This is a genomic window from Streptomyces sp. CLV115, assembly GCF_038448545.1.
Taxonomy (GTDB): domain Bacteria; phylum Actinomycetota; class Actinomycetes; order Streptomycetales; family Streptomycetaceae; genus Streptomyces; species Streptomyces sanglieri.
This window is the reverse complement of sequence record NZ_JBCEWQ010000034.1, coordinates 1-57671: the sequence shown is the minus strand read 5'-3', so window position 1 is coordinate 57671 and position 57671 is coordinate 1. Positions and strand designations below refer to the sequence as shown.

The 57671-nt window shown below is 70.6% G+C and carries 47 protein-coding genes and 1 pseudogene (1 of these 48 running past the window's edge); 29 read left to right on the top strand and 19 right to left on the bottom strand.

Going from position 1 to position 57671, the window contains the following annotated elements:
* Positions 1–433: the 5' end (the start) of a SpoIIE family protein phosphatase gene (locus AADR41_RS14990; protein WP_342281881.1), read on the bottom strand. It extends 2213 nt beyond the left edge of the window; 433 of the gene's 2646 nt are visible here — the first part of the coding sequence; its start codon is at positions 431–433; its stop codon lies off the left edge, out of view.
* Positions 434–834: 401 nt separating this feature from the next.
* Here AADR41_RS14990 and AADR41_RS14985 point away from each other — a divergent pair, with 401 nt between their 5' ends.
* From AADR41_RS14985 to AADR41_RS42890, 10 genes are all read left to right on the top strand, one after another.
* The gene (locus tag AADR41_RS14985) at positions 835–6264 is read left to right on the top strand and encodes a HAMP domain-containing protein (protein WP_342281880.1); all 5430 of its coding nucleotides are present in this window, start codon (positions 835–837) and stop codon (positions 6262–6264) included.
* A gap of 244 nt (positions 6265–6508) precedes the next feature.
* Positions 6509–7183, top strand: a complete 675-nt coding sequence (locus tag AADR41_RS14980; RefSeq protein ID WP_342281879.1) for a response regulator — start codon at positions 6509–6511, stop codon at positions 7181–7183.
* Between the two features lie 267 nt (positions 7184–7450).
* Positions 7451–10228 (top strand): DNA translocase FtsK, encoded by a 2778-nt coding sequence (locus tag AADR41_RS14975; RefSeq protein WP_342281878.1) that lies wholly within the window; start codon positions 7451–7453, stop codon positions 10226–10228.
* Between the two features lie 203 nt (positions 10229–10431).
* On the top strand, positions 10432–11232 hold the full coding sequence (locus AADR41_RS14970) for a helix-turn-helix domain-containing protein (protein WP_342281877.1): 801 nt from the start codon (positions 10432–10434) through the stop codon (positions 11230–11232).
* Between the two features lie 144 nt (positions 11233–11376).
* On the top strand, positions 11377–12852 hold the full coding sequence (rimO, locus tag AADR41_RS14965; protein WP_342281876.1) for a 30S ribosomal protein S12 methylthiotransferase RimO: 1476 nt from the start codon (positions 11377–11379) through the stop codon (positions 12850–12852).
* On the top strand, positions 12849–13562 hold the full coding sequence (gene pgsA, locus AADR41_RS14960; protein ID WP_342281875.1) for a CDP-diacylglycerol--glycerol-3-phosphate 3-phosphatidyltransferase: 714 nt from the start codon (positions 12849–12851) through the stop codon (positions 13560–13562). The genes rimO and pgsA overlap by 4 nt, the downstream gene beginning before the upstream one ends.
* A complete protein-coding gene (locus AADR41_RS14955; RefSeq protein WP_342281874.1) occupies positions 13559–14068 on the top strand; it encodes a CinA family protein in 510 nt (169 codons plus the stop codon). The genes pgsA and AADR41_RS14955 overlap by 4 nt, the downstream gene beginning before the upstream one ends.
* 109 nt (positions 14069–14177) lie before the next feature.
* Complete coding sequence (locus AADR41_RS14950; RefSeq protein WP_335933337.1) at positions 14178–14561, top strand: helix-turn-helix domain-containing protein; 384 nt, start codon at positions 14178–14180, stop codon at positions 14559–14561.
* A 213-nt stretch (positions 14562–14774) separates the two neighbouring features.
* Positions 14775–14966, top strand: coding sequence for a CsbD family protein (locus AADR41_RS14945; RefSeq protein WP_342281873.1), 192 nt, complete (start codon positions 14775–14777; stop codon positions 14964–14966).
* Between the two features lie 465 nt (positions 14967–15431).
* On the top strand, positions 15432–15785 hold the full coding sequence (locus AADR41_RS42890) for a hypothetical protein (RefSeq protein ID WP_446751043.1): 354 nt from the start codon (positions 15432–15434) through the stop codon (positions 15783–15785).
* Here the strand turns inward: AADR41_RS42890 and AADR41_RS14940 are convergent.
* From AADR41_RS14940 to AADR41_RS14930, 3 genes are read right to left on the bottom strand one after another with little or no spacing between them, the layout of a single operon-like run.
* Positions 15733–16497: an SDR family NAD(P)-dependent oxidoreductase gene (locus AADR41_RS14940; RefSeq protein WP_342281872.1), complete on the bottom strand. Its 765-nt coding sequence runs from the start codon at positions 16495–16497 to the stop codon at positions 15733–15735. The genes AADR41_RS42890 and AADR41_RS14940 overlap by 53 nt on opposite strands.
* 50 nt (positions 16498–16547) lie before the next feature.
* Entirely contained in the window at positions 16548–17348 is an 801-nt protein-coding gene (locus tag AADR41_RS14935) for a DNA-formamidopyrimidine glycosylase family protein (RefSeq protein WP_342281871.1), read from the bottom strand.
* Positions 17349–17386: 38 nt separating this feature from the next.
* The gene (locus AADR41_RS14930; RefSeq protein ID WP_342281870.1) at positions 17387–22051 is read right to left on the bottom strand and encodes an Lhr family ATP-dependent helicase; all 4665 of its coding nucleotides are present in this window, start codon (positions 22049–22051) and stop codon (positions 17387–17389) included.
* 206 nt (positions 22052–22257) lie between these two features.
* On the opposite strand from AADR41_RS14930, the gene AADR41_RS14925 reads away from it, so the two are divergent.
* From AADR41_RS14925 to AADR41_RS14915, 3 genes are read left to right on the top strand one after another with little or no spacing between them, the layout of a single operon-like run.
* Positions 22258–23109 (top strand): AraC family transcriptional regulator, encoded by an 852-nt coding sequence (locus tag AADR41_RS14925; protein WP_342281869.1) that lies wholly within the window; start codon positions 22258–22260, stop codon positions 23107–23109.
* A gap of 10 nt (positions 23110–23119) precedes the next feature.
* Positions 23120–24001, top strand: a complete 882-nt coding sequence (locus AADR41_RS14920; RefSeq protein WP_342281868.1) for an AzlC family ABC transporter permease — start codon at positions 23120–23122, stop codon at positions 23999–24001.
* Positions 23998–24303 (top strand): AzlD domain-containing protein, encoded by a 306-nt coding sequence (locus AADR41_RS14915; protein ID WP_342281867.1) that lies wholly within the window; start codon positions 23998–24000, stop codon positions 24301–24303. Before AADR41_RS14920 ends, AADR41_RS14915 begins: the two co-directional genes overlap by 4 nt.
* Positions 24304–24419: 116 nt before the next feature.
* Here AADR41_RS14915 and AADR41_RS14910 read toward each other — a convergent pair whose 3' ends face one another.
* Positions 24420–25334 (bottom strand): hypothetical protein, encoded by a 915-nt coding sequence (locus AADR41_RS14910; protein WP_342281866.1) that lies wholly within the window; start codon positions 25332–25334, stop codon positions 24420–24422.
* A gap of 79 nt (positions 25335–25413) precedes the next feature.
* On the opposite strand from AADR41_RS14910, the gene AADR41_RS14905 reads away from it, so the two are divergent.
* The gene (locus AADR41_RS14905; protein ID WP_114247022.1) at positions 25414–25608 is read left to right on the top strand and encodes a DUF3046 domain-containing protein; all 195 of its coding nucleotides are present in this window, start codon (positions 25414–25416) and stop codon (positions 25606–25608) included.
* A gap of 294 nt (positions 25609–25902) precedes the next feature.
* The gene (locus tag AADR41_RS14900; protein WP_342281887.1) at positions 25903–27075 is read left to right on the top strand and encodes an AI-2E family transporter; all 1173 of its coding nucleotides are present in this window, start codon (positions 25903–25905) and stop codon (positions 27073–27075) included.
* Between the two features lie 353 nt (positions 27076–27428).
* Here AADR41_RS14900 and AADR41_RS14895 read toward each other — a convergent pair whose 3' ends face one another.
* Positions 27429–27905 carry a DUF4265 domain-containing protein gene (locus AADR41_RS14895; RefSeq protein ID WP_446751042.1) on the bottom strand — a complete coding sequence of 159 codons (477 nt, stop codon included), beginning with the start codon at positions 27903–27905 and terminating at the stop codon, positions 27429–27431.
* Positions 27906–28257: 352 nt separating this feature from the next.
* Here AADR41_RS14895 and recA point away from each other — a divergent pair, with 352 nt between their 5' ends.
* Both recA and recX read left to right on the top strand, forming a co-directional pair.
* On the top strand, positions 28258–29385 hold the full coding sequence (recA, locus tag AADR41_RS14890) for a recombinase RecA (protein WP_342281864.1): 1128 nt from the start codon (positions 28258–28260) through the stop codon (positions 29383–29385).
* 3 nt (positions 29386–29388) lie between these two features.
* The gene (gene recX / locus AADR41_RS14885) at positions 29389–30120 is read left to right on the top strand and encodes a recombination regulator RecX (RefSeq protein ID WP_342281863.1); all 732 of its coding nucleotides are present in this window, start codon (positions 29389–29391) and stop codon (positions 30118–30120) included.
* Between the two features lie 117 nt (positions 30121–30237).
* Here recX and AADR41_RS14880 read toward each other — a convergent pair whose 3' ends face one another.
* The 9 genes from AADR41_RS14880 to AADR41_RS14840 all read right to left on the bottom strand — a co-directional run bounded on the left by AADR41_RS14880 (position 30238) and on the right by AADR41_RS14840 (position 38239).
* Positions 30238–30906: a DUF6197 family protein gene (locus AADR41_RS14880; RefSeq protein WP_342281862.1), complete on the bottom strand. Its 669-nt coding sequence runs from the start codon at positions 30904–30906 to the stop codon at positions 30238–30240.
* A gap of 901 nt (positions 30907–31807) precedes the next feature.
* The gene (locus AADR41_RS14875; protein ID WP_342281886.1) at positions 31808–32194 is read right to left on the bottom strand and encodes a rhodanese-like domain-containing protein; all 387 of its coding nucleotides are present in this window, start codon (positions 32192–32194) and stop codon (positions 31808–31810) included.
* A gap of 107 nt (positions 32195–32301) precedes the next feature.
* Entirely contained in the window at positions 32302–32820 is a 519-nt protein-coding gene (locus AADR41_RS14870) for a cysteine dioxygenase (protein WP_342281861.1), read from the bottom strand.
* Positions 32821–32923: 103 nt separating this feature from the next.
* A complete protein-coding gene (locus AADR41_RS14865) occupies positions 32924–32995 on the bottom strand; it encodes a putative leader peptide (protein ID WP_309544753.1) in 72 nt (23 codons plus the stop codon).
* Positions 32996–33042: 47 nt separating this feature from the next.
* Complete coding sequence (locus AADR41_RS14860; RefSeq protein ID WP_342281860.1) at positions 33043–34656, bottom strand: FAD-dependent monooxygenase; 1614 nt, start codon at positions 34654–34656, stop codon at positions 33043–33045.
* Between the two features lie 221 nt (positions 34657–34877).
* Positions 34878–35744, bottom strand: a complete 867-nt coding sequence (locus AADR41_RS14855; RefSeq protein ID WP_342281859.1) for an amino acid ABC transporter permease — start codon at positions 35742–35744, stop codon at positions 34878–34880.
* Entirely contained in the window at positions 35741–36388 is a 648-nt protein-coding gene (locus tag AADR41_RS14850) for an amino acid ABC transporter permease (protein ID WP_342281858.1), read from the bottom strand. Before AADR41_RS14850 ends, AADR41_RS14855 begins: the two co-directional genes overlap by 4 nt.
* A 109-nt stretch (positions 36389–36497) precedes the next feature.
* Positions 36498–37421: a glutamate ABC transporter substrate-binding protein gene (locus tag AADR41_RS14845; protein WP_342281857.1), complete on the bottom strand. Its 924-nt coding sequence runs from the start codon at positions 37419–37421 to the stop codon at positions 36498–36500.
* A gap of 32 nt (positions 37422–37453) precedes the next feature.
* Positions 37454–38239: an amino acid ABC transporter ATP-binding protein gene (locus AADR41_RS14840; RefSeq protein WP_342281856.1), complete on the bottom strand. Its 786-nt coding sequence runs from the start codon at positions 38237–38239 to the stop codon at positions 37454–37456.
* Positions 38240–38595: 356 nt separating this feature from the next.
* On the opposite strand from AADR41_RS14840, the pseudogene AADR41_RS14835 reads away from it, so the two are divergent.
* From AADR41_RS14835 to AADR41_RS14825, 3 genes and pseudogenes are all read left to right on the top strand, one after another.
* Positions 38596–38700: pseudogene (locus tag AADR41_RS14835) on the top strand (DNA-binding response regulator); the annotation flags it as partial.
* Positions 38701–38783: 83 nt separating this feature from the next.
* Positions 38784–39476: a response regulator transcription factor gene (locus AADR41_RS14830; RefSeq protein ID WP_124720932.1), complete on the top strand. Its 693-nt coding sequence runs from the start codon at positions 38784–38786 to the stop codon at positions 39474–39476.
* Positions 39477–39491: 15 nt separating this feature from the next.
* Positions 39492–40886 carry a sensor histidine kinase gene (locus tag AADR41_RS14825; RefSeq protein WP_342281855.1) on the top strand — a complete coding sequence of 465 codons (1395 nt, stop codon included), beginning with the start codon at positions 39492–39494 and terminating at the stop codon, positions 40884–40886.
* Positions 40887–41022: 136 nt separating this feature from the next.
* Here the strand turns inward: AADR41_RS14825 and AADR41_RS14820 are convergent, their stop codons facing one another.
* Entirely contained in the window at positions 41023–42021 is a 999-nt protein-coding gene (locus tag AADR41_RS14820; protein ID WP_342281854.1) for a TAXI family TRAP transporter solute-binding subunit, read from the bottom strand.
* A 145-nt stretch (positions 42022–42166) separates the two neighbouring features.
* Between AADR41_RS14820 and miaB the strand changes: the two genes are divergently transcribed.
* Complete coding sequence (miaB, locus tag AADR41_RS14815; protein ID WP_342281885.1) at positions 42167–43660, top strand: tRNA (N6-isopentenyl adenosine(37)-C2)-methylthiotransferase MiaB; 1494 nt, start codon at positions 42167–42169, stop codon at positions 43658–43660.
* A gap of 266 nt (positions 43661–43926) precedes the next feature.
* The gene (locus AADR41_RS14810) at positions 43927–44640 is read left to right on the top strand and encodes a class III extradiol dioxygenase subunit B-like domain-containing protein (RefSeq protein WP_342281853.1); all 714 of its coding nucleotides are present in this window, start codon (positions 43927–43929) and stop codon (positions 44638–44640) included.
* A gap of 79 nt (positions 44641–44719) precedes the next feature.
* Here the strand turns inward: AADR41_RS14810 and AADR41_RS14805 are convergent, their stop codons facing one another.
* Positions 44720–44986, bottom strand: a complete 267-nt coding sequence (locus AADR41_RS14805; RefSeq protein WP_342281852.1) for an antitoxin — start codon at positions 44984–44986, stop codon at positions 44720–44722.
* A gap of 225 nt (positions 44987–45211) precedes the next feature.
* On the opposite strand from AADR41_RS14805, the gene miaA reads away from it, so the two are divergent.
* From miaA to hflX, 6 genes are all read left to right on the top strand, one after another.
* Positions 45212–46150: a tRNA (adenosine(37)-N6)-dimethylallyltransferase MiaA gene (gene miaA / locus AADR41_RS14800; protein WP_342281851.1), complete on the top strand. Its 939-nt coding sequence runs from the start codon at positions 45212–45214 to the stop codon at positions 46148–46150.
* Between the two features lie 107 nt (positions 46151–46257).
* Positions 46258–46695, top strand: coding sequence for a hypothetical protein (locus AADR41_RS14795; RefSeq protein ID WP_124721527.1), 438 nt, complete (start codon positions 46258–46260; stop codon positions 46693–46695).
* Positions 46696–46795: 100 nt separating this feature from the next.
* Entirely contained in the window at positions 46796–47668 is an 873-nt protein-coding gene (gene dapF, locus AADR41_RS14790; protein ID WP_342281850.1) for a diaminopimelate epimerase, read from the top strand.
* Between the two features lie 140 nt (positions 47669–47808).
* Positions 47809–49974, top strand: coding sequence for a RelA/SpoT family protein (locus AADR41_RS14785; RefSeq protein WP_342281849.1), 2166 nt, complete (start codon positions 47809–47811; stop codon positions 49972–49974).
* Between the two features lie 96 nt (positions 49975–50070).
* Positions 50071–51525 (top strand): M1 family metallopeptidase, encoded by a 1455-nt coding sequence (locus tag AADR41_RS14780; protein WP_342281848.1) that lies wholly within the window; start codon positions 50071–50073, stop codon positions 51523–51525.
* Between the two features lie 142 nt (positions 51526–51667).
* Complete coding sequence (gene hflX, locus AADR41_RS14775) at positions 51668–53188, top strand: GTPase HflX (protein ID WP_342281847.1); 1521 nt, start codon at positions 51668–51670, stop codon at positions 53186–53188.
* A gap of 84 nt (positions 53189–53272) precedes the next feature.
* Here the strand turns inward: hflX and AADR41_RS14770 are convergent, their stop codons facing one another.
* Positions 53273–54442, bottom strand: a complete 1170-nt coding sequence (locus AADR41_RS14770; RefSeq protein ID WP_342281846.1) for a trypsin-like serine peptidase — start codon at positions 54440–54442, stop codon at positions 53273–53275.
* Positions 54443–54705: 263 nt separating this feature from the next.
* Positions 54706–55920, bottom strand: a complete 1215-nt coding sequence (locus AADR41_RS14765; RefSeq protein ID WP_342281845.1) for a trypsin-like serine peptidase — start codon at positions 55918–55920, stop codon at positions 54706–54708.
* A gap of 328 nt (positions 55921–56248) precedes the next feature.
* Here AADR41_RS14765 and AADR41_RS14760 point away from each other — a divergent pair, with 328 nt between their 5' ends.
* The gene (locus AADR41_RS14760) at positions 56249–57628 is read left to right on the top strand and encodes a diaminobutyrate--2-oxoglutarate transaminase family protein (protein WP_342281844.1); all 1380 of its coding nucleotides are present in this window, start codon (positions 56249–56251) and stop codon (positions 57626–57628) included.
* Positions 57629–57671 lie beyond the last annotated feature (43 nt).

Genomic DNA, 57671 nt, shown 5'->3' with positions numbered 1-57671 from the left:
CGGCCGAGCGGATGCCCACCGGGCGTTCGGGAAGGTCGAGCTGGAACCAGACATGCTTGCGGGCGGGCGAGTACTCGACGCCCCACCGGGTGGCGAGTGCCGCGCAGAGCAGCAGTCCGCGGCCGTTCTCGCGGTCGGGGCTGCCGAAGTCCGGGCCGGTGCTCTGGAGCGGGATCTCGCGTTCCGGATAGTGGTCGGAGACCTCGATCCGGACGCCGTCCTCCGTGCGCAGACAGAGCACGTCGGCGGCGGTGCCCGCGTGGACCACGGCGTTGGTCACCAGCTCGCTGGTGAGGACGACCGCGTCGTCGACGACGTCCGTGTAGCCCCACCCCTGGAGGGTGTCCCGGACGAAGGCGCGGGCGGTCGCGACGGAGCGCCCGACCGGGTCGAAGGTGGCGGCCGCGCGCGCGGTGATCACAGAACTCCCCATGTGGTGTCTCGTCGCTTCCCCGAGTCCTGTGCCCGTTTCTCGCCGCTTCGATTCGCCTGCCAGGCTAGACGCTCGGTCTGTGTGCCGGGTACACGAGGGGCGACTTCGGACAGGAGCGGCCAGGAACCGACCTGTGACCGGACAAGTGTGGCCTTCCCGACGGAGGGATGCGGGACAACCACTGGAGGTTGCACCCCGGCTGCGTCCGGCCTGGTACGTTTCAACGATTTGACGTCCCCATGGTCACCCGTCGACGGTGGGCTGTGGCGGTGAGCCAAAGAAGAACTGGGCAAGCTCCCAGATAAGGCCCGAGCGATACGGTCAACCCCTGCGGGAGGGACACGGTGGAGTCTGGCGTGGCGGCGCGGGGCACAGGCACGCGCACAAAAGGCGGACAGTCCGTGAAGAAACAGCGCAATGGCACCATCGACGTCGACGCGGCGGCGCTCAACAGACTGCTGGCAGGTCTTGTGGCGATGCGCGACGGGAATTTCCGCAGGCGTCTGACCGTCTCGGGCGACGGTGTGATGGCGGAGATCGCGGCGGTCTTCAACGAGGTCGCCGACCGCAATCTGCATCTGACCGGCGAGCTGGCCAGGGTGCGGCGGATGGTCGGACGCGAGGGGAAGCTCACCGAACGGCTGGAGACGGGCGCCTGCGAGGGCTCCTGGGCCGCCGCGATCGACGCCTCCAACGAACTGGTCGACGATCTGGCCCGCCCGGTCTCGGAGGTCGGGCGGGTGCTGTCGGCGGTGGCCGACGGTGATCTCGAACAGCGGATGGAACTGCGGTCGCACACGTCGGACGAAACGGTACGGCCGCTGCGCGGCGAGTTCCTGAAGGTCGCCCGTACGGTCAACAGCCTCGTCGACCAGCTGTCGGCGTTCACCGAACAGGTGACGCGGGTCGCGGTCGAGGTCGGTACCGAGGGCAAGCTGGGCGGGCAGGCCCAGGTGCGCGGGATGTCCGGGTCGTGGAAGGACCTCACGGACTCCGTGAACACCATGGCGTACCGGCTGACCGCGCAGGTGCGCGACATCGCCCTGGTGACGACGGCGGTCGCCAAGGGGGATCTCTCGCGGAAGGTCACCGTCCATGTGGCCGGCGAGATGCTCCAGTTGAAGAACACCGTCAACACGATGGTCGACCAGCTCTCGTCGTTCTCCTCCGAGGTGACCCGGGTCGCCCGCGAGGTGGGTACGGAGGGCGAGCTCGGCGGTCAGGCGACCGTTCCGGGCGTGGCCGGTGTGTGGAAGGACCTGACCGACTCCGTCAACACGATGGCCGGGAACCTGACCTCCCAGGTGCGCGGGATCGCCGAGGTGACCACGGCGGTCGCCAACGGCGACCTGTCCCAGAAGGTCACGGTGAGCGCCCGCGGCGAGGTCGCGCAACTGGCCGAGACCATCAACCAGATGACCGACACGCTGCGGCTCTTCGCGGACGAAGTGACCCGGGTGGCCAGCGAGGTCGGTGGCGAGGGCCTGCTCGGCGGGCAGGCGAAGGTGCCGGGGGCAGCGGGGACCTGGAAGGACCTCACCGACTCGGTGAACACGGTCTTCCGGAACCTGACGACCCAGGTGCGGGACATCGCGCAGGTGACCACGGCGGTGGCCAACGGTGACATGACGCAGAAGGTCACCGTGGACGTGGCCGGCGAGATGCTGGAGCTGAAGAACACCGTCAACACGATGGTGGACCAGCTGCAGTCCTTCGGTTCGGAAGTGACCCGGGTGGCCCGGGAGGTCGGTCTTGAGGGCCGGCTGGGCGGCCAGGCCGAGGTGCCCGGTGCGGCGGGAACGTGGAAGGACCTCACCGACTCGGTGAACGCGGCGTTCCGCAACCTCACGGGGCAGGTGCGCGACATCGCGCAGGTGACGACCGCGGTGGCCAACGGTGATCTCTCGCAGAAGGTCACCGTGGACGTCGCGGGCGAGATGCTGGAGCTGAAGAACACCGTCAACACGATGGTGGCGCAGCTCTCGAACTTCGCCGACCAGGTGACGCGGATGGCGCGTGACGTGGGTACGGAGGGCCGGCTCGGCGGCCAGGCCCGGGTGGACGGCGTCTCCGGCACCTGGAAGGAGCTCACCGACTCCGTCAACTTCATGGCCGGGAACCTGACTTCGCAGGTACGCCAGATCGCCCAGGTGACCACGGCGGTGGCGCGCGGTGACCTGTCGCAGAAGATCGATGTGGATGCCCGGGGCGAGATCCTGGAGCTGAAGAACACGATCAACACGATGGTGGACCAGCTCTCCGCCTTCGCCGAGCAGGTGACCCGGGTGGCCCGTGAGGTCGGCACCGACGGGCGGCTCGGCGGGCAGGCGCAGGTGCCCGGCGTGGCCGGTGTGTGGCGTGATCTGACCGACTCGGTGAACGGAATGGCGGGCAACCTGACCGCTCAGGTCCGTAACATCGCGCAGGTCGCCACGGCGGTGGCGCGCGGCGATCTGTCGCAGAAGATCGATGTGGATGCCCGGGGCGAGATCCTGGAGCTGAAGAACACGATCAACACGATGGTGGACCAGCTGTCGAACTTCGCCGAGCAGGTGACCAGGGTCGCCCGTGAGGTGGGCACGGAGGGCATGCTCGGGGGCCAGGCAGAGGTGCAGGGGGTGTCCGGTACCTGGAAGGACCTCACCCAGTCCGTCAACGGCATGGCGAACAACCTGACCATGCAGGTCCGCAACATCGCCGAGGTCACCACCGCGGTCGCCAACGGTGATCTCTCCAAGAAGATCACCGTCGACGCCAAGGGCGAGATCCTCGAACTGGTCACGACCGTCAACACCATGGTCGACCAGCTGCTCAACTTCGCGGACGAGGTGACGCGGGTCGCCCGCGAGGTGGGTACCGAGGGCATCCTCGGCGGTCAGGCCCGGGTGCCGGGTGCGACCGGCATCTGGAAGGACCTCAGCGACAACGTCAACCTGATGGCCAACAACCTGACCAGTCAGGTGCGGAACATCTCCCGGGTCTCCTCGGCGGTCGCCAACGGCGACCTGAGGAAGAAGGTCACCGTCGAGGCGCGCGGCGAGGTCGCCGAGCTCGCGGACACCGTCAACACGATGGTGACGACGCTGTCCTCGTTCGCGGACGAGGTGACGCGAGTGGCCCGTGAGGTGGGCACGGAGGGCGAACTGGGCGGCCAGGCACGGGTGCCGGGCGTCTCGGGGACCTGGAAGGACCTCACCGAGTCGGTGAACTCGATGGCGTCCAACCTGACCGGCCAGGTGCGCCAGATCGCCGCGGTCACCACGGCGATCGCCAAGGGCGACCTCACCAAGAAGATCGACATCGACGCGCGTGGTGAGATCCAGCAGCTGAAGAACACCATCAACACGATGGTCGACCAGCTGTCCTCGTTCGCCGAGCAGGTGACCCGGGTGGCCCGCGAGGTGGGCACGGAGGGGCAGCTGGGCGGTCAGGCCCGGGTCCGGGACGTCGACGGCACCTGGCGCGACCTCACCGAGTCGGTGAACGAGATGGCCGGGAACCTCACCCGTCAGGTGCGGGCCATCGCGGCCGTCGCCACGGCGGTGACCCGCGGCGACCTCAATCTGAAGATCGATGTGGACGCGGCCGGCGAGATCCAGGCCCTTCAGGACAACATCAACACGATGATCGCCAACCTCCGCGACACCACGGCGACCAACAAGGAACAGGACTGGCTCAAGGGCAACCTCGCCCGGATCTCCGGGCTGATGCAGGGACGCCGCGATCTGGACGACGTGGCCTCGCTGATCATGAGCGAGCTGACCCCGGTTGTCTCCGCGCAGCACGGCGCGTTCTTCCTGGCCATGCCGATCGGCGACACCGGCACGGTCGGCCAGGACAGCGACAAGGACAACTCGTACGAGCTCTGCATGCGGGGCAGCTACGGATACTCGGCGGGTTCGATGCCGACCTCCTTCCGGCCGGGTGAGACGCTCATCGGGACCGCAGCGGAGGAGAAGCGGACCATTCAGGTGGACAACGTTCCGCCGGGCTATCTGAAGATCTCCTCCGGCCTCGGTGAGGCGCCTCCCGCACATGTGATCGTGCTGCCGGTGCTTTTCGAGGGGAAGGTGCTCGGTGTGATCGAGCTGGCGTCGTTCCAGCCGTTCACCCACATTCAGCGGGACTTCCTCAACCAGCTCGCCGAAATGATCGCGACGAGCGTCAACACCATCAGCGTCAACACGAAGACCGAGAAGCTCCTCGAACAGTCGCAGGAGCTGGCCGCGCAATTGCGGGACCGCTCACAGGAGTTGGAGAACCGGCAGAAGGCGCTCCAGGAATCCAACGCGGAACTGGAGGAGAAGGCCGAACTGCTGGCCCAGCAGAACCGCGACATCGAGGTCAAGAACACCGAGATCGAGGAGGCCCGGCAGGTCCTGGAGGAGCGTGCCGAGCAGCTCGCCGTCTCGATGCGCTACAAGTCGGAATTCCTGGCGAACATGTCGCACGAGTTGCGTACGCCGCTCAACTCGCTGCTCATTCTGGCCAAGCTGCTCGCGGACAACGCCGAGGGCAATCTCTCGCCGAAGCAGGTGGAATTCGCCGAGACGATCCACGGGGCCGGTTCCGACCTGCTCCAGCTGATCAACGACATTCTCGATCTGACGAAGGTCGAGGCGGGCAAGATGGATGTCAGCCCGACCCGGATCGCGCTGGTTCAGCTCGTGGACTACGTGGAGGCGACATTCCGTCCGCTCACCGCGGAGAAGGGGCTCGATTTCTCCGTGAGGGTCTCGCCGGAACTCCCCGCGACGCTCCACACGGACGAGCAGCGGCTCCTGCAGGTGCTGCGCAACCTCCTCTCCAACGCGGTGAAGTTCACCGACAGCGGGGCGGTCGAGCTGGTCATCCGGCACGCCAACGAGGACGTGCCGAACGCCATCCGCGAGCAGTTGCTGGAGGCCGGTTCGCTGCGAGACGCGGACGCCGACCTGATCGCGTTCTCGGTCACCGACACCGGTATCGGGATCGCCTCCAGCAAGATGCTGGTGATCTTCGAGGCGTTCAAGCAGGCGGACGGTACGACCAGCCGCAAGTACGGCGGCACGGGGCTCGGACTGTCCATCAGCCGGGAGATCGCCCGGCTGCTGGGCGGTGAGATCCACGCGGCCAGTGAGCCGGGCCGCGGCTCGACCTTCACGCTGTATCTGCCGCTGCACCCGAGCGAGTTGCCGCCGCAGGGGTACCCGCAGATCGGCCCCGGTCCCATCGAGGGGCACGGCGTCGCGGCCGGGGAGGGCATGCTGCCGGAGGCCGGCCAGGGCGCCGACCAGGCGGCCGCGGCACCGGACGCGGGCGGTGCCGCCGGGCTGATGCGGCGTCGCCGCAAGAGCCTGGGGAGCGCGGAGCGGCGGCCCGCGCTGCCGCCCCGGAGCGCTGCCCCGACGGCTTCGCCGGAGCCGTGGACGCTCGCCGGGCAGGAGGAGCCCGAGGTCCGCAGGACGTTCCGGTTCCGCGGCGAGAAGGTGCTCATCGTCGACGACGACATCCGCAACGTCTTCGCCCTCACCAGCGTCCTGGAGCAGCACGGTCTTTCAGTGCTGTACGCGGAGAACGGACGCGTGGGCATCGAAGTCCTGGAACAGCACGACGATGTGACGGTCGTACTGATGGACATCATGATGCCGGAGATGGACGGCTATGCCACGACGGCGGCGATCCGAAGGATGCCGCAGTTCGCCGGGCTGCCGATCGTCGCGTTGACCGCGAAGGCGATGAAGGGCGACCGGGAGAAGGCGATCGAATCCGGCGCTTCCGACTATGTCACCAAGCCTGTCGACCCTGATCATCTTCTTTCCGTAATGGAGCAGTGGATGCGCGGAGAGTGATCATTGATCGAGAGAATTCGGACGAGTTGCTGATCGACTGTGCTCGCAGGGGTGTGAGAAGGCTCTGTACGGGGAACCTTCTCGTCCCCCACCGCGTTTCGGCTGTGTGCACAGTGACATCGCGGTGACAGGGTGTGGCGACGGGCGGGGTGCGGCTACCATGACCGGCACAAGGACGGACGGCGTAAGGGAGTCGTCCCCTGGGGCGGCGCCCGGTGCAATTCCGGGGCGAGGAGGACGGGCCATGGTGCAGAAGGCCAAGATCCTCCTGGTCGATGACCGGCCGGAGAATCTGCTGGCGCTGGAGGCCATCCTCTCTGCGCTCGATCAGACACTGGTCCGGGCATCGTCAGGGGAGGAAGCGCTCAAAGCGCTGCTCACGGACGACTTCGCGGTCATTCTGCTGGACGTCCAGATGCCGGGCATGGACGGTTTCGAAACCGCCGCGCACATCAAGCGACGGGAACGGACCCGGGACATCCCGATCATCTTTCTCACCGCGATCAACCACGGCCCGCATCACACCTTCCGGGGTTACGCGGCAGGCGCGGTGGACTACATCTCGAAGCCGTTCGACCCATGGGTGCTCCGCGCCAAGGTCTCGGTCTTCGTCGAGCTGTACATGAAGAACTGCAAGCTGCGCGAGCAAGCGGCGCTGCTGCGGCTCCAGATCGAGGGCGATCCGGGCGGCCCGGGCCATGAGGGCGAGCCCGCCGGGCTGCTCGCCGAGCTCTCCGCTCGGCTGGCGGCCGTCGAGGAGCAGGCGGAGGCGCTCTCCAAGCAGCTCGACGACGAGTCGGCGGACGCGGCGGCGGTGGCGACCGCCGCCCATCTGGAGCGGAAGCTCACCGGGTTGCGCCGGGCGCTCGACGCCCTGGAGCCCGGCACCGGAAGCAGCAGCATCGGCCTTCCCTCGTAACGCCGCACGCGCACGCCGTATCCACCGCGCCCGGATGCCAGGGAAGACCGGGGCCGCGGGCCCGGTCCGGGGTGCCACTTCGGGCCGGGGAACGGGCGGTTGCGCGGGGCCCGGATCCAACTGACCCTTCCGGTCGGCCGGTCCACGGCCGGAAACGGGGCACTCGCGGTGAGGTCGCGTCAGTTTGCGGCCCCTGTGGGGCGACACGGTCGGGTGAAGCAGCAGTCGCACGTGTTCACAGCCGCCGACAACGGTAACCTCGGCACCATGGCCTCACGTACGTCCGGCAAGGGTTCCCAGGGCACGGCGGGCACCGCGAAGCGCGTCGGCCGTACCGCGGGACCGGCCAAGAAAGCCGCGCCCGCGAAGAAGACCGCCGCGAAGAAGACCGCGCCCGCCAAGAAGGCGCCCGCGAAGAAGACCGCGGCGAAGAAGGCGCCCCCGCCCAAGCCCGCCCCGTCGCCCACCGGCGGTGTGTACCGCCTGGCGCGCGCCGTCTGGCTCGGTACCGCCCACGCCGTCGGAGCGACGTTCCGCGGCATAGGGCGGGGAGCCAAGGGGCTCGACCCCGCACACCGCAAGGACGGCGTCGCACTGCTGCTGCTCGGCCTCGCGCTGGTCGTCGCCGCGGGCACCTGGTCGAATCTGCGCGGGCCCGTGGGCGACCTCGTGGAGATGCTCGTCACCGGGGCCTTCGGCCGGCTCGATCTGCTCGTACCGATACTGCTCGGCGCCATCGCCGTACGGCTGATCCGCTACCCGGAGAAGCCCGAGGCCAACGGACGCATCGTCATCGGGCTGTCCGCCCTCGTCATCGGGGTGCTCGGGCAGGTCCACATCGCCTGCGGATCGCCCGGCCGCGAGGACGGCACCACGGCGATGCAGAACGCGGGCGGGCTCATCGGCTGGGCCGCCTCCAAACCGCTGATCTACACCATGGGCGAGGTCCTCGCCGTACCGCTGCTGTTGCTGCTCACCGTCTTCGGGCTGCTGGTCGTCACCGCCACCCCGGTGAACGCCATTCCGCAACGGCTCCGGCTGCTCGGCACCAAGCTGGGCCTCCTCCACCCGGAGTACGACCCCGAGGCGGACGAGGAGAACGACGACGAGCGCTACGAGGAGCAGTGGCGCGAGCAGCTTCCCGCGCGCTCCCGCCGTTCCCCGGCCCGCCGCTCCGACGCGCCCGCCGAGTACGACCCGGAGCAGGCCGAGTCCGAGGCCCTCTCCAGGCGCCGCCGGCCGCGCAGGCCCTCCGCGCAGCCCGCGATGAACCGCACCATGGACGCGGTGGACGTGGCGGCCGCCGCGGCCGCGGCACTCGACGGGGCGGTGCTCAACGGCATGCCGCCCTCGCCGATCGTCGCCGACCTCACCCAGGGCGTCTCCGTCGAGCGCGAACGCCAGGGCACACCGGTGCCGGGCGCCAGGGAGGGCGAACCCGGCACCGGGGGAGAGAAGCCGGAGAAGGGGGCGGCGTCCACGGGCGGCGTGCCCGATCTGACGAAGCCGGTGCCCGACTCGCAGTCCCAGCCGCTGCCGGCCCGCGCCGAGCAGCTCCAGCTCTCCGGCGACATCACCTACTCGCTGCCCTCGCTCGATCTGCTGGAGCGCGGCGGTCCCGGCAAGACCCGCAGCGCCGCCAACGACGCGATCGTCGCGGCCCTGACCAATGTCTTCACCGAATTCAAGGTCGACGCCGCCGTCACCGGCTTCACCCGGGGACCGACGGTCACGCGGTACGAGGTGGAGCTCGGCCCGGCGGTCAAGGTCGAGCGGATCACCGCGCTCGCCAAGAACATCGCCTACGCCGTCGCCAGCCCCGACGTCCGGATCATCTCCCCGATCCCGGGCAAGTCCGCGGTCGGCATCGAGATCCCCAACACCGACCGGGAGATGGTCAACCTCGGCGACGTACTGCGCCTCGCGGACGCGGCCGAGGACGACCACCCGATGCTGGTCGCGCTCGGCAAGGACGTCGAGGGCGGCTATGTCATGGCCAACCTGGCGAAGATGCCGCACGTGCTGGTGGCCGGAGCGACCGGTTCCGGCAAGTCGTCGTGCATCAACTGCCTGATCACCTCGGTCATGGTGCGGGCGACCCCGGACGACGTCCGCATGGTGCTCGTCGACCCCAAGCGCGTCGAGCTGACCGCCTACGAGGGCATCCCGCACCTGATCACTCCGATCATCACCAACCCGAAGCGTGCCGCCGAGGCACTCCAGTGGGTCGTGCGGGAGATGGACCTGCGGTACGACGACCTCGCCGCGTTCGGGTACCGGCACATCGACGACTTCAACCAGGCCGTCCGCAACGGCAAGGTCAAGCCGCCGGAGGGCAGCGAACGCGAGCTCTCGCCCTACCCGTATCTGCTGGTGATCGTCGACGAGCTCGCCGACCTGATGATGGTGGCTCCGCGCGACGTGGAGGACGCCATCGTCCGCATCACCCAGCTGGCCCGCGCCGCCGGCATCCACCTGGTGCTCGCGACCCAGCGGCCCTCGGTCGATGTCGTGACCGGACTGATCAAGGCGAACGTGCCCTCCCGGCTGGCCTTCGCGACCTCGTCCCTGGCCGACAGCCGGGTCATCCTCGACCAGCCCGGCGCCGAGAAGCTCATCGGAAAGGGTGACGGTCTGTTCCTGCCGATGGGTGCGAACAAGCCCACCCGAATGCAGGGCGCCTTCGTCACCGAGGACGAGGTCGCCGCCGTCGTCCAGCACTGCAAGGACCAGATGGCGCCGGTCTTCCGCGAGGACGTGGTGGTCGGCACCGCGAAGAAGAAGGAGATCGACGAGGACATCGGCGACGACCTGGATCTGCTCTGCCAGGCCGCCGAACTGGTCGTCTCCACCCAGTTCGGGTCCACCTCGATGCTTCAGCGCAAGCTGCGGGTCGGCTTCGCGAAGGCCGGCCGGCTGATGGACCTGATGGAGTCGCGCAACATCGTCGGCCCCAGCGAGGGATCGAAGGCGCGCGACGTCATGGTGAAGCCCGACGAGCTGGACGGGGTGTTGGCTCTGATTCGCGGGGAAACCGGTTCGTAAGGGTGTTACGGGCAACCGTTTCGTCGGGTCGTACGTCAACTTGGTGGAAGGGGCGGCAGAATGTCCCTCCCGGGGCGGTCCGGAGAATCGGACAGCGTTCGAGTCCGATGGAGGACAAAGTCCTTCCTCCCGGTTGCCCCACCCTTTCGTACCACCCCTAGACTGAACACCCAGCAGGTGGCTCACGCTCGAAAGGCGCCCCCGTGTCCATCGGCAACTCCCCCGAAGACGACCGGCCTTCGATCGGTCGAGTGCTCCAGCAGGCTCGTATCGCCGCAGGTCTCACGGTCGAAGAGATCAGCTCGTCCACCCGGGTGCGCATCCCCATCGTGCACGCGATCGAAGAGGACGACTTCTCCCGCTGCGGCGGCGACGTGTACGCACGCGGCCATATCCGTACGCTCGCGCGTGCCGTCGAGCTCGATCCGGAACCGCTGGTTTCGCAGTACGACGCGGAACATGGCGGCCGTCCCGCACCCACGCCCGCGGCGCCGCTGTTCGAGGCCGAGAGAATCCGTTCCGAACCCCGCCGGCCCAACTGGACGGCGGCCATGGTCGCGGCGATCGTCGCCGTCGTCGGTTTCGTCGGCTTCACGTTCCTCAAGGGCGGCGACGACAGCCCCGCGGCCACCCAGGTCGCGGAGGGTCCCGCGCCGCACAAGAAGAGCCCCGCACCGAAGTCCGACAAGCCCGTCGACCCCAAGCCGGCGCCCTCCGACAGCGCCATCGCCGCGGCCCCCAGGGACAAGGTGACGGTCCGGCTCGACGCCAGCCAGGGCAAGAGCTGGATCTCCGCCAAGGACCACAACGGGCGGCTGCTCTTCGACGGTCTGCTGCTGCAGGGCCAGACCAAGACCTTCCAGGACCAGGAGCGGATCGACCTCGTTCTCGGCGACGCGGGCTCGATCGAGCTCTTCGTCAACGGCAAGAAGGTCGAGGACAAGTTCCGGCCCGGACAGGTCGAGCGGCTCTCGTACACCAAGGGCGACCCGGCGGTCGGCTGACCCCGTACGCACCGCTTCCTCGGACGGTTCCGACACACGGCGAGCGCCCGGCAAACCCGCCGGGCGCTCGCCGCATTGTTACTCGGTGTAACGGTGGAACCCTGCGCGGCGGGGCGAGTGCCGGGACAAAGTAGTCTTGAGCCCATGCCCGAACGCCGTACCGTCGCCCTTGTCACTCTTGGCTGCGCCCGTAACGAGGTGGACTCGGAGGAGCTTGCAGGCCGCTTGGCAGCGGACGGCTGGGAGCTCGTCCAGGATGCCTCCGACGCGGATGTCGCCGTCGTCAACACCTGTGGATTCGTCGAGGCCGCCAAGAAGGACTCCGTCGACGCCCTGCTCGAAGCCAATGATCTGAAGGACCACGGCCGGACCCAGGCCGTGGTCGCCGTCGGCTGCATGGCCGAGCGCTACGGCAAGGACCTCGCCGAGGCCCTGCCCGAAGCGGACGGTGTCCTCGGCTTCGACGACTACGCCGACATCTCCGACCGCCTCCAGACCATCCTCAACGGCGGCATCCACGCCTCGCACACCCCGCGCGACCGGCGCAAGCTGCTGCCGATCAGCCCCGCCGAACGGCAGGACGCAGCCGTGGCGCTTCCCGGCCACGCGCAGGAGGCCGCACCTGCCCCCGCCCCCGAGGACCTCCCCGACGGCGTCGCGCCGGTCTCCGGGCCGCGGGCGCCCCTGCGCCGCCGGCTGGGCACCAGCCCCGTCGCCTCGGTGAAGCTCGCCTCCGGCTGCGACCGCCGCTGCTCCTTCTGCGCCATTCCGTCCTTCCGCGGCTCGTTCATCTCGCGGCGTCCCTCGGACGTGCTGCAGGAGACCCGCTGGCTGGCCGAGCAGGGCGTCAAGGAGGTCATGCTGGTCTCCGAGAACAACACCTCGTACGGCAAGGACCTCGGCGACATCCGGCTGCTGGAGACGCTGCTGCCGGAGCTCGCCGACGTCGAGGGGATCGAGCGGATCCGGGTCAGCTACCTCCAGCCGGCCGAGATGCGGCCCGGCCTCATCGACGTGCTGACCTCCACGCCGAAGGTCGCGCCCTACTTCGACCTGTCCTTCCAGCACTCCGCCCCCGGTGTGCTGCGGGCGATGCGCCGCTTCGGTGACACCGACCGGTTCCTGGAACTGCTGGACACCATCCGGAGCAAGGCTCCGCAGGCCGGTGCCCGCTCCAACTTCATCGTGGGCTTCCCCGGCGAGACGGAGGCCGACCTGGCGGAGCTGGAACGCTTCCTCACCGGTGCCCGGCTCGATGCCATCGGCGTCTTCGGCTACTCCGACGAGGAAGGCACCGAGGCCGTCGGCTACGAGAACAAGCTGGACGCCGACGTCATCGCCGAGCGGCTCGCACACATCTCGCAGCTGGCCGAGGAGCTCGCCTCGCAGCGTGCCGAGGAGCGCCTGGGCGAGTCGCTCCAGGTGCTGGTCGAGTCCGTGGACGACGAGGACGGGGCGGTGGGCCGCGCGGCACACCAGGCACCCGAGACGGACGGCCAGGTGCTCTTCACCACACGCGACGGCCTCGTACCCGGCCTTATGGTCGAGGCAAAGGTCGTGGGCACCGAAGGAGTGGATCTGGTGGCCGAGTGTTCCGAACTCGTGGAGGCAGCCAGATGACGGGAGTCCCGGCATCCGCGGCAGGCGGCTCCGGCGCGAAGCCGGTCCGCGGCGGCAAGCTGGGCACTGCGGCCGTCAATCAGGCCAGCCTGTGGAACATCGCCAACCTGCTCACCATGCTGCGGCTGGTGCTGGTGCCCGGCTTCGTGCTGCTGCTGCTGCACAACGGCGGGTACGACCCGGCCTGGCGGTCGTTCGCCTGGGCGGCCTTCGCCGTAGCCATGATCACCGACCTGTTCGACGGGCATCTGGCGCGCACGTACAACCTGGTCACGGACTTCGGGAAGATCGCCGACCCGATCGCGGACAAGGCGATCATGGGCGCGGCACTGATCTGTCTCTCGTATCTCGGTGATCTGCCCTGGTGGGTCACGGGCGTGATTCTCTTCCGCGAGATCGGCATCACGCTGATGCGCTTCTGGGTGATACGGCATGCGGTGATTCCGGCCAGTCGCGGCGGGAAGATGAAGACCCTGGCGCAGGGGACGGCCGTCGGGATGTACGTCCTGGCGCTCACCGGACCACTGGCCACCCTGCGCTTCTGGGTGATGGCGGTGGCCGTCGTGCTGACGGTCGTCACCGGGCTCGACTATGTGCGCCAGGCCGTCTTGCTGCGCCGCAAGGGGCTCGCGGCCGAGCGGGCCGCCGCAGCGGCCGGATCGGTCCAGGGGGCCGCGGGAAGCCGCGATTCGGCGGAGGCCGAGCGGTGACTGCCGCGGCCCGGGTGCTGGAGCTGCTCGTGGAGCGTGGTGAGACCCTTGCCGTCGCGGAGTCGCTGACCGGCGGTCTGGTCGCGGCGGAGCTGACCTCGGTACCGGGTGCCTCGCACTCCTTCCGGGGCTCCGTGACGGCGTACGCGACGCCACTGAAGCGGGATGTCCTGGGGGTGGACGGCGTGCTGCTGGCGGAGCGCGGGGCGGTCGACCCCGAGGTGGCGCGGCAGATGGCGGTCGGTGTGCGCCGCGTTCTCGGGGCGGACTGGGGCGTGGCCACCACCGGGGTCGCGGGCCCCGAACCGCAGGACGGCAAGGCCGTGGGGACGGTGTATGTCGCGGTGTCCGGGCCGGACGGCGTGGAGAATATGGCTGAGCTGAGGTTGAACGGCGGACGGGCGGACATCCGTAAAGAGAGCGTACGGAGCGTGCTCGAACTGCTCTCCGCCGAACTCGGCAAGAATGCAAGCGCACAGGATACGGAACAGAACGGGGGGAATTGATGTTTGCAGCCCTGAGTGAACACGACATCGCTCCCCGCACGGCCGCGGCGCAAGGCGGTACGGTGGGGCGTGAAGGATGCGGCTACGCGGTCCGAGGAGGGAGCCACCGATGATTCTGCTCCGTCGCCTGCTTGGTGACGTGCTGCGTCGGCAGCGCCAGCGCCAAGGCCGTACTCTGCGCGAAGTCTCCTCGTCCGCCCGAGTCTCGCTCGGCTATCTCTCCGAGGTGGAGCGGGGGCAGAAGGAGGCATCCTCCGAACTGCTCTCCGCCATTTGCGACGCGCTTGACGTACGGATGTCCGAGCTCATGCGTGAAGTGAGCGATGAGCTGTCGCTGGCCGAACTGGCCGAGTCGGCAGCAGCCAGCGATCCGGTGCCTGTGCCGGTGCGCCCCATGCTCAATTCCGTCTCCGTGACGTCGGTGGCGGGTGTGCCGACGGGACGGGTGACCATCAAGGCGCCCACGGAAGCGGTGGATGTCGTCGCCGCCTGACCCGTGTGGTCCGGTGTGAAGTGGTGTGTGTGGCGGAGCCCCGGTCGTCCCCTTGAGGGGGCGGCCGGGGCTTCTGCGTGCTCGGGGGACACGGGGGGCGAGGGGCCGGGGAAGGTGGGGTAGGACAACTCTCAAATGACCGATTTGGTTCATTTGTGCCATCGTGGGTGGTGTCGAACGGGCAGAGAAGTTTCCCCATCCGAAGGAGTCGTAATGGTTGACGAAGGCGCCAAGGACAAGCTCAAGGGCAAGGCGAAGGAAGCCATGGGCAAGATGACCGGCGACCGTCGCAAGCAGGCCGAGGGCAAGATGGACCAGGCCAAGGGCCAGGCCAAGGACGCCATGGGTGACGCCGAGAAGCGCGCGGAGGGCATGAAGGACTCCTTGCGCCGCGACGAGCACTGACCGCGTCCACTGGACCCCCACTCGTCGAGAACGGTGGGGGTCCGGTGGTGCCGGTCCGGTTCTCGTTCCGTTCTGGATGCGGTCCGGGCGCCGCCGGGCGAGACTGCGAGGAGCGGAACGCCGGCCGGCGGGATCGCGGAGCGATGTGACTGCCGCGCGGTGTTCTCGCGGTTGCGATGTGATCGCCGCGCGGTGGCGGTACGGCGCCGGGTCGTTGCGGCGCGGTGTGAACGAAGCGCTGTCGTGTCGCTGCGCGGTATGGGCCGCGGTGCGGTGGGGCGCGTGTTCCGGTTCCGTGCCGGAGGGCGTCCGGCCGTGGCGGCCTCCGATCCGGCGCGGCACGCCCCGGAGTTCCGGACAAGAGCGTGCAACGGTCTGCGGCTGCGCGAAGCGCGCCGGTGGTGCGCCGATGCGCTCTCCCGCCGGGTGAGCGCGCCGCACTAGATTCGGCCGGAGGAGGCAGCCATGGTACGGCGATGGGTACCGGCGCTCGTTCTCGGCGGAGTGTGGTGGTGGGCCGTACTGCGGCTCGCGCTGGAACCGGCCCATGCGGGGCTCGTCGAGAGTGCGGTGGCGGCCGGTGGATGGGGCCTGAGTCTGCTGCCCGTACATGTGGCCGCGACCGCCGGTGCGGGCCGGAAGAAGGCGAGCGCGGACGGCTCGGCGACGGACGCTGCTTGGTGGTCGATCCTCGGTGCTTGGTGGGCGGGGCGTTGGTTCGCTGCCGGGGAGCCGGGTGCGGAGCGGGTCCGGCAGGTCGCGCGGGTCACCAGGGCATGGCTACGCCGCCGTTGGGGCGGAGGATCTGGCCGGTCATGAAGGCCGACGCGTCGGAAGCGAGATGGAGCACGGTGTGGGCGACGTCCTCGGGTTCGCCCACCCGCCCCAGCGGCGAGATCCGGGCCATCGTCGCCTCGACCCGGTGCTGCCGGTCCGAGTCGTGCCGGGCGGTCATGGGCGTACGGATCCAGCCCGGGGCGACGGTGTTGACGCGGATCGCGTGCGGCCCCAACTCCGTGGCCAGTGTCTTCGTCAGCTGGACGACCGCCGCCTTGGCCGCGCTGTAGCAGAGCAGTCCCGGGCCGGCGGAGTCGACCGCCCCCGAGGCCATGGTGATCAGTGAACCGGGGGCACCGCGCGCGATCATGCCGCGGGCCACTTCCTGGCAGGCGTACAGCACACCCTTGAAATTGACCGCGAGGACGCGGTCGAGATCTTCGTCCGAGGTCTCCAGGACGTTGCTCGTATGCATGATTCCGGCGACGGCCGCCAGGATGTCGAGGTCGCCCGCGGCGGCCACCGCGGCCCCGACCCGACTGCGGTCGGTGACATCGAGGACCTGGACGCGGGATGCGCCACCCGCTTCGGTGATCAGGTCCTGGGTCTCCAGCAGGCCCTTCTCGTCGAGGTCCGCGCAGTGCACCGTGGCGCCCGCGGTGGCGAGCAGGACGGCGCAGGCCCGGCCGATGCCGCCCGCGGCGCCGGTGACGAACGCGGAGCGGCCCGTGAGGTCGTACGCGGTGAGGGGCATGACCGGACGGTACGACCGGATCTGACGGATCGTCAACCATTCGGTGGGCCTCAGCCGGTGGGGCCCGACTGGCAGTGCGGGCACCAGTAGGCGGGGCGGGAGTCCTGGTCCCCGGTGCGGATCGGGGTGCCGCAGCGCAGACAGGGGCGGTTGGCCCTGCCGTAGACCCAGAGCCGTTCCTTCGGGCCGGGTCCGCGCGCGGACGTTCCGGTGGTCGTGCGCAGGGGGCGGTCGCGGTTGGCTTCGAGCAGCTGCTTGGCCGTCGTGACCAGGCGTACGACGGTGGGGGCGGGCAGTTCGCCGACGGCGAGCCAGGGGGTGGCGCGGGCCAGGAAACAGAGCTCGGCCTTGTAGACGTTGCCGATTCCGGCCAGATTGCGCTGGTCCAGCAGGGCTTCGCCGAGCGGGCGGCCGGGATCGGCGAGCAGATTGCGCAGAGCGGTGTCGGGATCCCAGTCGGGGCCCAGCAGATCGGGGCCGAGATGACCGACCGCCTTGCCCTCGTCCCGGGTGCGGAGCAGCTCCAGGACGGGCAGCCGGTAGCCGACGGCGGTGTGCTCGGCGTTGGCGAGGATCGCGCGGATCTGGTGCGCGGGGCCACCGCGCCAGCGTTCCCCCGGGGCGTAGACGCGCCAGGCACCGTCCATCCGGAGATGGCTGTGCAGGGTGAGGCCGCCCTCGACCCGGGTGAGGAGGTGCTTGCCGCGCGAGACCACGTCCAGGACCGTCCGGCCGGTGAGGTCGGCGGTGGCGAACCGGGGGACGCGCAGGTCGGAGCGGGTGAGGACCCGACCGGCGAGTGCGGTGTGCAGGCGTCCGGCGGTCTGCAGGACGGTGTCTCCTTCGGGCATGCCTCCATGATGCGGGTGGGGAGCGGCACGCCGGTGGTTCAGGCGCGCAGGCGGAGCCCTCTCGGGGTCGCGAGGAAGCCGGCCGCCTCCAGGGTGCGGCCGAGCGGGGAGGTCAGGGACGGTGCGCCATTGGTGCGCTCCACCGTGACCGTGCCGAGCGCACCTGCGCGGGCGGCCGCCGCCAGTGCCCCGGCCGCCGCGAGGAGCGCCGGGTCGTCCGGGTCGGTGGGCCAGGCCAGCAGCGTTTTGCCGCCGCGCTCCATGTACATCGCCAGCTCGCCGTCGACCAGCACCACCAGGGCGCCCGCCTTGCGGCCGGGCTTGTGCCCGGCGCCGTCGGGCGGCTCGGGCCAGGGCAGTGCCGCGCCGTACGCGTTGGCAGGGTCCGCCGCGGCGAGGACCAGGGCGTGGCGCGCGGTGCCCGGCTCCGTACGGTCGCGGGCGGTGGACGTGGCGCGCAGCCGGTCCACCGCCCCGTCCATCGCGAACTGCGCCGCCCCCAGGCCCTCGACGACATACCCGCGCCGGGCCTGCCCGTTGTCCTCGAAGGCGGACAGGACGCGGTACGTCGCGGAGAAGCCGCCTTCGACGCCCTCGGCCTGGACGGCCCCGCGGGTCACCACCCCGTGGCGGTCGAGGAGGGTACGGGCCAGCGCGTGAGCACGGTGCGTGGGGTCGGGTTCGACGGCGGGCAGCAGGGACCAGCGGCCCGAGACGGTGGGCGGGCCGGTGCGGGACGCGGGCCGGGCGGCGGAGGTGAGCGAGCCGTAGCGCCCGCGCGGGACACTGCGTCTGGCCCGGTGGGCCGTCGACCCCGCCGTGCGGCCGGAGCCCAGCAGTGAGCGCAGCGGGGCGAGTGTGTCATTGGTGAGCCGGCCCGACCAGGCCAGCTCCCAGATGGCGTCGGCGAGTTGCGGATCGGTGCAGTCCGGATGAGTGGTGGCGCGGACCTGATCGGCGATCTGCCGGAAGAACAGTCCGTATCCGCCGCTCAGGGCGGTCAGGACGGACTCGTGCAGCGAGCTGAGCTCCAGCGGGTGCGGCGGCGGGAGAAGCAGGGGCGCGCTGTCGGCGAGGTAGAGGGACAGCCAGCCGTCCTTGCCGGGGAGGGCGCCGGCGCCGGCCCAGACGACCTCGCCGGTGGTGGTCAGCTCGTCGAGCATCGCGGGGGTGTAGTCCGTGACCCGGCCCGGCAGGATCAGCTTCTCCAGCGCCGACGCCGGGACGGGGGCGCCCTGCAACTGCTCGACGGCGCGGGCCAGTCCGTCGATGCCGCGCAGGCTGTTGCCGCCCAGGTGCTGCCACTTCGGTAGGAAGCCGGCGAGGGCGGCGGGCGGGACCGGTTCCAGCTCGTGGCGGAGCGCGGCGAGCGAACGGCGACGCAGTCTGCGCAATACGGTGGCGTCGCACCACTCCTGGCCGATGCCGGCGGGATGGAACTCACCCTGGACGATCCGGCCGGACGCGGCGAGCCGCTGCAACGCCCCGTCCGTGACGGCGGTGCCGAGGCCGAAGCGGGTGGCGGCACCGGTGGAGGTGAACGGGCCGTGCGTACGGGCGTACCGGCCGAGGAGATCGCCGAGGGGGTCCTTCACCGGCTCGGTGAACGCCTCGGGGACGCCGACCGGGAGGGCGGTGCCCAGTGCGTCCCGCAGGCGGCCCGCGTCCTCGATCGCGGCCCAGTGAGCGGCGCCACCGATCCGGACCCGGATGGCCCGGCGGGCCGCGGACAGCTCCGGAGCCCATGACGGGTCGGCGCCGCGCTCGGCCAACTCCTCGTCGGTGAGCGGACCGAGGACCCGGAGGAGGTCGGCGACGCCCTCCACGTCCTTGATCCGGCGGTCCTCGGTCAGCCACTGGAGCTCCTGCTCCAGCTCGGTCAGGACATCGGCGTCGAGCAGCTCGCGCAGCTCCGCCTGGCCGAGGAGCTCCGCCAGGAGGTGCGAGTCGAGCGAGAGGGCGGCGGCCCGCCGTTCGGCCAGGGGGGAGTCGCCCTCGTACAGGAACTGGGCGACGTAGCCGAACAGGAGCGAGCGCGCGAAGGGTGAGGGCTCCGGGGTGGTCACCTCGACCAGCCGGACCCGGCGTGCTTCGAGGTCACCCATGAGCTCCGTGAGCCCGGGTACGTCGAAGACGTCCTGGAGACATTCGCGGACCGCTTCCAGGACGATCGGGAAGGAGCCGAACTCCGAGGCGACCTGGAGGAGTTGCGCAGCACGCTGACGCTGCTGCCACAGCGGGGTGCGTTTGCCGGGGCTGCGGCGCGGCAGCAGCAGGGCGCGGGCCGCGCACTCGCGGAACCGGGAGGCGAACAGGGCCGAACCGCCGACCTGGTCGGTGACGATCTGTCCGATCTCGCCCTGCTCGAACGTCACGTCCGCCGCGCCGACGGGCGGTTGTTCGCTGTCGTGGGAGAGGTCCGCCCGCGGCGCCGGACCGGCGGGGCCGTGGGCCGGGCCTTGCGCCGGGTCGAAGTCCAGGAGGTCCAGGCCCATCAGGTCGGCGTCCGGCAGCCGCAGCACGATGCCGTCGTCGGCATGCATCACCTGGGCATCCATGCCGTACCGCTCGGCGAGGCGGGCGCTCAATGCCAGTGCCCACGGCGCGTGCACCTGCGCGCCGAACGGCGAATGGACCACGACCCGCCAGTCACCCAGCTCGTCGCGGAACCGCTCGACGAGGATGGTCCGGTCGTCCGGGACGTGGCCGCAGGCGCGGCGCTGCTCGTCGATGTACGACAGGGTGTTGTCGGCGGCCCAGGTGTCGAGACCGGCGGCGAGCAGACGGTCGCGGGCGTCCTCCTGCGACAGGCCGCCGATCTCGCGGAGGAACGCCCCCAGCGCACGCCCCAGCTCCAGCGGGCGGCCCAGCTGGTCGCCCTTCCAGAACGGCAGCCGGCCGGGAACGCCGGGGGCCGGCGACACCAGGACCCGGTCGCGGGTGATGTCCTCGATCCGCCAGGACGTGGTGCCCAGCGTGAAGACGTCGCCGACCCGGGACTCGTACACCATCTCCTCGTCGAGCTCGCCGACCCGGCCGCCGCCCTTCTTGGGGTCGGCGCCCGCGAGGAAGACCCCGAAGAGTCCCCGGTCGGGAATCGTGCCCCCGGAGGTGACGGCGAGCCGCTGTGCGCCGGGGCGGCCGGTGACCGTGCCGGCCACCCGGTCCCAGACCACGCGGGGGCGCAGCTCGGCGAAGGCGTCGGAGGGATAGCGGCCGGCGAGCATGTCCAGCACGGCGGTGAACGCGGACTCGGGCAGCGAGGCGAACGGGGCGGCGCGACGGACGGTCGCCAGCAGGTCGTCCACCTGCCAGCTGTCCAGGGAGACCATGGCGACCAGCTGCTGGGCCAGCACGTCCAGCGGGTTGGAGGGAACCCGGAGCGCCTCGATGGAGCCCTCGCGCATCCGCTCGGTGACCACGGCCGCCTGCACCAGATCGCCCCGGTACTTGGGGAAGACCACTCCGGTGGAGACCGCGCCGACCTGGTGCCCGGCGCGGCCGACGCGCTGCAGACCGGAGGCGACCGAAGGCGGCGACTCCACCTGAACGACCAGGTCGACGGCGCCCATGTCGATGCCCAGCTCCAGGCTGGAGGTGGCGACGACGGCCGGCAGCCGGCCCGCCTTGAGGTCCTCCTCGACCTGGGCGCGCTGTTCCTTGGAGACCGAACCGTGGTGGGCGCGGGCGAGCAGAGCGGGGGCGCCCTTCGCCGCACCGGACTCGGCCATGATCTCGGCGGGGGAGTGGGATTCGGCGATCGTCTCGCCGGTGAGCCGCTCGTACGCGATCTCGTTGAGCCGGTTGCACAGCCGCTCGGCGAGGCGGCGGGAATTGGCGAAGACGATGGTGGAGCGGTGCTGCTGGACCAGGTCGACGATCCGCTCCTCGACATGGGGCCAGATCGACGGCTTCTCCGCCTGGCCCGCCCCGTCGGGGTCGGTGGCGGGGGAGCCGCCGAGCTCGCCCAGGTCCTCGACCGGCACGACCACCGACAGGTCGAACCGCTTGGTGGACGGCGGCTGGACGATCTCCACCTTGCGCCGGGGCGAGAGGAAGCGGGCCACCTCGTCGACCGGACGGACCGTCGCCGACAGGCCGATCCGCCGGGCCGGACGCGGCAACAGCTCGTCGAGACGCTCCAGCGACACGGCGAGATGGGCGCCCCGCTTCGTGCCCGCCACGGCGTGCACCTCGTCGAGGATCACCGTCTCGACCCCGGACAGCGCCTCCCGGGCGGACGAGGTCAGCATCAGGAACAGCGATTCGGGGGTGGTGATCAGGATGTCCGGCGGCCGGGTCGCCATCGAGCGGCGTTCGGCGGGCGGGGTGTCGCCGGAGCGGATCCCCACCCGGACCTCGGGCTCGGGCAGGCCCAGGCGCGCCGACTCCTGACGGATGCCGGTCAGCGGCGAGCGGAGGTTGCGCTCCACATCGACCGCGAGCGCCTTCAGGGGGGACACGTACAGCACTCGGCAGCGCTTCTTCGCCTCGGCGGGTGGTGGGACGGACGCCAGGGTGTCGAGCGCGGCGAGAAAGGCGGCGAGGGTCTTGCCGGAGCCGGTCGGCGCGACGACCAGCACGTCCGAACCCTCGCCGATGGCGCGCCAGGCGCCCTCCTGCGCGGAGGTGGGCGCGCTGAAGGCACCCGCGAACCAGCCGCGGGTCGCGGGCGAGAACGAATCGAGCGCAGAGCCGGCCATGTCCCCCATCGTGCACCCCACCACTGACAACGGCCCCGACGCCGTGCACCCGGTCGCCCCTTGCAGCGTGGACCGGTCGCCCGTGACGGCCCTTGCACTGTGTACTCCGTCGCCCGCGACGGCCCTCGCACCGCGCACCCCGCCCACCTGCGACGACCGCCCGGTCGTCTCCGGCGGCCCCGTCCCGGAGCTGCGAGAATTGGTGCATGGCGGCGATACCGGAGTCGGGACCGGGGGAGTGGGCGAGGTACTGGCAGTACGCGGAGCTGCCCGACCTCGATCTGCTGCGTGCCAGGTACGTGCGCCACACCTTCCCGCGCCACAGCCACGAGGGCCATGTCTTCGGCACCATCACCCGCGGGGTCGAGGACGTCGGGCTGCCGGGCGGCACCGTCCACGCCGGGCCCGGGACCGTCGTCATGATCAACCCGGAGGTGCCGCACACGGCCCGCGCGGGTGTGCCGGAGGGCTGGGTGTACGCCACGCTCTACCCGTCCTCGCAGGTGATCAACGACATCGCGGCCGACACGACGAGCCTGCGCGGCACGGTCGGATTCACCGAGACCAGCGTCGTGGACCCGTACGCGGCCCGGCTGATCCGCGAGGTCCACCGGGCGGCCGAGGAGGGCAACGCGCTCGCCGCCGACACGGTGCTGCGGGTCATGGTCACGAGACTGCTCGGCCGGTGCGGCAGCGCGCTGCCCGTCCGCGCGCCCCGCTCGGCGGGCGCCCGCGCGGTGCTGGAGGGCAGGATGGCGGCGCCGCCCACCCTGGAGGCACTGGCGACGGAGCTGGGCACCAGTCCGTTCGCGCTGCTGAGAGCCTTCAAGAAGCAGTACGGGATGCCGCCGCACGCCTGGCTCACCGATGCCCGGGTGCGGGCGGCGAGGCGGATGCTGGACGCGGGGACGGCGCCCGCGGAGGCGGCCGCCGAGGTCGGCTTCACCGACCAGCCGCATCTCAACCGTCACTTCACCCGGATCGTGGGGGTGCCACCCGGCGCGTACCAGCGCGAGCGCGCAAGAACGTACAAGACCGGTCCCGATCTGCCCAGGTAGCGTTCCGGGCGTGGCAGAACAGACAACACTCCCAGAGGGCGTCGGTGAATCGGCCGGCGCACCCCACGGCAACGCGGTCGGCCCCGGAGAACAGCCGGCCGCAACCGGCGCAGGGCCGCTCGGCGCGGAGCCGACCGGTGCGAAGCCGGACTCGGCCGTCATACGCGATGCGCTCGGCGTCGGGATAGCCGTCGGGCTCTCCGGCTTCGCCTTCGGCGTGACCTCGGCCGGTTCCGGGCTGAGCCTGCTCCAGACCTGCGCGCTCAGCCTCGCCGTCTTCACCGGTGCCTCGCAGTTCGCCCTCGTCGGCGCCCTCGCCGCGGGCGGCAACCCGTACACCGCGGCCGCCGGGGCCTTCTTCCTCGGCGTACGCAACTCGTTCTACGGCCTTCGGCTGTCCCAGCTGCTGGCGCTTCCCCGGGCGCTGCGCCCCTTCGCCGCCCAGTGGGTCATCGACGAGACGACCGCCGTGACACTTCCGCAGCCGACCCGGCGGGCGGCACGGATCGGCTTCGCCGTCACCGGACTCACCCTGTATGTGCTGTGGAACCTGACCACGCTGCTGGGAGCCCTGGGCGCCGAGGCACTCGGCGACACCGACACCTGGGGGCTGGACGCAGCCTCGCCCGCGGTCTTCCTGGCCCTGCTCGCGCCGATGCTGAAGAGCACCACGGAACGCGTCACCGCCGCGCTCGCGGTCCTGCTCGCGCTCGGCCTGCTGCCCGTGGTCCCCGCGGGCGTCCCGGTCCTGCTGTCGGCGCTCGCCGCACCCGCCGTTCTGTTCCTGAGCGGTCGCATGAAGGGAACGGGCGGGGAAACGGCCACCGAGAAGGAGCGTGCGGAGAAGCACACCCGGACGAGTACGCGGACGAGGACGGAGGGGGACCGGTGAACGTCTGGATCGCCATCGCGCTGACCGCTGTCGGCTGCTATCTCGCCAAGCTCCTCGGACTGCTGGTGCCCGCAGGCCTACTGGAGCGCCCGCTCACCCAGCGTCTCGCCGCACTGCTGCCCGTGGCGCTCCTGGCCGCGCTCACCGCGCAGCAGACATTCGGCGACGGGCAGCACCTGGCCCTGGACGCCAGGGGAGCCGGTCTGGCCGCAGCGGCGCTCGCGCTGGTGCTGCGCGCGCCCTTCCTCGTCGTCGTGGGCGTCGCCGTGGCCGTCACCGCAGGGGTACGCGCCCTCGGTTAGACCCCCGGTGGACCCCCGAGCGGATGCGCAAGGGGCCCGGTCCGATGAACGGGCCCCTTGCACACGTCGGCGGAGGACCGGTGTCCCCGCGCCTGGAACAGGCCGGCGACCGGGCCTCAGCGGAGGCTGCGGCCGTGGGCGCGCAGTGTCAGCAGCGCCTTGAGCGTCACGATGGGCCGCCCCTCCAGGGCCGTCCCCGGGGCCCACTGCCGCCAGTCGACCGGCCAGCCGCCGTCCGGCTGCTGTTCGGCCGCGAGATGGTCGAGCGAGCGGGAGAGCTCCTCGTCGGTGAACCAGTGCCGGGCGAGCGAATCGGGCGTACGGGCGTAGTCGTAGGGAAAGTGCTGCTCACCCGGCGCGTATCCGGCCGCGACCGGGTACTCGGCCCGCTGCTCCGGATCAAGTACCGCGAGACGCTGATCCCGCACCAGCCGCCCGAGCCGGTCGGCCGCCGCCTCCGCCCGCGACCGGTCCGGAGCGCCGTCCAGGAAGGCGAGCGCCGCCTCGATCTCGTACGGATGCGACCGGTCCAGCGCGTCCACCGCGGCCCAGCAGAAATCGGTGGCCCGGAACAGCCAGGCGTGCCACACCGCATTGCGGTGCAGGAGCCCGACGACGGGTCCGGTGGTCAGCAGCTCCGCGGGAGGATCGTCGACGATCGGGATGAACGGCGCGGCGGGATAGCCGCGCTGTGCCGGCAGCAGAGCGGGCAGCGCGCCCTCCTTGGTCGACACCTCGGTGAGGAAGCGGCAGATCCGCTCCACCCGCAGCCCGTCGCAGCGCCCGATGGAGTCCAGCACATTGAGCGCGTGCGCGGTGTGCAGTGGCTGACTGACGGGGCCGCGCAGATCGGGTTCGAGCGCGTGCCCGTAGCCGCCGTCCTCGTTCAGATAGGCGGCGAGTGCGGTTTCCACGGCGTCCGCGCTTCCTTCCAGGAAGTGATGAGCGAACCGCCGTTGTTCCAGGACACGGGCCGTGAGCCAAATGAACTGCTCGGCACGGTTGAGGGGACTTGTTCCGGTTCCAGCCATGGACCGACCGTAGGACGGTAAGCGCTCTCGGCAGGACGTAGCGGCCCGGCTGCACTCTCAGGAGCGGGATACTGAGGTCATGCGGTTGACGATTTTCTGGGAACGGATGGCGGACCACTTCGGAGCCGGGTACGCCGACTCCTTCGCACGCGATCATGTGATGGCCGAACTCGGCGGGCAGACGGTGCACCAGGCGCTGGCCGCCGGCTGGGAGACCAAGGACGTCTGGCGCGGTGTCTGCACCGCGGTCGGCATCCCCGCGGACAAGCGCTGACCCGAGGTCCACGGCCGTACCGCTGACGCCGAAGCCGCCGCCCACCGGCGACGACTCCGGGCCCGCCGCGCCCCGGCTCAGGCGGCCGGTCCCTCTCGGACACACTCCGATTTCCGGTTCGCCGGCGGGCGGACCCGTGCTGTTGTCCGGGGCGGGCGGTTGCCCGCCGCGACCGTAGGCGAGACTGGAACCGTGGCACCGACAGACGAGACAGCACAGACCCAGCCGCCCTCCACACCACCCGTCCCGCCGGCCGCGCCACCCGCCGCGCCCGCCGGCAGCGGGTCGGTGCGCATGCCCGCGTGGCTGCCGCGCGCCATGGTTCTGGCCCTGGCGCTCTATGCCTGCTTCCAGCTCGGCAGCTGGGGGTTCCACCAGCTCATCGGGCTGCTGATCAATGTGCTGATCGCGTTCTTCCTGGCGCTCGCCATCGAGCCGGCGGTGAGCCGGATGGCGGCGCGGGGCATGCGCCGGGGCCTGGCCACCTTCCTGGTCTTCCTGGCGGTGCTGATCGCCGGGGTGGGCTTCGTCGTGCTGCTCGGCTCGATGCTCGCGGGCCAGATCGTCGACATGGTCGACGAGTTCCCGAAGTATCTGGATTCGGTGATCAACTGGGTCAACAAGAGCTTCCACACCGACCTCTCCAGGGTCGAGGTCCAGGACAGCGTGCTCCATTCCGACTGGCTGCAGAAGTACGTCCAGAACAGTGCGACCGGAGTGCTCGACATCTCCACCACCGTGCTCGGCGGGCTGTTCCGTCTTCTGACGATCTTCCTGTTCTCGTTCTACTTCGCGGCCGACGGCCCCAGGCTGCGGCGCGCGCTGTGCTCCGTCCTGCCGCCCGCCAGGCAGGCGGAGGTCCTGCGGGCCTGGGAGATCGCGGTCGACAAGACCGGCGGCTACCTCTACTCGCGCGGTCTGATGGCCCTCATCTCCGGGATCGCGCACTACATCCTGCTGGTGATCCTCGGCGTTCCGTACGCGCCCGCGCTCGCCGTCTGGGTCGGGCTGGTCTCCCAGTTCATCCCCACGATCGGTACGTATCTGGCGGGCGCCCTGCCGATGCTGATCGCGTTCACCGTCGACCCCTGGTACGCGGTGTGGGTGCTCGGCTTCGTCGTGGTCTACCAGCAGTTCGAGAACTACGCGCTGCAGCCCAAGCTCACCTCCAGGACCGTCGACATCCATCCTGCGGTCGCCTTCGGATCGGTCATCGCGGGCACGGCCCTGATGGGCGCCGTGGGCGCACTGATCGCGATCCCGGCCGTCGCCACGCTCCAGGCGTTCCTCGGCGCGTATGTGAAGCGGTACGAGGTGACGGACGACCCGCGGATGCACGGCCGGGGCCGCCGACGCGGCGAGCCGGTGCTCACGCGGCTGCGCCGTTCCTGGCGCGCTCCCGAGGACGAGGGCGGCGAGGACGGGCAGGTCACCGCCGGGGAACCGGGGGGCCCGGCGCGCGCCTGACCCCGTCGGGCTTCGGCTCTCCTCCGGCTGTCGCGATGGCCGTCCCTTCGGCGGTCCGGCCCGGGGCCTGGATCTCGGTGACGTGTCTCCAGGCGTCGGGCCTGCCGCCGTCGAGACCTGTGAGGCTGGTGAGGCCGTGGACCTTCACCGGCTGTCCGCCCGACAAGGACCTGCTGTTCCACCGCGGTACCACCCCGGCCGGACAGTGGGCGACATCCTGCTGACGAGCGACACCGACCGCTGACGGCAGCGCTCCGCGAGTACAGCGACGGGCTCGCCGTCCGCATCGGCACATCTCGCACGAGCGGCCCCCGGCGCAAGTTGCTGACCGACCGCGGGGACGACGCGGAGGATCAGGCGTTTCGCCACTCGTCAGTGACACAACCGAGCTCGTAGTGCCACCATCCGTTCTCCTGTCCGTGAGCCAGGAGTGCCTTGATGCCGCTGAAGTCGGCGTCGGCCGGTGCGTTCAGGGCCACCATGGGGAACTCCTCGCTGAAGACCTCGCCCCCGAGCCCGAACCGGGCAAATTGCTGGTGCACCGCCTGGGGACTGCGTCCCAGCGGTCCGCCGGGAACGGGGACAACGCGAATCGTGCAGTTGCCGGAGGCGCTGATCCTCCCGACTGCCCGGTGCAGCCCGTCCGTGTCGGTCCGGAACCGCACCACGTCGCCCTCGGCCACGCCGTCCTGAAGGAAGGGAACGCTCTGCACCTGGGCCGTGTCCGCACCGAGCCTGGTCGCCCACAGGCCCTCGGTGTCCTGCGGGAGCCAGCCCTCGCGAGGTACGAACCGGAACCAGACCTTGATCTGCTCGACCGAGTTACCCATGACGAGCATCATGCGCCGAGCGCATGCGGCACCGGGCACCGGGGTCGGCGCCACAGGGTGTGGCCGAGGGCAAGCCCCGGCTCGCCGACCGGGCCGCTCCTCCCCACTCGGCGGGCCGAGCGGAACGCTCAGTGGCCGACCGGAACGTTCGGTCACCTGGGCGCGGACCGGCTCGGCGTGGTGCGCTTGACACCAAAATCGAACATCCATTCTCATGGGATTCCGGCCGGGTTTTCCCGGGCCCGACCGTGGAGTTGTCCACAGGCCGGGAGGACGTCGAGGCCCATTGTCAGTGGCAGGGGTTAGCGTCTTTGACGTGAAGCGATCGACTCAAGCAAATCGGGTGGAACCCATGGCAGGAACCGACCGCGAGAAGGCGCTGGACGCCGCACTCGCACAGATTGAACGGCAATTCGGCAAGGGCGCGGTGATGCGCCTCGGTGAGCGGCCGAACGAGCCCATCGAAGTGATTCCCACCGGGTCGACCGCCCTCGACGTGGCCCTCGGTGTCGGCGGTCTGCCGCGCGGCCGTGTGGTGGAGGTGTACGGGCCGGAGTCCTCCGGCAAGACGACGCTGACGCTGCACGCGGTGGCGAACGCGCAGAAGCTCGGCGGTTCCGTCGCCTTCATCGACGCGGAGCACGCCCTGGACCCCGAGTACGCGAAGAAGCTCGGCGTCGACATCGACAGCCTCATCCTGTCCCAGCCGGACAACGGCGAGCAGGCCCTTGAGATCGTGGACATGCTGGTCCGCTCCGGCGCTCTCGACCTGATCGTCATCGACTCCGTCGCGGCGCTCGTGCCGCGCGCGGAGATCGAGGGCGAGATGGGTGACTCGCACGTGGGTCTCCAGGCCCGTCTGATGAGCCAGGCGCTCCGCAAGATCACCAGTGCGCTCAACCAGTCCAAGACCACCGCGATCTTCATCAACCAGCTCCGCGAGAAGATCGGGGTGATGTTCGGCTCGCCGGAGACCACCACCGGTGGCCGGGCGCTGAAGTTCTACGCCTCGGTGCGCCTCGACATCCGCCGGATCGAGACGCTGAAGGACGGTACCGACGCCGTCGGCAACCGCACCCGCGTCAAGGTCGTCAAGAACAAGGTCGCGCCGCCGTTCAAGCAGGCCGAGTTCGACATCCTCTACGGCCAGGGCATCAGCCGCGAGGGCGGTCTGATCGACATGGGCGTGGAGCACGGCTTCGTGCGCAAGGCCGGCGCCTGGTACACGTACGAGGGCGACCAGCTCGGCCAGGGCAAGGAGAACGCCCGCAACTTCCTCAAGGACAACCCCGATCTCGCCAACGAGATCGAGAAGAAGATCCTGGAGAAGCTGGGCATCGGAGTCAGGCCCGACGACAACGCCGCCGAGTCCGGCGCGGACACGGCGGGCGGTGCCGCGGCTGTGGCCGACAGCCCGAAGTCGGTGCCCGCCCCGGCCGGCAAGTCCAAGCCGGCCAAGACCGCGGCGGCCAAGAGCTAGACCGTGACGCGTCGTACGGAGTGGCCGGTCAGCGCCACTGACCAGCACGCCGGACCCGGCCATGAGGTCGCCGCCGGGTACATGGCCGATTCCGGGGATGCGTACGAGCCGGAGGCCGGTACAGGCCGTGACAGGGGCTCGGACGCCGGATTCGGCGAGGGGTCGGGTCGTCGTGCCCGTTCCCGCACCAGGAGCAGCGGTTCCCCTTCCTCGTCGAGGGCCGAGAAAGGGGAGCCGCGAGACCCGGTCGAGCAGGCGCGCAACATCTGTCTGCGCCTGCTCACCGGAACCCCGCGCACGCGCAAGCAGCTCGCGGATGCCCTGCGCAAGCGGGAGATCCCGGACGAGGCGGCCGAAGAAGTGCTCTCGCGCTTCGAGGACGTCGGGTTGATCGACGATGCGGCGTTCGCGGACGCCTGGGTGGAGTCCCGGCACCACGGGCGCGGACTGGCCCGCCGGGCTCTCGTCCGTGAGCTGCGCACCAAGGGGGTGGACTCCGCCGTGATCGACGAGGCAGTCGGGCAGCTCGACTCGGAGCAGGAGGAGGCGACCGCCCGCGAGCTGGTCGCGCGAAAACTGCGCTCCACCCGGGGCCTGGACCGGGACAAGCGGCTGCGCCGCCTTGCGGGCATGCTCGCGCGCAAGGGGTACGGGGAGGGCATGGCCCTACGGGTCGTGCGGCAGGCGCTGGAGGAAGAGGGCGAGGACACGGAGGGTCTGGACGAGCCCTTCTGACCGGGCGCGCACGAACCTACGCGGACCCACGCGTGCCCACGGACTCGCACGGACTTGTACGGGGATCACGGAGGGCAGCCGCCCGCGGTCGGGCTGCCGGCGGGGGAGGCGGAGTGATCACTGCCCGGCGAGGGCGGCGCGGGTGATGGTGGCGTCGATCAGGGCGAGCGCATCTGCGGCGGTGCGGCCGGGGCAACGGTTCCAGGGCCCGATCAGCCCGGTCCAGCCCTGGGAGCGGAGTTCAGCGACAAGCCAGGCGCCGGCCCGGTCCACGGTGTCGAGGGAGCCGTAGCCCAGGCGGTGCGCGGTGAGCAGGGCACCACAGATGCACCGTGCGCCGCGTGCGTTGCGGAGCCGGTACGGAGTGTTCTGCCAGCCCCATTCGGTCAGGATCTGCCTCGCGTAGGCGAGGTGCGTGGAGGGCCGTAGCTCGGGCTGGCCGATGCGCCGCCAGGAGTGGAGCCGATCGGGGAGGACCGCGCCCAGTCGCCCGGGAAGCGGCCGTTCGCGCGGCGCGGTCGCGGGCAGGGCGCGCACCGAGTCGGCGATGAGCTGATCGACCGGCACGGACAGCAGGTCGCGCCAGTCGGCCGACTGGCGGTCGTGCGGCAGCTGTTCCGGGGTGGGGGAAGAAGGCTGCACGGGGCCGGGCAGGGAAGGCCGTACGGGGTCGGGGGCCGTGGCTTCCCAGCCGGTGACGATCTGCTGCCACGCCTCGGTGTCATGGAGGCGAGCGGCCTGGGCGTCCAGTCGATCGGGGGTGAGGGTGGGGGCGGGGGTCGGCATGGGTGCGAGGTCTCCGTCACATCGGTCCTTGGCGTTGAGGCGAATGTCCGCCAGGTACGGGGATTGCTCCACCGGAGCGTGGCGTTCGGGTGTGTCATGGGCGGATTCGGGGGAACGGCGGGCGGTGTGACGGGGCGGCCCCGGACGGAATGAGACACGGCAGGCTGCGGCGCGCAGGCGACAGGCGGTAGATGGCAGGTGTCTGCGCGCGGAGCGGTGTGAGGGGCGGGGCGCGGCGATGCACTGAGAAGTGAGGAGAAGAACCCCTTGCGGGGCGGAGAGTCAGTGCGGGGGCGGACACAGGGCGTGGCGTCACGGTCATTGCGGAGTCTGTGACTCGGCCCGTAGCTCAACTCGTGACTCGGCCCGTGGATCTGCCCTCACCGGCGCCGCTGCCCACAGTCACCCGGTCGGCATTCGGTGATCCGACGCCGCCTCCTGACCAGGTCGGCTGTTGCATGGACGGTCCTTGGTCACGGCCTGGCCCCGTCCTCCACTGCCGCCCCGGCACTGCTGCCCGTCCCGCCGACCACCGCAGCCCTTGCTTGGCAGCGGCAGCGGCAGCGGCAGCGGACCGACCGGCCCGGCTGCCTTCAGCAGCCAATACGCCCGGCGGCACGACGCCCGCCACCGCGCCGCCCCGTACGCGACGGTGCTGGGCACCGTCGCACCGCCGGCTCTGGCCGCCACCGCGCTGCCCGGCCGACTCACGCCCCGCCCCCGGACCCCGGCGCCCGGGCCTCGCAATCCGGCTCCGGAGGATCCGCGTCCGGGTCCCCCCGCACTCCGAGCCCGGTTCGCCCCATGCACCCCGGGCCTCGCAATCCGGCACCGGGCATCCGGGCCGGGTTCGCACTCCTGGCCCGCCCGTCACCCCGAGACCCGGGCCGGGCCCCGCCAGTCACACCTCGACCGGTAGCCCTGCGGCGCGCCATGCCTGGAAGCCGCCGATCAGGTCGGTCGCCCGGTGCAGGCCCAGCTGCCGCAGGGACGCAACGGCGAGGCTCGATGCGTAGCCCTCGTTGCAGACCACCACGATCCGGAGGTCGTGGCTCACGGCCTGTGGGGCTCGATGGCTTCCTCGCGGGTCGAGGCGCCACTCCAGTTCGTTGCGTTCGACGACCAGCGCCCCCGGAATCAGTCCGTCCCGTTCCCGTAGCTCCGCATAGCGGATGTCCACGAGGAGTGCGCCCTCCGCAGCGGCGGCGGCTGTCTCCTGCGGGCCGACCCGGACGTAGCCCGCCCGAACCTGCTCCAGCAGCTCATCGATCCCGATCCCGATCCCGATCTCAGCCCCGGCCCCGGCATTAGCCCCGGACCCGGCCCTGGGCCCGGCATCAGCCTCGCCCCCGGCCTCAGCCCCGCTCGGCTCCGTGTCCCACCGGTGGCTTTCGCTCACTGCCAGTCCTCCGGCCGTTCGACCTGCTCAAGGCGGAGCAGCGCACCGTTGCGGCTGTAGCGCCGGATCCGGGGCAGCGGCGGGTAGTACGCGTGGACGGAGACGGCGTGCTCGGTGTCCGACTCGTTCAGCACCTCGTGGACATGATGACGGCCGAACGCCCTGCCCTGGCCGGTGGCCAAATCGCGGGAACGGTCGATGCCCTCGGTGAGTTCGAGGGTCTTCCAGCCGTCGGTGGGCAGCCGGGCGGCGAGCGACAGTTCCTTGAGCGTGCCGGCCGCGGTGGTGAAGGCGCCGACCGAGTCGGCGTGGTCGTGCCAGCCCGTACCGGTGCCCGGCGGCCAGCCGATCAGCCACGCCTCGCTGCCGCCGGGCCCTTCGAGCTGGATCCAGGTACGGCCCTCGGGATCGAGGGGGAGCGAGGCGACGATCGCGGCGTCGGAGGCGACACCGCGGACGAAATCGAGCAGCACCGCGGCCGTCGGGCCGGATGCGGCATCGGCGGCGGAGGACATGCGTACAGAGGGTGATGAAGGGGCAGACACGGGGACCGTCCTGAGGGTTCGCGCGGAGGCCCGCCCGTACGGCAGCGCGCACGGCGGGGCAGGGGAAGGCGATTCAGCAGGACGGTCGACACACGCAGCCCGCATAGCGGACGAGGTCCATATGGACCCTCCGCCACAGGCGCACATCGGTGTCGGTCACGTTCCGGAGTACACCATCTGCGTCCGCATCGGTCAATTGATGCCCGCAGTCTGGTCGGAACGCAGCGCCGCGCGCACCGCCCCACCACGTACCGCGTCCGCCGCCGCGAAGAGATCCCGGGGCTGCACCCCGCCGAACGACGCAACGAGATGACCGTCCGGCCTGACCAGCAGCACGGTGTGGGCCGACGCCCCCGGGTAGCTCTCCGTCACCAGGAGTTCGCCCTTCATCGGCAGGGCGTCGACGGCGGCGGCGAGGCGGGGCATGACACCGGCGGTCATCCAGTGACGCCGGTCCCAGACCCCGGTCCCGGGCGCCACCAGGACCACCAGAAGATGCCCCTGCCCCAGCCGTTCCCGAAGCCGTACGGTCGTGCCGTCGGGGGCCGTCACCCGTACATCGGCCACCGGCGCACCGGGGGGCGTACCGACAGATGTGTGCGCCTCGGCGCGTGGGGGCGCAAGGGGCGAATGCGAGTACGAGGGGGGCGCACCGAGGGGGCCACAGCCCAGATGTCCGTCGGCGAGCAGCGAATCGTGCTCCCGTGCGCTCCCCGGTACCAGCGTCCGAAGCCCACCGCCGCCACGCAGTATCGGCAGCGACTGGTCCGCGGCGCGCAGCCGCGCGGCGACCGCGGCCCGGCGCTCGGCCTGGTAGCTGTCGAGCAGTACGTCCGAGGTGCCGTGGTGCCAGTCCTGGGCCAGCTTCCAGGCCAGGTTCTCGGCGTCCCGCAGCCCCTCGTCGAGCCCCTGGGTGCCCAGTGCGCCCAGCAGGTGGGCGGCGTCGCCGGCCAGGAAGGCCCGGTCGACCCGCCAGCGCAGGGCGAGCCGGTGGTGCAGCGTGTACACGCCCGTGTCCAGCAGTTCGTACGGAGGCGTCTCCCCGCACCAGCCCGCCAGGGTGTCCCGGACCCGGGTGATCAGCGCGTCCGGGGTGACGAGCTCGCCGCGCGGCGGCAGCAGCCAGTCAAGCCGCCAGACACCGTCCGGCAGCGGCCGCGCCGTGACCTCGGCACCGCCGGTGCGCCACGGCGGCAGCCGGTGCAGCACTGCCTGTCCGGGCCAGGGCAGCTCGGTGCGCAGCGCCGCGACGGCATGCCGCTCCACCGCCGTACGCCCGGGGAACCGGATGTCGAGCAGCTTGCGCACGGTGGACCTGGCGCCGTCGCAGCCCACCAGGTAACTCCCGCGCCACCAGGTCGCGTTCGGCTCCCTGGTGTGCACGGTGACGCCGGTGGCGTCCTGCTCCAGGGTGTCGATCCGGCTGTACGGGGCCACCCGCACCAGCTCCTGGGCGGCCACCGCGCCCCTCAGTTCCCGCGTCAGGACGTGCTGCGGCAGATGGATGGGGGCCGGCAACGCATCGCCCTCGGCCGAGTCCTCGCCGAGCGGCAGCTCACGCACCAGCTGCTTGCGCCGCATCGACCGCCACCCGGCCCACCGCACCCCCTCGTGCCGCAGCGCCTTGCAGCCCAGCCGCTCCACCAGGGCCGCGGTGTCCTCGCGCAGCACCACGGTACGGGCGGGGCGTGTCTCGTCCTTGCCCGGGTCCTCGTCGAGCAGGACGGAGGGCACCCCTTGCGCCGCGAGGGCGAGCGACAGCGCCAGGCCGACCGGCCCGGCACCGACGACGATCACCGGGTCCACGGCGCGACTCCTGAGATCCGTTCAGACGGCGCGGACGCGAGAGGCGAGCGGCTCGAAAGATGGACGGCGGGTTGAGGAGGTGTGGCGGCGGAGAGGACAGGGGGCGCGATCACAGAACGTATGCAACCTACTGCCGGTGCTTGCGTCAAGCGACACCAAAGAGCGGTGAGGGGCGGTGGCTCATCTGCCACCGCCCCTCGGGAACTCCATGCGACGGTCCGTCAGACGGCGCTGCCGTTATCGACCACGAGCGCCGGCGTACCGATGGTCCCCTGTGCGCCCCCGGACCTGGCACGCCGTCCGCGCTTCTCGATCCAGGTGGCGAGCGCCGAGAGCAGGAGGCACATGCCGACGTAGATGGCGCCGATGACGACGATGGTCGAGACGTAGGGGTATTGACCGTTCACCTGCGTGTTGGAGGCGATCAGACGGGCAGTCTGAAGCAGCTCCGGGTACAGGATGATGAAGCCCAGAGAGGTGTCCTTCAGGGTGACCACGAGCTGGCTGATGATCGTGGGCAGCATGGCTCGTACCGACTGCGGGATCAGCACGGAGACCATCACCTGGGTCTTGCGCATACCGAGGGCGTACGCCGCTTCGCCCTGTCCCTTGGGCACGGAGTTGATGCCCGCGCGCAGCACCTCGGCCTGGACACAGCCGTTGTAGACCGACAGGCCGAGCGCCAGCGCCCACATCGAGTAGTCGGTGAGGAAGCCGACCCAGATCGCGTAGATGGTGATCAGCAGCGGGATGGAGCGGAACAGTTCGATGAACGCGGTGGCCAGCCAGCGGACCGGCTTGTGGTCCGAGAGACGGCCCATCGCGAGGATCACACCGAGGATCAGCGAGCCGATCGCGGCCAGGCCGAAGGCCTTCAGGGTCGCGAGTACGGCGTCGGCGATGTTCTGCCGGATTCCGGCGTAGTTGAAGATGTCCCACATCTCGGGGGCCAGATGCCCCTTGTCGGACAGCCGCACGAAGCTGACGACGAGCAGACCCAGGATGGCCAGGGAACCGACCACGGCGTAGAGCCGGTTGCGAACGGTGGCCTTCGGGCCGGGTGTGTCGTAGAGAACGCTGGCACTCATCGGGCGACCTCCATACGACGTTCGACCAGCCAGAACAGACCGCTGATGGCAAAGGTGACGACCAGATAGCCCAGGGCCACCCAGATGAAGACAGGAGCGATGGCGTAACCCCGGTCACTCATGAGCTTCTGCCAGCCGAACAACTCCGTGACACTGAATGCGCCGGCGATCGCCGAGTTCTTGGTGAGCGCGATGAAAATGCTGCTCAGCGGCGGAATGACGGTCCGCGTGGCCTGCGGCAGCACCACGATCCGCAGCGTCTGGGAGAACGTCATACCGATGGAGCGGGCTGCCTCGGCCTGGCCCAGCGGAACGGTGTTGATGCCGGAGCGGACCGCTTCGCACACGAACGACGAGGTGTAGAAGCCGAGTGCCAGCGAGCCGAGCAGGAACGGGCTCATGCCGGGGAAGAAGATCTCCGGTACGACGAAGAAGGAGACCATGAAGAGGAGAGTCAGAGGGGTGTTGCGCAGCAGCGTCACCCACGCGGTGCCGAAGATCCGCAGCGGCGGCACCGGCGAGACCCTGAGCCCGGCGACGAGTACACCGAGGACCAGCGCGATGACCGAGCTGACAGCGGTGATCGACACGGTTCCTATGAAGCCGTCGCGAAACTCTGGAAAATTGTCGAGCAGTACATTCATGAGGTCTCCGCGTCGGCAGGCAGCGGCATCGGGGCAGGGGCGAGGGGGCGCCCCGTACGCGCTCGGGGAGGCAGAGGCGCGTACGGGACACTTCGGTCAACTGGTGGCGTCAGTAACTCTCGACGGCCGGCGGAGCGGTGTACTCGGAGCCGGACAGCCCCAGGGTCGCCTCGTAGATCTTCTGGTACGTGCCGTCCGAGACGTGCTTCGTCAGCGAGTCGTTGATGGCGTCGCGCAGCACCTTGTCGTCCTTGTTGAGACCCACGCCGTAGGGCTCCTCCGTGAACGGCTTGCCGACGACGCGGAGCTTGCCGTTGTTCTGCGCCGCGTAACCCTTCAGGATCGAGTCGTCGGTGGTGACGGCGTCGACCTGCTTGGTCAGCAGCTGCTGCACGCAGTCGGAGTACTTGGCCAGCTCGACGACATCCGCGCCGTACTCGGGCTTCTTGATCTCCTGGAGCGGCGTGGAGCCGACGATGGAGCAGACCTTCTTGCCCTTCACCGCGTCCTTGCCGGTGATGGACGTGTCGTCCTTGCGCACGAGCAGGTCGGCACCCGCCTTGTAGTACGGGCCGGCGAAGCCGACCTGCTTCTTGCGCTCGTCGTTGATGGTGTAGGTACCGACGAAGTAGTCGACCTGCCCCTTGGAGATCGCGGTCTCACGGATGCCCGAGTCCACGGTCTTCCACTCGATCTGGTCCTTCGAGAAGCCCAGATCGGCGGCGATCATCTTGGCGATCTCGATGTCGAAGCCGGACCGCTCCTTCGTCGACTGGTCCTCGAAACCGAGGTAGGGCTGGTCGGCCTTGGCACCGATGATCAGCTTGCCGCGCTTCTTCGCCGCCTTGAAGGTCGGCGAGTCCAGGTCGACGCCGGACGCGACGGTGTACTTCGGCAGCTCGGGGGCGCCCGAGGCGCCGGGCTTGGTGCCGGACGGCTTGTCGCCGGCCGAGCCCTCCTTGCCACCACAGGCGGTCGCGGTCAGGGCGAGCACGGCGATGGCCGCGACGGCGGCCGACTTGCGGAGATTCATGTGAACTTTCCTTATGCCGTAGGTCGTTGTCGTCAGTGGTGAAGGATCTTCGACAGGAAGTCCTTGGCCCGGTCACTGCGCGGGTTGCTGAAGAACTGGTCGGGCGTGGCCTCTTCGACGATCTTTCCGTCCGCCATGAAGACGACCCGGTTCGCCGCCGAGCGCGCGAAGCCCATCTCGTGCGTGACGACGACCATCGTCATGCCGTCCCGGGCGAGCTGCTGCATGACCTCCAGCACCTCGTTGATCATCTCCGGGTCGAGCGCGGAGGTCGGCTCGTCGAAGAGGATCACCTTCGGGTCCATCGCCAACGCCCGTGCGATGGCCACACGTTGCTGCTGACCGCCGGAGAGCTGGGCGGGGTACTTGTCGGCCTGCGTCGCCACGCCCACCCGGTCGAGCAGCGAACGGGCCTTGTCCTCCGCGGCCTTCTTGTCCGTCCTGCGGACCTTGATCTGGCCCAGCATCACGTTCTCCAGCACCGTCTTGTGCGCGAAGAGATTGAACGACTGGAAGACCATGCCGACATCGGCACGCAGCCTGGCCAGCTCCCTGCCCTCCTGGGGCAGCGGCTTGCCGTCGATCGAGATGGCGCCCGAGTCGATCGTCTCCAAGCGGTTGATCGTGCGGCACAGTGTGGACTTCCCGGACCCGGAGGGTCCGATGACGACCACGACCTCGCCACGGGCGATCGTCAGGTCGATGTCCTGGAGCACATGCAGCGCGCCGAAGTGCTTGTTGACGTTGCTCAGTACGACAAGGTCGTTCGCCGCAGGCGCGGCGTCCTCGGCACCCTTGGTCACTGAAACTCCGCTCATCGGCTTCTTGCTCCGTCCTCCTCGGTTGGGAAGGACCCTAGTGACGCAGTGCTACCAGCGTCATTACATCTGAGCGGAAATTGAGGATAACGATCCGGCGGCAACCGGACACTCCGCGTGAACGGGACGCAGGGTGCGGAGCCCGGGGCGTACCGGGTGGATAACAGATGGCCGGATGCGACGGGCGGCCCTTGACTGACGTGCCTGTCATCGGAGTGGATGCCCTGGTACGCCATGACGTGGAACGCTTCGGTACGGGAAAGTGACGAGGAGCGTACGGGAGACCGCACCGACACCCGCCGACGCCCGCCGGCAGGCGTCCTGTCGAAACCGTCGAAGTACCGGAGAGGGAGGCCATGAGACTGCTGCTCGTCGAGGACGACAACCACGTCGCCGCCGCGCTCTCCGCGATCCTCGCCCGGCACGGCTTCCGGGTCGTGCACGCGCGCAGCGGCGAGGAGCGTACGGGAGACCGCACCGACACCCGCCGACGCCCGCCGGCAGGCGTCCTGTCGAAACCGTCGAAGTACCGGAGAGGGAGGCCATGAGACTGCTGCTCGTCGAGGACGACAACCACGTCGCCGCCGCGCTCTCCGCGATCCTCGCCCGGCACGGCTTCCGGGTCGTGCACGCGCGCAGCGGCGAGGAGGCCCTGCAGGCGCTGCTGCCCGCCGACACGGAGCCTTTCGGCGTTGTGCTCCTCGATCTCGGCCTGCCCGACCAGGACGGCTACGAGGTGTGCGGGAAGATCCGCAAGCGCACCTCCACCCCGGTGATCATGGTGACCGCGCGCGCGGACGTACGGTCGCGGATCCACGGCCTCAACCTCGGCGCGGACGACTACGTGGTCAAGCCGTACGACACCGGCGAGCTGCTCGCCCGTATCCACGCCGTCAGCCGGCGCAACGCACCGGGCGAGGACACCGTGCCCATGCCCGTCGCCGGGCTGCGTCTCGGACATGTTCACATCGAGCTCCCGACCCGCCGGGTCAGCGTCGACGGATCGGAAGTCCAGCTCACCCGCAAGGAGTTCGACCTGCTCGCGCTGCTCGCCCAGCGCCCCGGCGTGGTGTTCCGCCGGGAGCAGATCATCAGCGAGGTGTGGCGCACGAGCTGGGAGGGCACGGGTCGCACACTCGAAGTGCACGTCGCGTCCCTGCGTTCCAAGCTGCGGCTGCCCGCACTGATCGAGACGGTGCGCGGAGTCGGCTACCGCCTCGTCGCGCCGTCCGCGTAGAGGCGTACGTCCCAGGTGCGTACCCGGCTGCTTCCCCTGCTCATCGTTCTCATGGCGGGCGTGCTGCTCGCGCTCGGCTTCCCGCTGGCCGTCAGCGTGGCCGCCGCCCAGCAGCAACGCGTCGTCATCGACCGCATCGACGACACGGCACGCTTCGCCGCACTCGCGCAGTTCATGACCGATCCGGTCGCCGGGTACGACGAGCGCCGGCGCACCCTGCGCAATGAACTCGACACCTACGCATCCGTGTACGGCATCCGCGCCGGCGTCTTCCGCCGCGACGACAGCGCCATGGCCAAGGCCCCCGCCGCCTGGCAGCTTCCGCTGGAGGGCGAGGGGCGCGAGGCGTTCAAGGAAGCCCTGCTCGGGCGGCGCAGCCACGATCCGCCGCAGGTCTGGCCGTGGCAGAACGGCCGGGTCGTCGTCGCCTCACCCGTCGTACGGGACGGCGATGTCGTCGCCGTGGTGGTCCTCGACTCGCCCACCGACGAGATGCGCTCGCGCACGATCCGCGGCTGGCTGCTGATCGCGGCCGGCGAAGCGGTCGCGATGCTGGTGGCCGTCGGCGCGGCGATCCGCCTCACCGGCTGGGTCCTGCTGCCGGTGCGGACACTGGACGCGGCCACCCACGACATCGCGAGCGGACGCATGCGATCGAGGGTCGCGGCTTCCGGCGGTCCACCGGAACTCAGGCGCCTGGCCCGGTCGTTCAACGAGATGGCCGACAACGTCGAGGACGTGCTGGAGCAGCAGCGCGCCTTCGTCGCCGACGCCTCGCACCAGCTGCGCAACCCGCTCGCCGCGCTGCTGCTGCGGATCGAGCTCCTCGCGCTCGAACTTCCCGAGGACAACGAGGAGATCGCCTCCGTGCGCACGGAGGGCAAGCGCCTCGCACAGGTCCTCGACGACCTGCTCGACCTGGCGCTGGCCGAACACGCCGCGGCCGATCTCCAGCTCACGGACATCGGCGCGCTCACCGCGGAGCGCGTCGCGTCCTGGCGGCCGGTCGCCGAGGAGAAGGGGGTACGGCTCCGGGCGGACGGCTCGTCCGCGGTGACGGCCTGGGCGGATCCCGTCGCGCTGTCGAGCGCGCTCGACGCGATCATCGACAACGCGCTGAAGTTCACCCCTGCCGGGGAAGAGGTCGTCGTCACCGTCGCCTCCGGCCGCGACGACGTCACGATCGTCGTCACCGACTGCGGGCCCGGTCTCACCGCACAGGAGATGGAACGCGTCGGCGACCGCTTCTGGCGCAGCACCCAGCACCAGAACATCCAGGGCTCCGGCCTCGGGCTCTCCATCGCGCAGGCGCTCCTGGCGGCCGGCGGCGGCTCCCTGAGCTACGCGGCCCACCAACCGCACGGGCTGCGGGTCACGGTCTCGGTACCGCGCAACGGCCCGCAGGGCTGAGCGGAGCGGCATGAAGGAGTGCGCTTGGCAGAGCGGCACGACGAAGCGGACTGAGCGGAACGCATGAAGAAGCGGGGCTGAGCGGCACGGCATGAAGAAGCGGGGCTGAGCGGCACGGCATGAAGAAGCGGAGCGATCAGGGCTTGACCGAGCGGTAGTAGCGGCTGGCCCCTTCGTGCAACGGCAGCGGATCGGTGTAGATCGCCGTACGCAGATCCACCAGCTGGGCCGCGTGCACCTCGCGCCCGATCCGGTCCCGGCTGTCGATCACGGTCCGGGTGAACGCCTCCGTCATCGCCGGATCGGAACGTTCCGTGGTCACGAGCACATTGGCGACCGCGACCGTCGGCACCGCCTGGTCCTGCTGCGCACTGTGGTAGGCGTCGGCGGGCATCATCGCCGAGCGGTAGTAGCGGGCGGACCCGCCCGCCGCCTGGAGCTCCTTGACCAGCGCGGCCTCCAGCGGCACCAGCCGGATCGCGAACCGGTTCGACAGCTCCTGCACTGCGGACGTGGGCAGTCCGCCGGACCAGAAGAAGGCATCGAGGCGGTCGTTCTCCAGCTGCTTCGGCATGGTGTCGATACCGGCGGAGACCGGTGTCACGTCATCCTCGGGGTCGAGCCCCGCGGCCGTCAGCAGCCGGTCGGCGACCAGCCGCACGCCCGAACCCCGCTGCCCCACCCCGACCCGCTTGCCGCGCAGGTCCGAGACCCTGCGCACCTCCGAGTCGCGGGGCACGACCAGCTGGATGTAGTCGTCGTACAACCGCACACAGCCCCGCAGCCGGTCCGCGCCGGGCTTGCCGCTGCGCAGGTAGGTGGCGAGGGCGTCGGTGGTGGCGATGGTGAAATCGGCCTTTCCGGTCGCCACCCGGGCGATGTTCTGCTGCGAGCCCTCACTGGTCTGCAGCTTTATCGACACCTTGGGAAGATCCCTGGCCAGGTCTCCCTTGAGACGCTCGCCGTAACGCTGGTAGACCCCGCTGCGCACACCGGTGCTGAAGGTGAGCGTTCCGGTCGGGGCCGGCTGCCCGAGCGGCAGCAGCCACCACAGCAGCAGCCCGAGCACGACGGCGACGGCGGTGCACACCTGGAGAACGCGTCGGCTGCCGATTCGGAAGAGTGCCTGGAGCATGGCGGCGATCCTGCCAGCCCGCTCCGGCGATGACCAGGGCCGCTTCCCGGCGGCGGGCGGTCGCCGGGCGGGGTATTCATCATCGGGGCCCGATCGGAGCCCTTACCCTGGACGGGTGAGCGGCAACGACGTGGCTGGTGGAGTAGTGGACGGTTTGAAAACGTACGAGGTGCGCACCTACGGGTGCCAGATGAACGTCCACGACTCCGAGCGGCTCTCGGGGCTGCTGGAGGGCGCGGGTTACGTACGTGCCGCCGAGGGCTCCGACGGTGACGCCGACGTGGTCGTCTTCAACACCTGCGCGGTGCGGGAGAACGCCGACAACAAGCTCTACGGCAACCTCGGCCGGCTCGCCCCGATGAAGACCAAGCGGCCGGGCATGCAGATCGCCGTCGGCGGCTGCCTGGCGCAGAAGGACCGCGACACCATCGTGCGGCGCGCCCCCTGGGTCGACGTCGTCTTCGGCACGCACAACATCGGCAAGCTGCCCGTGCTGCTGGAGCGCGCCCGTATCCAGGAGGAGGCGCAGATCGAGATCGCCGAATCCCTGGAGGCATTCCCCTCCACGCTCCCCACCCGCCGCGAGTCCGCCTACGCCGCGTGGGTCTCGATCTCCGTCGGCTGCAACAACACCTGCACCTTCTGCATCGTCCCGGCGCTGCGCGGCAAGGAGAAGGACCGCCGCACCGGCGACATCCTCGCCGAGATCGAGGCCCTGGTCGCCGAGGGCGTCTCCGAGATCACCCTGCTCGGCCAGAACGTGAACGCGTACGGATCCGACATCGGCGACCGCGAGGCGTTCTCCAAGCTGCTGCGCGCCTGCGGGAAGATCGAGGGCCTGGAGCGGGTCCGGTTCACCTCGCCGCACCCCCGCGACTTCACGGACGACGTGATCGCCGCGATGGCGGAGACGCCCAATGTGATGCCGCAGCTCCACATGCCGATGCAGTCGGGCTCGGACACGATCCTCAGGGCGATGCGGCGCTCCTACCGGCAGGAGCGCTTCCTCGGCATCATCGAGAAGGTGCGCGCCGCGATGCCGGACGCCGCCATCTCCACCGACATCATCGTGGGCTTCCCCGGCGAGACCGAGGAGGACTTCGAGCAGACCATGCACGCGGTCCGCGAGGCGCGCTTCGCCAACGCCTTCACCTTCCAGTACTCCAAGCGCCCCGGCACCCCGGCCGCCGAGATGGAGGGGCAGATCCCCAAGGAGGTCGTCCAGGAGCGGTACATGCGCCTGTCGGCCCTCCAGGAGGAGATCTCCTGGGAGGAGAACAAGAAGCAGGTCGGCCGGACGCTGGAGATCATGGTCGCGGAGGGCGAGGGCCGCAAGGACGGCGCCACCCACCGCCTCTCCGGCCGGGCCCCCGACAACCGCCTGGTCCACTTCACCAAGCCGGACGAGGACGTGCGCCCCGGTGACGTGGTCACCGTGGAGATCAGCTACGCGGCCCCGCACCACCTGCTCGCCGAGGGCGCACCGCTCGCCGTGCGCCGGACCGGGGCCGGGGACGCCTGGGAGAAGCGCAACGCCGCCGAGACCGCCAAGCCGGCCGGAGTGATGCTGGGACTGCCGACGGTCGGCGCCCCGGCACCGCTGCCCGCCACGGCGGCCCCGGGCTGCGGCTGCGACTGACCCGGGGCGGGGCGTCCGAGGCCGGGCTGCGGCCGCGACCCACGCCGTGACGCCCCGATGCCGGGCTGCGGCTGACACCGGGGCGGGGCGTCCGAAGGGCGGGCTGCGACTGATGCCGGGGCGCCCCCGCGACCGAGACCGGACGCCCAGCCGTCGGGCTGGGGCCGCGACCCGCACCGGGGCGCCCGACGCCGGGCTGCACGCCCGCTCCCGGCCGCCGCCCGACGGTGGCCGGCTCGCGGTGCCCAGGCGATACGCTGCCGACCATGCTTGTCGCCGCCGCTGTCTGCCCCTGCCCACCCCTGCTGGTACCCGAGGTCGCCGCCGGTGCCGCGCCCGAGCTCGACACCCTGCGGGACGCCTGTGCCGACGCCCTCGGCGTGCTCGCCGCCGCGCGTCCCGACCTGCTGATCGTGGTCGGGCCCGCGGACCGGCCGGACCGCGGACCGTACTCCGAGGGGACGACCGGAACTTTCCGGGGCTTCGGCGTCGACCTCGGCGTACGGCTCGGCCGCGACCTCGGATCGGCGACGGACCGTCCGCTGCCGCCGTCCCTCGCCGTCGGCGCCTGGCTGCTGGCCCGCGCCGAATGGGCCGGTGTGCCGGTGGAGGGGCTCGGCGTGGGGGAGCCGCCGGCGGCGGATCGCTGTACGGACGCCGGGCGGGATCTGGCCGCCAGGGCCGACCGGGTCGCGCTGCTCGTGATGGGCGACGGCAGTGCCTGCCGCACGCTCAAGGCCCCCGGCTATCTGGACGAACGCGCCGAGGCCTTCGACGCGGCGGCCGCCCGGGCGCTGGGCGCGGCGGACCCGGACGCGCTGATCGCGCTGGACGAGACACTCGCGTACGAGCTGAAGGCGGCGGGCCGGGCGCCCTGGCAGGTGCTCGCGGGCGCTGCGCGGGGTGCGGGTCTGGCGGGCCGGTTGCTGTACGAGGACGCCCCCTACGGCGTGGGATACCTGGTCGCCGCCTGGTCCTGAGCCCCGCCCGGGGACCACGGGAAACGGCCGTGCAGCGGCGTTGCTCCACGGCCGTCACCCGGACTCGGTCAGTTCATGGTCAGGAAGCGGGCGGCGTACCGCCCTCGTCCCTGGAGGCGGGCGGCGTGCCACCCTCGTCCTTGTGGGACAGGCGCTCGACCACGTCCTTGGCCTTCCGCGCGCCGGACTCGATCTTGTCGCTGTACTTGCCCTTGGTCTTTTCGTCGACCGTCCGTGCGGCCTTGTCGAGCCCCTGGTCGATCTTGTCCCCGTGCTGATGCGCGAGTTCGCCGACCTTCTCCTTGGCGGGGCTCAGCTTGGCCTTCAAATTGTCCAGGAAGCCCATCGGGCACCTTCCCTGCTGGGGGACTGTCGAGCGCTTCTTCAAACCATGAAAAAACGCCCATATTCAATGTGAATTCTACTGGTGTGCGCGAGGAACCGCGCTGCCCGGCGGGGTCTGGCGGGCAGGAGGCGGACGGGTCCTCACCGGGGCGGGAAACGATTCCCGTTCCCGGCCGGTCATCTCACTCGTTCGGGAAGAGCACCGGAGGTTTGCGAGACTGTGGCGGTGAGAAGCACAGCTCCCGCACCGCGGGTCATCACCGTCGTCGGTCCCACTGCGGCCGGAAAGTCCGATCTGGGGGTATTCCTTGCTCAGCAGCTCGACGGCGAAGTGGTCAACGCCGACTCCATGCAGCTCTACCGGGGGATGGACATCGGCACCGCGAAGCTGACGCTCGCCGAACGCGAATCCGTCCCGCACCACCTCCTGGACATCTGGGACGTCACCGAGACCGCCAGCGTCGCCGAGTACCAGCGGCTGGCCCGCGCCGAGATCGACCGGCTGCTCGCCGCCGGCCGCACTCCTGTCCTGGTCGGCGGCTCCGGGCTCTACGTGAAGGGCGCCATCGACGCCCTGGAGTTCCCCGGCACGGACCCCGGCGTACGGGCCAGGCTGGAGGCGGAGCTGGTCGATCGCGGCTCCGGAGCGCTGCACGCCCGGCTCGCCGCCGCCGACCCCGAAGCCGGACGGGCCATTCTGCCGAGCAACGGCCGCCGGATCGTCAGGGCCCTCGAAGTCATCGAGATCACCGGCAAGCCCTTCACCGCCAACCTCCCCGGTAACGATGCGGTGTACGACACCGTCCAGATCGGCGTCGACGTGGCCCGCCCCGAACTCGACGAACGCATCGCCCTGAGGGTCGACCGGATGTGGGCGGCCGGCCTCGTGGACGAGGTGCGCGCCCTGGAGGCCCACGGCCTGCGCGAGGGGCGGACCGCCTCCCGGGCGCTCGGCTACCAGCAGGTGCTCGCCGCGCTGGCCCAGGAGTGCACCGAGGAGGAGGCGCGGGCCGAGACCGTCCGCGCCACCAAGCGATTCGCCCGCCGTCAGGACTCGTGGTTCCGCCGCGACCCGCGGGTCCACTGGCTGAGCGGTGCCGCGGAACACCGCGGGGAACTCCCGCGCCAGGCGCTGGCGTTGGTCGAACGAGCGGTTACAGCCTGATCACGTGATGGCATCGGGAAGCCCTGCCCGTCATTTCGGTGACCTGGAGCGTGCCATCATCGAGCATCGATCGACCAGTGGAGTCCGAGTTGGGAGGGCGCGTGGCGATGGAGGCCGGCCCTCGCGACACTGAACAAGACGCACCGGACGCGCTGCACGAGGCGGGAAGTCTGAGCCCCGACGGGCCGGACGAGCTCGAAGCGACCCCCGAGGTCGAGGTCGAGCTGCGCCCCGCGCGCCGGCTGCGGATCTGGCAGCTGGCACCGATCGTCATGCTCGCCGCGGTGGGATCGCTGATGTTCGCCTTCCCGCTGGCCTTCGAGTTCGGCGACGGCGGCGCGGTCGTGGCCATGCTCGGCCTGCTGATCAGCTGCTGCGCCGCGGGCTGGGGCATGATGGCCGCCCGCCGGGTGGGCTACACCTGGCCCGGCCTGCCGCAGCGCGGCTCGGGCGAGCGCTCCGACTGGCGGGTGATCGCCCTGTACGTCGTCGTCGGCGGCGCGCTGGTGGCCCTGGCCGTCTGGCGGGTCGCACGGCTCCAGTGACGGCCGGAGCCGGCCCTCTTGCGCAGGTCCCGGCGTCATGCCGACGCCCGCGGGACGGCCGGGGACGTCGGTTGTCGGCGCCGTTTCGTACAGTTGCCCTGTGAGCAACTCGCAGATCGCCTTCCTCAAGGGTCACGGCACCGAGAACGACTTCGTGATCGTTCCCGACCCGGACAACGCCATCGACCTGCCCGCGTCCGCCGTCGCCCGGCTCTGCGACCGCCGGGCCGGCATCGGCGGTGACGGGCTGCTGCATGTCGTACGGTCCGCCGCGCACCCCGAGGCACGGGCCATGGCGGCCGAGGCCGAGTGGTTCATGGACTACCGCAACGCGGACGGCTCGATCGCCGAGATGTGCGGCAACGGGGTCCGGGTCTTCGCCGGGTACCTCCAGCGCGCCGGACTCGTCGAGAGGGGCGACCTCGCCGTCGCGACCCGGGGCGGCGTGAAGAAGGTGCACATCGCCAAGGACGGCGCCATCACGGTCTCCATGGGGCGCGCGCTCCTGCCCGAGGACGGCGTCACGGTCAGCCTCGACGGCCGCAGCTGGAACGCCCGCAACGTGAACATGGGCAACCCCCACGCGGTCGCCTTCGTCGACGATCTGGCCCACGCCGGCGATCTGCTCTCCGTACCGCCCTTCAGCCCCGCGGCCGTCTACCCCGACGGCGTCAACATCGAATTCGTCGTGGACCGCGGACCGCGTCATGTCGCCATGCGGGTCCACGAGCGCGGCTCCGGCGAGACCCGCTCCTGCGGCACGGGCGCCTGCGCGGTGGCCGTCGCCGCGGCCCGCAGGGACGGCGCGGACCCCGCCAGGACCGGCACCCCGGTCACGTACACGGTCGACCTGCCGGGCGGCACCCTCCTGATCACCGAGACGCCGGACGGCGAGATCGAGATGACCGGCCCCGCCGTGATCGTCGCCGAGGGCGTGATCGACCCCGCCTGGCTCGAAACGGTGGCCGGTTAGGACTTCGCTCGAATGGGTGATCCGTTTCACGCTGGGCGAGAGCGGCACTCAGCCACGTGGTGGGCTCGATAGCATCAAGCACCGGCCCGGAGGCGCGACCGCATCTCCCCACCGCCGGTCGACGTCGCCGGAGGTGCCCCATGAGCGCAGAGGCCACCAGCCCAGGTGCCCCCATCCGCAGGCGGGGCCTTCCCCGGATCGATCTGCGCAGGCTCGGCCGCGTCGCGCTGCTCGGCCCCGTCTCCCGTGACCGGCTGCCCGACGCCATCGGCCACGTCGCCGAGGCACACCGGGCCCACTACCCGGATGCCGACCTGTCGATCCTGCGCCGGGCCTACGTACTCGCGGAGTCCTCGCACCGGGGCCAGATGCGCAAGAGCGGCGAGCCGTACATCACCCACCCGCTCGCGGTCACCCTGATCCTCGCCCAGCTCGGCGCGGAGACGACGACGCTCACCGCATCGCTGCTCCACGACACCGTCGAGGACACCGATGTGACCCTCGATCAGGTGCGGGACCAGTTCGGCGGAGAGGTCTGCTATCTCGTCGACGGCGTGACCAAGCTGGAGAAGGTCGACTACGGCGCCGCCGCCGAGCCGGAGACCTTCCGCAAGATGCTCGTGGCCACCGGGGACGACGTCCGGGTCATGTCCATCAAGCTCGCCGACCGGCTGCACAACATGCGCACCCTCGGCGTGATGCGGCCCGAGAAACAGGCCAGGATCGCCAAGGTCACCCGGGACGTGCTGATCCCGCTGGCCGAACGGCTCGGCGTGCAGGCGCTCAAGACCGAGCTGGAGGACCTCGTCTTCGCGATCCTCCACCCCGAGGAGTACGAACGGACCCGCGCGCTGATCGACGCCGCCGCCGCACGGTCGGAGAGCTCCGGCGCCGCCGGGCAGGACCCGCTCGCCGCCATCGCCGAGAGCGTCACGACGGTGCTGAGGGAGGCCGGCATCCCCGCCGAAGTCCTCATCAGGCCACGCCACTTCGTGTCCGTGCACCGGGTCGGCGTCAAACGCGGCGAACTGCGCGGCACCGACTTCGGCCGGCTGCTGGTGCTCGTGGGCGAGGACGCCGACTGCTACGCCGTGCTCGGCGAACTGCACACCTGCTTCACGCCGGTGATCTCCGAGTTCAAGGACTTCATCGCCGCCCCCAAGTTCAACCTGTACCAGTCGCTGCACACCGCCGTCGTGGGTGCGGACGGGGCGGTCGCCGAAGTCCTCATCCGCACCCACCGGATGCACAAGGTCGCCGAGGCCGGCGTCATCGCACTCGGCAATCCGTACGCCGCGGACGGCGGCACCGGCCCCCAGCCCGCCGAACCCGCGGACGGGGAGCGCGCCGACCCCACCCGGCCGGGCTGGCTCTCCCGGCTCCTCGAATGGCAGCAGTCCGCCCCGGACCCCGACACCTTCTGGACCACGCTCCGCGCCGATCTCGCCCAGGACCGGGAGATCACGGTCTTCCGGACCGACGGCGGCACGCTCGGGCTGCCCGCCGGGGCCAGCTGCGTCGACGCCGCCTACGCGCAGTACGGCGACGAGGCGCACAACTGCATCGGCGCCCGGGTCAACGGCCGCCTGGCCACCCTCGGCACCGTGCTCAGCGACGGCGACACCGTGCAGCTGCTGCTCGCCCAGGACGCCGCCTCGGGCCCCTCGCCCGACTGGCTCGACCACGCCCGTACCCCCACGGCCCGCATCGCCATCACCGGCTGGCTGGACACCCACCCCGAGGACACCCAGGGCCCGCACGCCGGCCGGCCCGCCGGGACCGGACCCGGGCAGCGCGGCCACGCCAGGCCCGGCCCGCAGCCGCAGCAGACCACCGGCAGCGGGCCCGCCACGGCCGCGAGCGCCGTGGTGGACCGGCCGGACGCCCCGGTACGGCTCGCGGGCTGCTGCACCCCCGTGCCCCCCGACGCCGTCACCGGATTCGTCGTACGCGGCGGCGCCGTCACCGTGCACCGGCTGGAGTGCCCCGCCGTCGCCCGGATGCGGTCCGTCGGCCGGACACCGGTCGGGGTGAGCTGGACGGACGCCACCGAGTGCCGGGTCACACTGGTCGCCGAATCCTTCGGACGCCCCCGGTTGCTCGCCGACCTCACCGAGGCGATCGCGACGGCGGACGCGGCGATCATCTCCGCCACCGTCGAACCCCCCAGCGAACAGCGGGTCCGGCACACCTACACCCTGCAACTCCCCGACGCGGCCGGACTGCCGGCCCTGATGCGCGCCATGCGTGACGTGCCCGGGGTGTACGACGTGAGCCGCGCCAAACACCGCGCCACCACCGGCTGACTCCGCCGGGCGGGGCCATCCGCCACAGGTATCTCGTTCGGGTGGCGCGGCGCGCGCCGCGCCGGTCCCGCGGGACGTCGCTGATAGCGGTAGTTCATGCCGTTCATCTCCCGCCGTCTTCGGGCCGCCCTGCTGGCCACCGCATCAGCCACCCTCGTCGCAGCCGCCATCCCCTCTCCCGTGCCGCTCGGCATCGGCGATCCGCTCTTCCCCCACCTGGGCAACCCCGGGTACGACGTCCGCTCCTACGACATCGGACTGACCTACCACGGCGACAACACCAAGCCGCTGGAGGCCGTCACCAGGATCGACGCGCGAACCACCGAACCACTCGACCGGATCAACCTCGACTTCGCCCGGGGCAAGGTCCGCACGGTCGAAGTCAACGGACTGCGCGCCGACTTCGCCGTCGAGGACGAGGACCTGATCATCGAACCCACGGGCCGGCTCCCCGCCGGGGTGCCGCTGCGCATCACCGTCCGGCACACCAGTGACCCCACCGGCGCCCGGGACAGCGGCGGCTGGCTGCCCACCGCCGACGGTCTGGCCATGGCCAATCAGGCCGACGCCGCGCACCGGGTCTTCCCGAGCAACGACCACCCCGCCGACAAGGCGTACTTCACCTTCCGGATCACCGCGCCCAAGGACCTCACCGCGGTGGCCAACGGACTGCCCGCCGGCACGGTCCGGCACGGCGCCGACACCACCTGGACCTACCGGACCGAGCACCCCATGGCCACCGAACTGGCCCAGGTCTCCATCGGCCGGTCCACCGTCCTGCACCGGACCGGCCCGCACCGGCTGCCGATGCGCGACGTGGTGCCCACCGCCGACCGCAAGCGCCTCGAACCCCTGCTCGGCAAGAGCCCCGCCCAGCTGGAGTGGATGGAGCAGCAGGTCGGCCGCTACCCCTTCGAGACGTACGGACTGCTCGTCGCCCACACCGATACCGGCTTCGAGCTGGAGACCCAGACGCTCTCGCTCTTCGAGCGCTCCCTGTTCGTCGGGACCGACTACCCCGAGTGGTACCTCGAATCGATCATGGTGCACGAGCTCGCCCACCAGTGGTTCGGCGACAGCGTCTCCCCGCAGCGCTGGTCCGATCTGTGGCTCAACGAGGGACACGCCACCTGGTACGAGGCCCGCTACGCCGAGGACCACGCCGACAAGCCGCTGGAAGGCCGGATGCGCGAGGCCTACACCAGGTCCGACGGCTGGCGGGCCGCCGGCGGTCCGCCGGCCCGCCCCGACGCCCCGGCGCCCGGACAGAAGATCAGCCTGTTCCGGCCGGTGGTGTACGACGGCAGCGCGCTCATCCTCTACGCGCTGCGCCAGGAGATCGGCGAGAGCGCCTTCGGCCGGCTGGAGCGGAGCTGGGTGAAGAAGCACCGGGACTCCAACGCCACCACCGAGGACTTCGTCCGCCTGGCGTCCCGGACCGCGGGCCGCGACCTGACCTCGTTCCTCGACGGCTGGCTCTATGGGAAGAAGACCCCGCCGATGCCTGGGCACCCGGACTGGCACAGCAGCAAGCCCGCCGGACAGCGGTAAACCCGGGTGACGGGTGCGACGGACCGTGCCACTATCGACGAGTCGCCGCGGCGGCCGGACCGGGATTCCCGACAGCGGGAATCATCGGGAGGCGTCACGCGTTGTGACTGATGTAACGGACTTCCAACGACGTAAGGATCCAATGACCTCCTCTTCTTCCCTTCCCCAGGACGCGCAGGATGCGCAGAGCGCTACGGAGAATGTCACCGAAAGCCTCACCGAGAGCCTTCGGGCCGACGCCCTGATGGAAGAGGACGTCGCCTGGAGCCACGAGATCGACGGAGAGCGGGACGGCGAGCAGTTCGACCGCTCCGAGCGCGCCGCGCTGCGGCGTGTGGCCGGGCTCTCCACCGAGCTCGAAGATGTCACCGAGGTCGAGTACCGGCAGCTGCGCCTGGAGCGCGTGGTGCTGGTCGGCGTCTGGACGTCGGGGACCGTGCGTGACGCGGAGAACTCCCTGGCGGAGCTGGCCGCACTGGCGGAGACGGCGGGCGCCCAGGTGCTCGACGCCGTCTTCCAGCGCCGCGACAAGCCGGACCCGGCCACCTACATCGGTTCGGGCAAGGCGCTGGAGCTGCGCGACATCGTCCTCGAATCGGGTGCCGACACCGTCGTCTGCGACGGTGAGCTCAGCCCCGGTCAGCTGATTCACCTGGAAGACGTCGTCAAGGTCAAGGTGGTCGACCGGACCGCCCTGATCCTCGACATCTTCGCCCAGCACGCCAAGTCCCGAGAGGGCAAGGCGCAGGTCTCGCTGGCACAGATGCAGTACATGCTGCCGCGGCTGCGCGGCTGGGGTCAGTCGCTCTCCCGTCAGATGGGTGGCGGCGGTTCCAGCGGCGGTGGCGGCATGGCCACCCGTGGCCCCGGTGAGACCAAGATCGAGACGGACCGGCGCCGGATCCGCGAGAAGATGGCGAAGATGCGCCGGGAGATCGCGGAGATGAAGACGGGCCGCGAGATCAAGCGCCAGGAACGCAAGCGCAACAAGGTGCCGTCGGTCGCCATCGCCGGCTACACCAACGCGGGCAAGTCCTCGCTGCTCAACCGGCTGACCGGTGCGGGCGTCCTGGTGGAGAACGCGCTGTTCGCCACCCTGGACCCGACCGTGCGCCGGGCCGAGACGCCGAGCGGCCGGCTCTACACCCTGGCCGACACCGTCGGGTTCGTACGGCATCTGCCGCACCACCTCGTCGAGGCGTTCCGCTCCACGATGGAGGAGGTCGGCGAGTCCGACCTGATCCTGCACGTGGTGGACGGCTCCCATCCGGCGCCGGAGGAGCAGCTCGCCGCGGTGCGCGAGGTGATCCGCGAAGTCGGCGCGGTGAACGTGCCCGAGATCGTGGTGGTCAACAAGGCGGACGCGGCCGATCCGCTGGTGCTCCAGCGACTGCTGCGCATCGAGAAGCACGCGATCGCCGTCTCGGCGCGCACCGGAGCCGGTATCGAGGAGCTGCTCGCACTCATCGACACCGAACTGCCGAGGCCGTCGGTCGAGATCGAGGCGCTCGTCCCGTACATCCAGGGCGGAGTCGTCTCCCGGGTGCACGCCGAGGGCGAGGTGATCTCCGAGGAGCACACGTCGGAGGGCACTCTGCTCAAGGCGCGGGTGCACGAGGAGCTGGCGGCCGAGCTCTCCTCGTTCGTCCCCGTGGCGCACTGACCGCGGCACGACAGGGTTCGTCACGCCCGAAGGCCCGCCCCGGCAGGGGGCGGGCCTTCGGCCGTCATGAGGTGCGGGCCGCCGTCAGCGGCCGGCGAACTTCTCGCTCATCGTGGTGAAGACGTCCTTGGCGCCCGGGCCCAGGTGGGGGCCGGCCAGCCAGCCCGAAGTCACCGGTCCGATGGACGTGTTGGAGACCAGCACCGACTTTCCGTCACTGCCCTTGCGGAACCAGCCGCCGCCGGACGACCCACCGGTCATGCTGCAGCCGATGCGGTACATCGCCGGAGTGCTCGGGCTGATGGAGAGCCGCCCGGGGCGGTCGACGCACTTGTGCATGATCAGGCCGTCGTACGGGGGAGCGGCGGGGTATCCCCAGGCGCCCATGGCATCGATCCGCGAGATCTCGGGGGCGTCGAAGTCGACCGCCAGGGCGTTGCCCACGGTCTCCTCCAGGGACTTGGTGCCCTTCTCCGGCTTCACGTGCAGCACCGCGTAGTCGTAGGGGGCACCCTCGCCCCCGGTGGGGCCGCCGTCGGCGAGCCATTCACCCGATGTCGTCGCCCAGTCCGCCCAGTACGCGCCGTACGGGGCGATCTCCTGGGGCTGCGCGTTCTTCAGCGCGGCGGAGGACTTGCCCTGGTCGTTGTACGCGGGCACGAAGACGATGTTGCGGTACCAGCCGCCCTTCGAACCGGCGTGCACACAGTGCCCGGCGGTCCACACCAGGTTGGACTTCCCGGGATTCTTCGGGTCCTTGACGACCGTGCCCGAGCAGACCATCGAGCCCTGGGGGGAGTCGAAGAACACCTTGCCGACCGGGGCCGCGTAGTTGTGGTACGGGGTCTTCTCGCGCTCGGCCTGCACCGGGGCGGGCTCCGGGTCGCTGACGCCCTGACCGCCGGAGACGTCACCGGCAGCCATGGTCTTGGCCGGGTCCTCGGCCGACTTCATCCGGTCGGGCTTCCACAGCCCGTCGATGACCGGGTTGACGAAGTCCTTGGCCTCACGCAACCACTTGTCCTTGTCCCAGTTCTTCCACTCGCCGTTCTTCCACTTCTCCGGGTCGACGCCGTGCTTCTTCAGCGTCTCGGCCAGACCGTCGGGCAGGGAACCGCCGGCGTCCTGGCCACCCGCGGAGTCGGCGGCGGGCTTGTCGGTCGCGTTGTCCTCGCTCGGGCCACAGGCCGTGGCCGTCAGCGCGAGCGAGGCGACGAGACCGGTCGCGGCGAGCAGCGGACGTATGGATCGCATGAAAAGAGTTCCCCCTGATATTTCCGAAATTGCCATGAACGTGTCATACCGTTCGGTGGCCGAGCCGGCGGCCGCCGAAGATGCAGGGGCCCACCCTATGACGGTCCGGAGCATGTCCCTGCCACGGCGACACGGTCCGCGGGGAGCGCGGCCGTCCCGCGGCGCCCCGCGACGGACAGGGGCCCCCGGCGCACAACTGCCGCGCCGGGGGCCCCTGATGAGCCGTCACCGTTCCCGGAACCGGGCCGGGCGACGGCCCGTCGTCACTGTCCCGCGTACTTCTTGCTGACCGACTCGTAGACGCCCTTGGCCTCCTTGCCGAACCGCGGCCCGGCCAGCCAGCCCGCGGTCACCGGCCCGATGGAGGTGTTCGAGACCAGCGCGGGCTTGCCGTCCTGCCCGTCCGCGACCCAGCCACCGCCGGACGACCCACCGGTCATGGAGCAGCCGATGCGGTACATCGTCGGGTCCTGCGCGGTCAGCGAGAGCCGGCCCGGCTTGTCCGCGCACTGGAACGCCTTCTGGCCGTCGTACGGCGGAGCGGCCGGGAAGCCGGTCGCTGTCATGGCCGCGATCTTCGGCACGGCCGGGGCGTTGAACTCGACGGGCAGCGCGGAACCGACCGTCTCCTCCAGGGACTTGCCCGTCGAACCCTTCTCCGGCGTGACGTGCAGCACCGCGAAGTCGTACGGCGCGCCCAGCCCGCCCATCGAGGAACCCTGCGAGATCCACTGGTCCGACGTCTGCGCCCAAGTGCCCCACCACACGCCGTAGGGGGCGATCTCCTGCTTGGTCGCCTTCTTCAGCTGGGCCGGCGACAGACCCTGGTTGTTGTACGACGGCACGAAGGCGATGTTGCGGTACCAGCCGCCCTTCTTGCCGGCGTGCACACAGTGCCCGGCGGTCCACACCAGGTTGGACTTCCCGGGGTGCGCCGGGTCCTTCACCACGGTCGCGGAGCAGACCATGGAGCCCTCGGGGCCGTCGAAGAGCAGCTTCCCGGACTCGGCGGCGTTGGCGTGGTACGGCGTCCTGACGCCTGTGGCCCGGACCGGTACGGGCGTCGGGTCCGTCACGCCGACGTCACCCGAGATGTCGTTGTCGACCGGCTTCTCCGGCGCCTTGTCCGCGTCCCGCATCCGGTCCGGGTCCCACAGGTCCTCGATGATCGGGTTGACGAAGTCCTTGGCCTCACGCAGCCACTTGTCCTTGTCCCAGTTCTTCCACTCGCCGTTCCTCCACTGGTCGAGATCGATCCCGTGTTCCTTCAGCCGGTCCTTCAGGTCGTCCGGGATGGTGATCTTTCCGTCCGAGGACTGACCGGCGGGAACGCTCGGCTTGTCACTCGCGTTGTCCTCCTCGGGACCGCAGGCGGTGGCGGTCAGCGCGAGGACCGCGGTCACCGCGGCCACGGCGAGGACCGACGAGGGCCGGCGCCTCCCCTGACGTGCGGCGAGAGCCGGTCGAATGAGTCGCATGTGGTGATCCCCCTGGGACTTCGTAACTCAACACTTCTGTACTGCACTGCGGTACTGCTCCGAGCCACCTGCTCCGAACATCCTTCGGACTTCCGGACGACTGTCCGAGGTCCTGTGCGGCCCCCACTATGCCGGTGCCGATGGGGACGGCGAGCGGCAGGGCCGCGGTTCCGCCTCCGCAAGGATCTTCCGATTTACCCGTGATCCGCCGTGCCCGGCGTCGTTGGTACGTGCAAAGGGCTCGGGAAGAGCGTTCATCCGCGCAGTCCGCCCGTGCGCCAGCGTACCGATGTGCAACGCAACCGTTACAGCAGGAGGACCGACAGCCGTGGCCGTGACCGAACCAGCCCCGGTGGCAGCACCGGCGGTGCACGAGGGGATCCTGCGCCGCCAGTCGCTGCGCGAATCCGCCGCCCGTACCTATGCGCGCTCACTTCCGATCGTGCCGGTGCGGGCCCGTGGGCTGACCATCGAGGGCGCCGACGGGCGCCGTTACCTCGACTGTCTCTCCGGAGCCGGCACCCTGGCGCTCGGACACAACCATCCGGTCGTCCTGGAGGCCATCAAGCGGGTCATCGACTCGGGTGCGCCGCTGCATGTGCTCGACCTCGCCACCCCGGTCAAGGACGCCTTCACCACGGAGCTGTTCGCCACGCTGCCGCGGCAGTTCGCCGACAACGCCCGGATCCAGTTCTGCGGTCCGGCGGGCACGGACGCGGTCGAGGCGGCGTTCAAGCTGGTCCGCGGCGCGACCGGCCGCAGTGGCCTCCTCGCCTTCACCGGCGCCTACCACGGGATGACGGAGGGAGCGCTCGCCGCCTCGGGCGGCGCCGAGGACGTGCGGGTGACCAGGCTGCCCTTCCCGCGTGACTACCGCTGCCCCTTCGGTATCGGCGGCGAGCGCGGTGCGGAGATCGCCGCCCGGTGGACCGAGAACCTCCTGGACGACCCCAAGGGCGGCACCCCGGCACCGGCCGGGATGATCCTCGAACCGGTGCAGGGGGAAGGCGGAGTGAACCCCGCCCCCGACAGCTGGATGCGCCGGATGCGCGAGATCTCCGAGGCCCGGAACGTCCCCCTGATCGCCGACGAGGTCCAGACGGGCGTCGGCCGCACCGGCGCCTTCTGGGCGGTCGAGCACAGCGGGATCGTGCCCGACGTGATGGTGCTCTCCAAGGCCATCGGCGGTTCCCTCCCGCTCGCCGTGATCGTCTACCGCTCCGAACTCGACACCTGGCAGCCGGGCGCCCACGCAGGCACCTTCCGGGGCAACCAGCTCGCGATGGCGGCGGGCACGGCCACCCTCGCCTTCGTACGGGAGAACCGCCTCGCCGAGCGCGCCGCTGCCCTCGGCGCCCGCATGCTCGCCCGCCTCCAGGCGCTCGCCACCGACCACCCCACCATCGGTGACGTACGCGGACGCGGCCTGATGATCGGGGTCGAGCTGGTCGACCCGGAGGCCGCCGCGTCCGGCGACGGCCCCGAGCCGCCCCCCGCCCCCGCCCTGGCCCTCGCCGTCCAGCAGGAGTGCCTGCGCCGCGGGCTCATCGTCGAACTCGGCGGACGCCACTCCACCGTCGTCCGCCTGCTCCCTCCCCTCACGCTCACCGACGAACAGGCGACAGCGGTCGTCGACCGCCTCGCCGACGCCCTGGCAGCCGCCGAGCGCCTGCCGCACCACCGCACCACGACCGGGTCGATCCGCTGACCCCGGACACCTTCACAAGAAAGACCGCCGTGAACCCCACCCC

Coding starts and splice junctions, on each gene's coding strand:
- AADR41_RS14980 (WP_342281879.1), top strand. CDS start 6,509: ATGGTGCAGAAGGCCAAGATCCTCCTGGTCGATGACCGGCCGGAGAAT.
- AADR41_RS14975 (WP_342281878.1), top strand. CDS start 7,451: ATGGCCTCACGTACGTCCGGCAAGGGTTCCCAGGGCACGGCGGGCACC.
- rimO (WP_342281876.1), top strand. CDS start 11,377: ATGCCCGAACGCCGTACCGTCGCCCTTGTCACTCTTGGCTGCGCCCGT.
- pgsA (WP_342281875.1), top strand. CDS start 12,849: ATGACGGGAGTCCCGGCATCCGCGGCAGGCGGCTCCGGCGCGAAGCCG.
- AADR41_RS14950 (WP_335933337.1), top strand. CDS start 14,178: ATGATTCTGCTCCGTCGCCTGCTTGGTGACGTGCTGCGTCGGCAGCGC.
- AADR41_RS14945 (WP_342281873.1), top strand. CDS start 14,775: ATGGTTGACGAAGGCGCCAAGGACAAGCTCAAGGGCAAGGCGAAGGAA.
- AADR41_RS42890 (WP_446751043.1), top strand. CDS start 15,432: ATGGTACGGCGATGGGTACCGGCGCTCGTTCTCGGCGGAGTGTGGTGG.
- AADR41_RS14940 (WP_342281872.1), bottom strand. CDS start 16,497: ATGCCCCTCACCGCGTACGACCTCACGGGCCGCTCCGCGTTCGTCACC.
- AADR41_RS14935 (WP_342281871.1), bottom strand. CDS start 17,348: ATGCCCGAAGGAGACACCGTCCTGCAGACCGCCGGACGCCTGCACACC.
- AADR41_RS14930 (WP_342281870.1), bottom strand. CDS start 22,051: ATGGCCGGCTCTGCGCTCGATTCGTTCTCGCCCGCGACCCGCGGCTGG.
- AADR41_RS14925 (WP_342281869.1), top strand. CDS start 22,258: ATGGCGGCGATACCGGAGTCGGGACCGGGGGAGTGGGCGAGGTACTGG.
- AADR41_RS14910 (WP_342281866.1), bottom strand. CDS start 25,334: ATGGCTGGAACCGGAACAAGTCCCCTCAACCGTGCCGAGCAGTTCATT.
- AADR41_RS14905 (WP_114247022.1), top strand. CDS start 25,414: ATGCGGTTGACGATTTTCTGGGAACGGATGGCGGACCACTTCGGAGCC.
- AADR41_RS14900 (WP_342281887.1), top strand. CDS start 25,903: ATGCCCGCGTGGCTGCCGCGCGCCATGGTTCTGGCCCTGGCGCTCTAT.
- AADR41_RS14895 (WP_446751042.1), bottom strand. CDS start 27,905: ATGGGTAACTCGGTCGAGCAGATCAAGGTCTGGTTCCGGTTCGTACCT.
- recA (WP_342281864.1), top strand. CDS start 28,258: ATGGCAGGAACCGACCGCGAGAAGGCGCTGGACGCCGCACTCGCACAG.
- AADR41_RS14880 (WP_342281862.1), bottom strand. CDS start 30,906: ATGCCGACCCCCGCCCCCACCCTCACCCCCGATCGACTGGACGCCCAG.
- AADR41_RS14870 (WP_342281861.1), bottom strand. CDS start 32,820: ATGTCCTCCGCCGCCGATGCCGCATCCGGCCCGACGGCCGCGGTGCTG.
- AADR41_RS14855 (WP_342281859.1), bottom strand. CDS start 35,744: ATGAGTGCCAGCGTTCTCTACGACACACCCGGCCCGAAGGCCACCGTT.
- AADR41_RS14850 (WP_342281858.1), bottom strand. CDS start 36,388: ATGAATGTACTGCTCGACAATTTTCCAGAGTTTCGCGACGGCTTCATA.
- AADR41_RS14845 (WP_342281857.1), bottom strand. CDS start 37,421: ATGAATCTCCGCAAGTCGGCCGCCGTCGCGGCCATCGCCGTGCTCGCC.
- AADR41_RS14840 (WP_342281856.1), bottom strand. CDS start 38,239: ATGAGCGGAGTTTCAGTGACCAAGGGTGCCGAGGACGCCGCGCCTGCG.
- AADR41_RS14830 (WP_124720932.1), top strand. CDS start 38,784: ATGAGACTGCTGCTCGTCGAGGACGACAACCACGTCGCCGCCGCGCTC.
- AADR41_RS14820 (WP_342281854.1), bottom strand. CDS start 42,021: ATGCTCCAGGCACTCTTCCGAATCGGCAGCCGACGCGTTCTCCAGGTG.
- AADR41_RS14810 (WP_342281853.1), top strand. CDS start 43,927: ATGCTTGTCGCCGCCGCTGTCTGCCCCTGCCCACCCCTGCTGGTACCC.
- AADR41_RS14805 (WP_342281852.1), bottom strand. CDS start 44,986: ATGGGCTTCCTGGACAATTTGAAGGCCAAGCTGAGCCCCGCCAAGGAG.
- AADR41_RS14795 (WP_124721527.1), top strand. CDS start 46,258: ATGGAGGCCGGCCCTCGCGACACTGAACAAGACGCACCGGACGCGCTG.
- AADR41_RS14785 (WP_342281849.1), top strand. CDS start 47,809: ATGAGCGCAGAGGCCACCAGCCCAGGTGCCCCCATCCGCAGGCGGGGC.
- AADR41_RS14780 (WP_342281848.1), top strand. CDS start 50,071: ATGCCGTTCATCTCCCGCCGTCTTCGGGCCGCCCTGCTGGCCACCGCA.
- hflX (WP_342281847.1), top strand. CDS start 51,668: ATGACCTCCTCTTCTTCCCTTCCCCAGGACGCGCAGGATGCGCAGAGC.
- AADR41_RS14770 (WP_342281846.1), bottom strand. CDS start 54,442: ATGCGATCCATACGTCCGCTGCTCGCCGCGACCGGTCTCGTCGCCTCG.
- AADR41_RS14765 (WP_342281845.1), bottom strand. CDS start 55,920: ATGCGACTCATTCGACCGGCTCTCGCCGCACGTCAGGGGAGGCGCCGG.